Below are 56,470 nucleotides of genomic sequence, written 5' to 3'. Positions count from 1 at the left end.
GGCCAGCGTTTCGTAGGCCAGGTATGGATAGATCGCCGTCGCACCAAAGCCTAACAGCACGGCAAAGTGGTGCGGATCGCGGGCGCTGGCGGTTTCCACAATGATGTTGGCATCGCAGCGCAGGCTCTTGTCGACCAGACGCGTCTGGATAGCCCCCACCGCCATTGGCGCAGGCACCGGCAGACGGTTTTTCGCAATGTTACGGTCAGACAGCACCAGCAGAACGGTGCCGTTACGCACCATCTGCTCGGCTTTGTCACACAGCGCATTCACCGTCTCTTCGAGGCTCGTTTCGGTCACGTCGAAGGTGATATCGAGCGTGTCGGCGCGGTAGTGCTCCTCGGTCATGGTGGTGAGCTGTTTAAAATCAGAGTACAGCAGGATCGGCGATTTAAAGGTCAGACGGTGCGCCTGGCCTTCGGCTTCACAGAAGACGTTCATCTCGCGACCGATGCTGGTGGCCAGCGACATCACGTGGGCTTCACGCAGCGGATCGATTGGCGGGTTGGTCACCTGCGCAAACTGCTGACGGAAATAGTCGTAAATAATGCGCGGCTGGCTGGAGAGCACGGCGAACGGGGTATCGTCACCCATCGAGCCGACCGCTTCCTGGCCGTTTTCGCCGAGCACGCGAATAACCGAGTCCAGCTCTTCCGCGCTGTAGTTAAACTGCTTCTGGAAGCTCGCGAGGGTATCGTCGTCCATCTCGCGGCTGCCCACTTCGTCGTCAGACAGATCTTCGAACGGCACCAGGCGACGGACGTTTTTCGCCATCCACTCTTTATACGGATGGCGGCTTTTCAGATCGTTATCGGTTTCCGCAGAGTGCAGAATACGGCCGCCGCGGGTATCGATCACCATCAGCTCGCCCGGACCGACGCGGCCTTTCTCGACCACTTCGTCAGGCTGGTAATCCCAGATCCCCACTTCAGAGGCGCAGGTGATGAGCTTGTCTTTGGTGATGACGTAGCGCGCCGGACGCAGACCGTTACGGTCCAGGTTACAGGCAGCGAAGCGACCGTCGGACATCACGATGCCCGCCGGGCCGTCCCACGGCTCCATGTGCATGGAGTTAAAGTCGAAGAACGCGCGCAGCTCCGGATCCATATCCGGGTTGTTCTGCCAGGCCGGCGGCACGAGCAGACGCATGGCGCGCACGATATCCATCCCGCCCGCCAGCAGCAGTTCCAGCATGTTGTCCATGGAGCTGGAGTCAGAGCCGGTTTCGTTCACGAACGGCGCGGCATCGTGCAGGTCAGGGATCAGCGGGGTCTGGAACTTATAGGTACGAGCACGCGCCCACTGGCGGTTGCCGGTGATGGTGTTGATCTCGCCGTTGTGCGCCAGGTAGCGGAACGGCTGAGCCAGCGGCCAGCGTGGTACGGTGTTGGTGGAGAAGCGCTGGTGGAACAGGCAAATGGCCGATTCCAGACGCAGGTCCGCCAGGTCCAGGTAGAAGCGCGGCAGGTCAGCCGGCATACACAGACCTTTATAGATGTTCACCAGGTTAGAGAGGCTACAGACGTAGAACTCTTTATCGTCCTGGAGACGTTTTTCAATGCGGCGACGGGCGATAAACAGACGGCGTTCCATATCGCGCGGACGCCAGCCCGCAGGCGCGTTAACGAAAATCTGCTCAATACGAGGCAGCGAGGAGAGGGCGATTTCACCGAGTACCCCTTCGTTGGTTGGCACATCGCGCCAGCCGACAATCGACAGGGTTTCGCGCTGAAGTTCTTCTTCAACGATGCGGCGTGAGGCGGCAGCCTTTTCAGGATCCTGATTCAGGAACAGCATGCCGACAGCGTAGTTTTTGGCTAAACGCCAGCCGCGCTCTTCCGCCACGATGCGGAAGAAACGATCCGGTTTTTGCAGCAGCAGGCCGCAACCGTCGCCGGTTTTACCATCGGCCAGGATGGCGCCACGGTGCTGCATACGGGCCAGTGCGTGAATAGCGGTACGCACTACCTTGTGGCTAGGTTCGCCTTCTATGTGGGCGATCAGGCCGAAACCACAGTTATCCTTCTCAAGGGATTTATCGTACAACATATCAGTGAACCTCCCCAGGCTCGTCGGGCTTCCCACTGAACTTTACCGTGGCGCACAGGCGCAGAAAGAGCATGGCGACGGGGTTAGCGTTTCATACGCGGACCTCGCATTCGCCCTCTTTTCATCCTTTCGCGCAGGTAAACAAGTTTGAGGACTTGCTTCAGAGGGAATCTCAATTACTGCATAAATATGATGAGCAGGCCGCTCATCCAGAAAGCTTCCAGCGGATTTCCAACTTATCGGGAATTGGTACACAGGTCAAATGGCAATCTTATTTATACAAAAATGTGCTAACGAGTAATTATCATTTTGTTTTTATTGATTATTTTACTAATTTTACAACCGCTGAAAGCGCCAGGAAGGTGCAGGGGAGTGTGATCTGACTCACTATATGAAAGCGGTATTATTGATGCAGCGTGCTGAAATGCGGATTTATGGCAGAATAATAATCTGGCGCAGTCTTCGAACCCGCATAAAATCACTGTTTTTCAGTCCTGGCGCTATAAATGAAAAAAACCATCAGAACATAAGGAAAAGTAATTACGTGGCGGGTGAATGAAATCTCGGTAATCTTGATTATTTATTCAAATGGATAAAGGCCGTCCAGGGCGATTGATCCAGGTCATCGCCGACAGAGGCTAACAATGGCAGGCTTGTCCCCTTTCTTCGGGACGGTCTATCAGATTATGCAGTTACAGAAATTAGTCAATATGTTTGGTGGGGATCTTTTGCAGCGGTACGGTCAAAAGGTGCATAAGCTGACGCTGCACGGCGGCTTTAGCTGCCCGAACCGCGACGGCACCATCGGGCGCGGCGGCTGCACCTTCTGTAACGTTGCGTCGTTTGCTGACAAAGCCCAGCAGCATAAATCCATCGCGGAACAGCTCGCCCATCAGGCCAGCCTGGTGAACCGCGCGAAGCAGTATCTGGCCTATTTCCAGGCCTACACCAGTACGTGGGCGGAGGTGCAGGTGCTGCGTTCCATGTATCAGCAGGCGGTTACTCAGGCGAACATTGTCGGGCTGTGCGTGGGTACGCGCCCGGACTGCGTACCGGAGGCGGTGCTGGATTTACTTAGCGAGTACAGAGAGAAGGGCTATGAGATCTGGCTGGAGCTGGGCCTGCAGACCGCGCACGATAAAACCCTGCACCGTATCAATCGTGGGCATGATTTCGCCTGCTACCAGCGCACCACGCGTCTCGCCCGCGAGCGTGGCCTGAAAGTCTGTTCGCATCTGATTGTCGGCTTGCCCGGAGAAGGGCAGCAGCACAGCCTGGAGACGCTGGAAAAAGTCGTTGAAACCGGCGTAGACGGCATTAAGCTGCACCCGCTGCATATCGTGAAGGGAAGCATAATGGCGAAAGCCTGGGAAGCCGGGCGGTTAAGCAGTATCGAGCTCGACGACTATACGGTGACGGCGGGAGAGATGATTCGCCATACGCCGCCGGAGATTGTCTACCACCGCATCTCCGCCAGCGCCCGCCGTCCAACGCTTCTGGCACCGCTCTGGTGCGAGAACCGGTGGACGGGGATGGTGGAAATCGACCGCTATCTTCAGGAAAACGGCGTACAGGGTTCGGCGCTGGGCCGCCCGTGGGTTCCCCGCCTATCGACGGCGGCCGCCTAGCAGACTCCCCAGCATGCCGCGCACAATCTGATTGGTGACCTGCCGCGCGGCGCTTTTCGCCATGGTCTGTACCACGCCGTCGCGTTTGCCGCCGCGCGGTCCGGTTGTGCCAAACAAAATGTCTTTTAGCCCGCCGAGAATACCGTCATCCACTGCGACTGACTGGCCCTTAGCGGGTGGAGCATCCTGCGATTCGGTGGTTGCCTGTACCCCTTTTTGCAGCATCTCGAACGCAGACTCCCGATCCACCTCGTCTTCATACTTGCCGTACACCGGGGAGTGATTAATCAGGCTGTTACGTTCATCGTCGGTAACCGGCCCCATGCGCGAGCAGGGCGCGATCACCATTGCGCGTTCCACCACGGACGGGCTGCCCTTGGCATCCAGGAACGAGATCAGCGCTTCACCGGTGCCCAGCGCCTGAATCGCGGCTTCGGTATCAAAGGCCGGATTGGCACGCATGGTTTGCGCGGCGGCTTTCACCGCTTTCTGATCCTTCGGCGTAAAGGCGCGCAGGGCGTGCTGCACGCGGTTTCCCAGCTGGCCCAGCACATTGTCAGGAATATCCGACGGGTTTTGCGACACAAACCAGACGCCGACCCCTTTGGAGCGGATCAGGCGGATAACCTGTTCAATTTTATCCAGCAGCACCTGCGGCGCGTCGTTAAACAGCAGGTGTGCTTCGTCAAAGAAGAAGACCAGTTTGGGTTTTTCCAGATCGCCCGCTTCCGGTAACTGCTCGTACAGCTCAGAGAGCATCCACAGCAGGCTGGCGGCGTAAAGCTTTGGCATCTGGTAGAGCTTCTCTGAACTCAGAATGTTGATGATGCCTTTGCCGCTGCTGTCGGTGCGCATCCAGTCTTTAATATCCAGCATCGGCTCGCCGAAGAAGTGTTCGGCGCCCTGCTGCTCCAGCGTCAGTAGCCCACGCTGAATGGCACCGACAGAGGCGCTGCTGATATTGCCGTACTGGTTCTGGAAAGATTTGGCGTTATCACCGATGTACTGGGTAATGGCGCGCAGATCTTTGAAATCGAGCAGCAGCAGCCCCTGATCGTCGGCGATACGGAAGATGATGTTCAGCACGCCGGACTGCACGTCGTTGAGGTTGAGCAGGCGGGCCAGCAGCAGCGGGCCGAGATCGGAAACGGTGGCGCGTACCGGGTGGCCTTTCTCACCGAAGATGTCCCAGACCACCACCGGGTTGCCGTGCGGCGTCCAGTCCGTAATGCCAATATTCTTCAGTCGTTCGAGCAGTTTTTCAGAAGCGGTACCCTCCTGAGCCACACCGGTTAAATCGCCCTTCACGTCAGCCATAAAGACCGGCACGCCAATCTCTGAAAGTGACTCCGCCAGCTTCTGAAGAGTGACTGTTTTCCCTGTGCCGGTGGCGCCGGTAATCAGACCGTGGCGGTTCGCCATCGCGGGCAGTAGATACAGCTCTTTTTCCAGCGTCCGGGCAATTAACAATGGTGTACTCATGATGCGCTTCCTCTCTTAGTCCTGGGTGGAGTATAGGCAACCTGACGGCAAAATGGTTGAGTAAATTGCTGACTTTGCGGCGCATTGTCCAGCTCGGACTATGCTTTTGCATACGGTTCATAAAATAGTGGAAAACAATGTCCAGATTCTTCTTTAACGATCGCAAACAGCTGGTCAATGACGCCATTGAAGGCATACTGCTTTCTGCGCCACATGCGAATCTCGTCAAACTTGATATCGATCCAGCTATCAGGGTTGTCGCCCGCGGTGACTGGGATAAAAGCCGCGTGGCGGTGATCTCCGGCGGAGGCTCCGGGCACGAACCGGCGCACGCCGGATTTGTCGGTAAAGGCATGCTGACGGCGGCAGTGTGTGGCGATCTGTTCGCCTCCCCGAGCGTGGATGCGGTGCTGAACGCTATTGTGGCGGTGACGGGCGATCGCGGCTGCCTGCTGATCGTCAAAAACTATACCGGTGACCGGCTTAACTTTGGCCTGGCGGCAGAAAAGGCCAAACGCTACGGCCTGAAGGTCGAGATGGTGATTGTGGCGGACGATATCGCGCTGCCCGACAACAAGCAGCCGCGCGGCATTGCCGGCACGGCGCTGGTGCACAAGATTGCAGGCTATGCAGCGGAGCACGGAAAATCGCTGAGCGAGGTGCGGGATATTGCGCAGCAGGCCTGCGATAACCTCTGGAGCCTGGGCGTTGCGATGCAAACCTGCAACCTGCCGGGCAGCGACGATGAAGAGGGGCGCATCAAGCAGGGCCATGTCGAGCTGGGGCTGGGGATCCACGGGGAGCCGGGTGCCTCGGTGGTTGATACGCAAAACAGCAAAGCGATTATCGACACGCTGGTGTCGCCGCTCAAAGCGCAGGCGGGCGAGGGGCGTTTCGCGGTGCTGATCAACAACCTCGGCGGCGTGTCCGCGCTGGAGATGGCTCTGCTCACCAAAGAGCTGGCACATTCAGCGCTGAAAGAGAATATTGCGTACCTGATTGGCCCTGCGCCGCTGGTGAGCGCGCTGGATATGAAGGGCTTTTCTCTGACGCTGCTAAAGCTCAACGATTACTTTGAAAAGGCGATTCACGCCGAGGTCGAGACGCTGGGCTGGCAGAAGCCTGTGGCGTTTGCCCCTCTGCGTACCGTTCCGCAAAGCGCTATTCACGATAGCGTGGAATATGACGCGTCCGACAATCCGCAGGTGAAGGAGTCTGTTTCACAGGTGACGAAGACGCTCATACAGCTTGAAAACCGCCTGAATGCGCTGGATGCCAAAGTGGGCGATGGCGATACTGGCTCTACGTTTGCGCAAGGTGCACGGGATATTGCGCAGCGCCTGGAAGAAAACACTCTCCCGCTGAATGACGTACCTAAGCTGCTGTTGCTGGTGGGGGAACGACTGGCCACGGTGATGGGCGGATCGAGCGGTGTACTCATGTCGATCTTCTTCACGGCGGCGGGGCAAAAGCTTCACGATGGACAGCCGCTACCTGAAGCATTGCTGAGCGGACTGGCGCAGATGAAGCAGTATGGCGGGGCAGATCTCGGCGATCGTACGCTGATCGATGCGCTGCAACCGGCGCTGGAAGCCTTGAAGAAAAAAGATCTTCAGGCGGCAGCGCAGGCTGCGCAGCAGGGAGCGGAGGCAACGGCGAAAATGGCGAAAGCCGGAGCAGGGCGCTCATCGTATGTGAATAAAGAGAATCTGGATGGGGTAATGGACCCGGGGGCGGTCGCGGTGGCGGAAGTGTTTAATATATTGGCGCAGTAGCAAAAGTAGGCCGGGTCAGGCGAAGCCGTCACCCGGCAAACTCATATCAGAAATCCGCTTTCAACACCACGCGATAACGGGCTTTGCCGTCGCGCACGTGCTGGATGGCTTCGTTAATTTTCGACATTGGATACAGCTCGGTGGTCGGCGTCACTTTGGTGCGGCCGGCAAACTTCATCAGCTTGCGCAGCTCGTATGGCGTACCGGTCGCGGAGCCTGACACGCTGCGATCCCCGCCGATCAGGGTAAAGGCCGGAACCGGCAGCGGCTTCATCACCGCACCCACGGTGTGGAAGTTACCGCCGTAGGCCAGCGCTTCAAAGTACGGCTGCCAGTTGAGATCGACGTTCACGGTGTTGATGATCAGGTCAAACTGCCCAGCCAGCGCGTTCAGCGCGTCCGGATCGCGGCTGTTCACGACTTTGTCCGCGCCCATTGCCAGCACTTCTTTCTCCTTCGCCGGGTTCGAGCTAAACGCCGTAACTTCACAGCCCATCGCGTGCAGCAGCTTGATGGCGATATGGCCCAGACCGCCGATACCGATCACGCCCACGCGGCTGGTGGCGGTGACGTGGTGCATCAGCAGCGGTTTAAAGACGGTGATCCCGCCGCACAGCAGTGGACCAGCAGATTCAATATCAATGCTGTCCGGCAGCGGGATGACCCATTGCCAGTCGGCGCGCAGCTTATCGGCGAAACCGCCCTTGTTCAGGATGGTGGGCACTGCGCCTTCAAGGCAGTTGATCTGGTTGCCGCTGATACAGGCGTCGCAGTGGCCGCAGCTGCGTGCTGTCCAGCCAATGCCCACGCGCTGGCCAACCTTCAGCCCTTTGTCCTGCGCGGCGCTGCCGAGCGCGACGACGCGGCCAATCACTTCGTGCCCGGCAACCAGCGGATAGCTGGAGAAGCCCCATTCGTTGTCGATCATCGAGAGATCTGAGTGGCAGACCCCGCAGTAATCAACCTGTACTTCGACGTCTTCTGCTTTTAGTTCGCCCGCATCGTACTCGTACAGCTCAAGTTCTGCACCCGCCTGCGGTGCGGCGTAGCTTTTTATCTTCGACATCGTGTTTCCCCCGTTGTGGTGTGAACTGAGAGTGTAGAGCATTCAGTTTACAGCCGCTTAACAGAAGGGGGCAGGAACGAAACTTACAGACTTTTCAGCATTCTGACTTCGCAGTCAACGTGGCCCGTGCAGCCCAGCGGCGCATCGATATGCTCAAAGCCCAGATGTTCATACAGGCCGATGGCCTCTTTGAGGAAGGCGGTGGTTTCGAGGTAGCAGCGTTTAAAACCCTGATTGCGCGCGTGCTCCAGGGCGACCAGCGCCAGCTTCTTCGCCAGACCCTGCCCACGAACCGACGGCAGGAAATACATTTTCTGCAGCTCACAGATATCCGGCTCGCTGCAGCTCAGCGGCGCAACGCCGCCGCCGCCCACAACCTGGCCGTCCTGCTCAATGACCCAGTAGGCGTGGCCCGGCTGGCTGTACAGCTTAAACAGTTCGTCAAGATTCGGGTCGGCAACGGTGTAACCTTTATCCGCCGTCAGCCCAAACTCTGCAGAAACGGTGCGAATAACGGCGGCGATAGCCGGATTGTCCTGCTCAGTGATCCGACGCATCGTCGTCGCGACGGGGGTAATCACGCTCATAGCATTACTCATTACAAAAATTGACACACAGTTGCTGTTAATAGCACCGCAGAAAAGGGAGTGCAAGCGAGGAGTTTTCAGGAAGGTTACCCCTTACGCCCTGAAGCGTAAGGGGTAAAAGCATTACAGGGCCGCGATAACGGCCTGCTGCTCGATCAGTTTGGTCTTCGCATCGGCGAAGGCAACCAGACGCTCACGCTCTTTGGCGATGACCGCTTCCGGCGCGCGGGCAACAAAGCCTTCGTTCGCCAGCTTGCTTTCGATTTTGCCAATTTCCACATCGACTTTCGCCACTTCTTTCGCCAGACGCGCCAGCTCTGCGTCTTTGTCGACCAGGCCCGCCATCGGGATCAGCAGCTCCGCACCGTCGATGATTTTAGTCACGGAAACCGGACCCTTGTCATCGGCAGGCAGCACGGTGATGCTTTCCAGACGCGCCATGGTTTTCAGGAAGGTGTTGTTCTCGGTGACGCGACGAACGGCAGCGTCGCTGCAACCGCGCAGCAGCAGCTCCAGTGGTTTACCCGGGGCGATGTTCATTTCGGCACGGATGTTACGTACCGCAACGATCGCCTGCTTCAGCCACTCGGTATCCGCTGACGCGGCTTCATCAACCTTAGCCGCATCGAATTCCGGGAACGGCTGCAGCATGATGGTATCGGCGTTGATGCCCGCAATGACCTTCACGCGCTGCCAGATGGTTTCGGTGATGAATGGAATGACCGGATGCGCCAGGCGCAGCAGGCCTTCCAGGACGGTAATCAGCGTGTTGCGCGTGCCGCGCAGCTCTGCTTCAGAACCGCCGTTCATGACCGGCTTCGCCAGCTCCAGATACCAGTCACAGAACTGGTTCCAGGTGAATTCGTAAAGAATGCCCGCTGCGATATCGAAGCGGTAGCTGTCCAGCGCCTCGCGGAAGGCTTTCACCGTCTGGTTAAATTCCGCCAGGATCCAGCGGTCTGCCAGAGACAGAGTCATCTCGCCGCCGTTGAAGCCGCAATCCTGATCTTCGGTGTTCATCAGCACGAAGCGGCTGGCGTTCCACAGCTTGTTACAGAAGTTACGGTAACCTTCCAGACGCTTCATGTCCCAGTTGATGTCGCGGCCGGTAGAGGCCAGCGCCGCCAGGGTGAAGCGCAGGGCATCGGTACCGTGAGATTCGATCCCGTTCGGGAACTGCTTCTCGGTACGCTTGCGGATTTTCTCAGCCAGCTGCGGCTGCATCATGTTGCCGGTACGTTTTTCCAGCAGGTCTTCCAGGGAGATCCCGTCAACCATGTCCAGCGGGTCAATCACGTTGCCCTTGGACTTGGACATCTTCTGCCCTTCGTCGTCGCGGATAAGGCCGGTCATGTAGACGGTATGGAACGGAACCTGCGGCTTGCCGTCTTCGTCTTTGATGAAGTGCATGGTCATCATGATCATGCGGGCAATCCAGAAGAAGATAATGTCGAAGCCGGACACCATTACGCTGGTAGGGTGGAACTGACGCAGCGCGTCGGTGTTTTCCGGCCAGCCGAGGGTAGAGAAGGTCCACAGCGCGGAGGAGAACCAGGTATCCAGAACGTCTTCATCCTGGCGCAGGGCCACGTCAGCGCTCAGGTTATTTTCCTGACGCACTTCGTCTTCGCTACGGCCAACGTAGACGTTGCCTTCGTTGTCGTACCATGCCGGGATGCGGTGACCCCACCACAGCTGACGGGAGATACACCAGTCCTGAATGTCGCGCATCCAGGAGAAGTACATGTTTTCGTACTGCTTCGGCACGAACTGAATGCTGCCGTTCTCAACCGCTTCCACAGCCGGTTTTGCCAGCACGTCGGCACGGACGTACCACTGGTCGGTCAGCATTGGCTCAATAACCACGCCGCCACGGTCGCCGTACGGCACGGTCAGATCGTGAGGCTTAATCTCTTCCAGCAGGCCGAGAGCATCAACGGCGGCTACGATGGCTTTACGTGCAGCAAAGCGCTCAAGCTTCTGGAACTCCGCCGGGATCTCGCTGGAGTAAACGTCGGATTCGTTGCCTTTGGTGTCGTACACCTCTGCGCTTTCGCGGATATCGCCGTCGAAGGTCAGAATGTTGATCATCGGCAGGGCGTGACGACGACCCACTTCATAGTCGTTGAAGTCGTGCGCCGGGGTGATTTTCACGCAGCCGGTGCCTTTTTCCATGTCGGCGTGTTCGTCGCCCACAATCGGAATGCGGCGGTTCACCAGCGGCAGCACCACAAATTTGCCGATCAGATCTTTATAGCGCGGATCTTCCGGGTTAACGGCCACGCCGGTATCGCCCAGCAGGGTTTCCGGACGGGTGGTCGCTACCACCAGGTAATCTTTACCGTCTGCGGTTTTAGCGCCGTCGGCCAGCGGATAGCGGATGTGCCACATGGAGCCTTTAGACTCGCGGTTTTCCACTTCCAGGTCAGAAATTGCGGTGCGCAGTTTCGGGTCCCAGTTTACCAGGCGTTTGCCGCGGTAAATCAGGTCTTCTTTGTACAGACGGACGAACACTTCTTTTACGGCGTTGGACAGGCCTTCGTCCATGGTGAAGCGCTCGCGCTCCCAGTCCACGGAGTTGCCGAGACGGCGCATCTGACGGGTAATGGTGCCGCCGGATTCTGCCTTCCACTGCCAGATTTTGTCGATGAACGCATCGCGACCGTAGTCGTGACGAGTTTTACCTTCTTCAGCGGCAATTTTACGCTCAACCACCATCTGGGTCGCGATACCCGCGTGGTCAGTCCCCGCCTGCCACAGGGTGTTTTTGCCCTGCATGCGCTGGTAGCGGATCATGGTGTCCATGATGGTCTGCTGGAAAGCATGCCCCATATGCAAACTGCCGGTGACGTTCGGCGGCGGGATCATGATGCAGAAGGACTCTTTGCTTTCGTCGCCGTTAGGCTTGAAATAGCCCTGCTGTTCCCAGTGCTCGTAAAGCGGCTGTTCGATATCGCGTGGGTTATATGTCTTTTCCATTATTTCCAGGTTGCCGTATTCAGGTTAAAACCGGCCAGGCGGTACGCTTTATAGCGTTCGCGCGCCAGTTGTTTCAAGGATTCTTCGTAAGGGACAAAGTCTACCACTTCTGTGAAAGCGGTGGCAAAATCTGCAAAGTCTGTCCGCAGGCTAATGAGAATATCGCGCGCGCTGCTGTTGCGCTTTTGCGGCCAGGCTATTTCGACCGGAGCCCCGCCGCGTGGACCTTCGCCCGACAGGTTATGCGGAACAAAACTTTCCGGCGGGCGCGCCCATAGCGCTTCATCCAGGCGAATCGCCTGCTGTTCATCTTCACAGGCAATCAGTACGCGTTTACCTGCGCGCCAACGTTCTGCGGCAATTTCACACACCAGCTGTTCAACGGCGCTGAGGCCATCCTGATGGGTGTCGTTGTCCAGAAGGTAGAACGTTGCATTCTTCATATATGGGGCTTCTTGTCGTGGATTTAAATGCAAAGCCGGGTGGCGCTTCGCTTACCCGGCCTACGGTTGAGCGGCGTGTAGGCCGGGTAAGGCGAAGCCGCCACCCGGCACATTACATCACTCGTCGCCGTTAAAACCCGCACGATTAAGCAGGAACTGCGACAGCAGGGCCACCGGACGTCCGGTAGCGCCTTTGGCTTTACCGGAGCGCCATGCGGTACCCGCGATGTCCAGGTGCGCCCAGTTATATTTACGGGTGAAGCGCGCCAGGAAGCAGCCTGCGGTAATTGCGCCGCCAGGACGACCACCAATGTTAGCCATGTCCGCAAAGTTAGACTCCAGCTGTTCCTGATACTCGTCACCCAGCGGCAGACGCCATGCGCGGTCACCGGCCTGCTCGGACGCGCCGATAAGCTCGTGCGCCAGCGGGTTGTGGTTCGACATCAGGCCGGTGATGTGATGGCCCAGGGCAATCACGCAGGCACCGGTCAGGGTGGCCACGTCGATAACCGCTTCTGGCTCGAAGCGCTCAACGTAGGTCAACACGTCACAGAGTACCAGACGGCCTTCGGCGTCGGTATTCAGCACTTCAACGGTCTGGCCGGACATGGTGGTCAGGACGTCGCCCGGACGATACGCGCGACCGCCAGGCATGTTTTCGCAGCCTGCCAGCACGCCGATTACGTTGATGGGCAACTGAAGCTCCGCAACCATGCGCATGACGCCGTAAACCGCCGCCGCGCCGCACATGTCGTACTTCATCTCGTCCATGCCTTCTGAAGGCTTGATGGAGATACCGCCGGAGTCAAAGGTCAGCCCTTTACCGACGAGCACGATCGGACGCGCGTCTTCAGACGGGTTGCCTTTGTATTCGATGACCGACATCAGGGATTCGTTCTGCGAGCCGTTACCCACCGCCAGATAAGAGTGCATCCCCAGCTCTTTCATCTGCTGTTCGCCGATGACGCGGGTGATGACGTTTTTGCTGTAGGAGTCAGCCAGCTGGCGCGCCTGAGAGGCGAGGTAGGCGGCGTTACAGATGTTTGGCGGCATGTTGCCGAGATCTTTTGCCGCTTTGATACCGGCGGCAATCGCCAGACCATGCTGGATGGCGCGCTCGCCGCTGGTCAGTTCGCGACGGGTTGGCACGTTAAAGACCATTTTGCGCAGCGGGCGACGCGGCTCGCTTTTGTTGGTCTTAAGCTGATCGAAGCTGTAAAGGCTCTCTTTTGCCGTTTCGACGGCCTGACGCACTTTCCAGTAGGTGTTACGGCCTTTGACGTGCAACTCGGTCAGGAAGCAGACGGCTTCCATTGAACCGGTGTCATTCAGCGTATTAATGGTTTTCTGAATAACCTGCTTATACTGACGTTCATCCAGCTCGCGCTCTTTACCGCAGCCAATCAGCAGAATACGCTCTGACAGGACGTTCGGAACATGGTGCAGTAACAGCGTCTGCCCAGGTTTGCCTTCCAGTTCGCCACGGCGCAGCAGGGCGCTGATATAGCCGTCACTGATTTTATCGAGTTGCTCGGCGATCGGGGAGAGTCGGCGCGGTTCAAAGACGCCCACAACGATGCAGGCACTCCGCTGTTTCTCCGGGCTACCGCTTTTTACACTGAACTCCATGCACTACGCTCCTGAATCTTAAAGACAACGGCGGCTGCTACGGATAGAATTGAAACCTTTCGTAACTCATGTCCGCTGTTGTGGTGACTTCGTGTTAATCTTACGTTACTACGGTTTCGACACGTCAGAAAAAGTCCTGAAGCGTGAATCCGCCGGATGTTTTAATCTTAGCGACGATTTCGACGACTCAAGAGAATAAATGACGTTTAAGCCATGAAACAAGCGATTTTCCAGCAAAGAGACGGGTTTTTACGGGCGTATTTAAAGTGATAATCATAAGATATCTGGTGCGGGAGACGCTCAAAAGCCAACTGGCGATCCTCTTCATCCTGCTGCTGATTTTTTTCTGTCAGAAGCTGGTTAAGATCCTCGGTGCGGCCGTTGACGGCGAAATTCCAACGAATCTGGTGCTTTCCCTGCTTGGGCTGGGGATCCCGGAAATGGCGCAGCTTATTCTGCCGCTGAGTCTATTCCTCGGCCTGCTCATGACCCTCGGTAAGCTGTACACCGAGAGTGAAATTACGGTGATGCATGCCTGCGGCCTGAGTAAAGCCGTACTGGTGAAAGCGGCGATGATACTGGCGCTGTTCACGGGCATTGTTGCGGCGGTGAATGTGATGTGGGCGGGCCCTATGTCTTCCCGTCATCAGGACGAAGTGCTGGCCGAGGCGAAAGCAAACCCCGGCATGGCGGCGCTCGCGCAGGGGCAGTTCCAGCAGGCAACTGACGGAAACTCCGTGCTGTTTATTGAGAGCGTTGACGGCAGTAAATTCAACGATGTATTCCTGGCGCAGCTGCGTCCTAAAGGTAACGCGCGTCCGTCAGTGGTGGTTGCCGATTCTGGACAGCTTTCTCAGCGCAAAGACGGTTCTCAGGTCGTCACGCTGAATAAAGGCACCCGATTCGAAGGCACCGCGATGCTGCGTGACTTCCGTATTACGGATTTCCAGAACTATCAGGCCATTATTGGTCATCAGGCGGTGGCGCTCGATCCGACGGATACCGAGCAAATGGATATGCGCACGCTGTGGAATACCGATACCGACAGAGCGCGGGCTGAGTTCCACTGGCGTATTACGCTCGTATTCACCGTGTTTATGATGGCACTGATTGTCGTGCCGCTGAGCGTGGTGAACCCGCGCCAGGGCCGCGTGCTCTCTATGCTGCCAGCGATGCTGCTTTACCTGATCTACTTCCTGCTGCAAACCTCGATTCGCTCTAACGGCGCGAAGGGTAAGCTGGATCCGATGGTCTGGACGTGGTTCGTTAACAGCCTGTACATCTTACTGGCGCTGGGATTAAACCTGTGGGATACGGTGCCTGTGCGCCGCATACGTGCCCGATTCTCGCGTAAAGGAGCCATCTAATGCAGGCGTTTGGCGTTCTTGATCGCTATATCGGTAAAACCATTTTCACCACCATCATGATGACGTTGTTCATGCTGGTGTCGCTCTCCGGCATTATCAAATTTGTCGATCAGCTGAAAAAAGCCGGGCAGGGCAGCTATGACGCGATGGGTGCGGGGATGTACACCCTGCTCAGCGTGCCAAAAGATGTGCAGATCTTCTTCCCGATGGCGGCCCTGCTGGGCGCGCTGCTGGGGCTGGGGATGCTGGCTCAGCGCAGCGAGCTGGTGGTGATGCAGGCCTCAGGCTTTACCCGTATGCAGGTTGCGCTGTCGGTAATGAAAACCGCAATCCCGCTGGTCCTGTTGACCATGGCGATTGGCGAGTGGGTGGCACCGCAGGGCGAGCAGATGGCGCGTAACTATCGTGCTCAGGCAATGTACGGTGGTTCACTGCTCTCGACTCAGCAAGGTTTATGGGCGAAAGACGGGAAAAACTTCGTCTACATCGAACGGGTAAAGGGTAATGATGAACTGGGCGGGGTGAGCATCTACGCGTTCAACGACCAGCGCCGTCTGGAGTCTGTCCGACACGCCTCTTCCGCGAAGTTTGACGCTGAACATAAGCAGTGGCGTTTGTCGCAGGTTGATGAATCTGACCTGACCGATCCAAAACAGATTACCGGGTCACAGACGGTGACCGGCACCTGGAAGACCAACCTCACGCCGGATAAGCTCGGGGTTGTTGCGCTGGATCCTGACGCGCTCTCTATCAGCGGCTTGCACAACTATGTGAAGTACCTGAAGTCGAGCGGGCAGGATGCCGGACGCTATCAGCTCAACATGTGGAGCAAAATCTTCCAGCCGATGTCCGTGGCGGTGATGATGCTGATGGCGCTGTCGTTTATCTTCGGCCCGCTGCGTAGCGTGCCGATGGGCGTGCGCGTCGTGACCGGTATTAGCTTCGGCTTTGTCTTCTATGTACTCGATCAGATCTTCGGTCCGCTGACGCTGGTTTATGGCATCCCGCCGATTATCGGTGCGCTGCTGCCGAGCGCCAGCTTCTTCCTGATCAGCCTCTGGCTGCTGCTGAAACGCTCCTGATTGACCTCTCCTCGCTTCCGGTGAACCGGAGGCGAGGCTAATCTCCTGTTTCACCCCGCACTTTTTCTCACAACCTTCAACGTCCCGCCTCGAATTTGAGTATTATTGAGCGATAAAGTCGTGAAGGGATCCTCTATGAAGCAAATTCGAATGCTAGCCCAGTACTACGTCGACCTGATGATGAAGCTTGGGCTGGTGCGTTTCTCCATGCTGCTGGCGCTGGCGCTGGTCGTTCTGGCGATTGTCGTGCAGATGGCCGTTACGATGGTTCTGCATGGTCAGGTCGAGAGTATCGACGTTATCCGCTCTATCTTCTTCGGCCTGCTCATTACCCCCTGGGCGGTCTATTTTCTTTCCGTGGTGGTCGAACAGCTGGAGGAGTCCCGTCAGCGCTTATCAAAACTGGTCGATAAGCTGGAGGAGATGCGCGAGCGCGACCTGAAGCTCAACGTTCAGCTTAAAGACAACATTGCTCAGTTGAATCAGGAAATTTCAGATCGTGAGAAGGCGGAGGCAGAGCGTCAGGCCACGCTGGAACAGCTGAAAATCGAAATGAAAGAGCGAGAGGTGACGCAGATCCAGCTTGAGCAGCAATCCTCCTTCCTGCGTTCGTTCCTGGACGCTTCGCCGGATCTGGTATTCTACCGTAACGAAGATAAAGAATTTTCAGGCTGTAACCGGGCGATGGAGCTCCTGACCGGGAAAAGCGAGAAGCAGCTGATTCACCTCAAGCCGCAGGACGTTTACTCCGAAGAGGCGGCCGCCAAGGTCATGGAGACGGACGAAAAAGTGTTCCGCCATAACGTCTCGCTGACCTACGAACAGTGGCTGGATTACCCGGACGGGCGCAAAGCCTGCTTTGAGATCCGTAAGGTGCCGTACTATGACCGCGTCGGGAAGCGCCACGGCCTGATGGGCTTCGGCCGTGATATTACCGAGCGTAAGCGCTATCAGGATGCGCTGGAGCGCGCCAGCCGCGACAAAACCACCTTCATCTCCACCATCAGCCATGAGCTTCGTACGCCGCTTAACGGCATTGTGGGGCTGAGCCGTATTCTGCTGGACACCGACCTGACCGCAGAGCAGGAGAAATACCTCAAAACGATTCATGTCTCGGCGGTCACGCTGGGTAATATCTTCAACGATATTATTGACATGGATAAGATGGAGCGCCGAAAGGTTCAGCTTGATAACCAGCCGGTTGATTTCACCAGCTTCCTTGCCGACCTGGAAAACTTGTCTGGTCTGCAGGCCCAGCAGAAGGGGCTGAATTTTGTCATGGATCCCACCCTGCCGCTGCCGCATAAAGTGATTACCGACGGCACGCGGCTGCGTCAGATCCTGTGGAACCTCATCAGCAACGCGGTGAAATTTACCCAGAAGGGGCAGGTGGCGGTGCGTATTCGCTATGACGACGGCGACATGCTGCACTTCGAGGTGGAGGACTCCGGGATTGGTATTCCGCAGGAGGAGCAGGACAAGATTTTCGCGATGTACTACCAGGTGAAGGACAGCAACGGTGGAAAACCGGCCACTGGTACCGGAATCGGCCTGGCGGTGTCTAAGCGGCTGGCGAAGAGCATGGGCGGTGACATCACCGTTGCCAGCCAGGCGGGCAAAGGGTCAACCTTCACGCTGACGGTGCATGCGCCGGCGGTGGCGGAAGAGGTAGAGGATACCTTTGAAAATGACGATATGCCGCTGCCTGCGCTGCACGTCCTGTTGGTGGAGGATATTGAGCTTAACGTGATTGTAGCGCGCTCGGTGCTGGAAAAACTGGGCAACAGCGTGGATGTCGCGATGACCGGTAAAGCCGCGCTGGAGATGTTTACACCGGGTGAATATGACCTCGTTCTGCTGGATATCCAGTTGCCGGATATGACCGGGCTGGATATCTCGCGTGAACTGACGCGTCAGTACACGGCTGATGAACTGCCGCCGCTGGTGGCGCTGACGGCGAACGTGCTGAAAGATAAAAAAGAGTATCTCGACGCCGGTATGGACGATGTACTCAGCAAGCCTCTGGCGGTGCCTGCTCTGACCGCCATGATCAAGAAGTTCTGGGATACCCACGATGAAGAGGAGAGCACCATGACGTCTGTTGATAGCGCAAAAGCCCAAACGATACTCGATACCGCGATGCTGGAGCAGTATATCGATCTGGTTGGCCCGAAACTGATTACCGACGGCCTGGCGGTGTTTGAAAAAATGATGCCGGGTTATCTGAGCGTGCTGGAGTCAAACCTGACGGCGCGTGACCAGAAGGGCATCGTGGAAGAAGGGCATAAAATCAAAGGCGCAGCCGGCTCGGTCGGGTTACGCCACCTGCAGCAGCTGGGTCAACAGATTCAGTCGCCTGATTTACCAGCTTGGGAAGATAACGTTGGTGATTGGGTTGAAGAGATGAAACAAGAGTGGCAGAACGATGTTGCGGTGCTTAAAGCCTGGGTGGATGCCAGAAAAAAATGACCCCGGCTAGACCGGGGTGCGCGAATACTGCGCCAACACCAGGGAAATCGTGGCTGCGCCTGTTTTTTAAAGTAATTTTCTAATGGGCGCCGCCGTAAAAATTTAGGCCGCACGCAGATAAGATAGCAAATCTTAAATGGTTTGTTACATGAATCAGTGAAATGTGTGAAGCATAGCGTTTTAATCAAAATTATTAATGTGCTTCAGCGAGTTGCAAAGAAGGATCGTCAAGATGAAAAAAATTGGTGTTGTCCTGAGCGGATGCGGTGTTTTTGATGGTTCAGAAATACATGAAGCCGTAATCACGCTGCTGGCCCTGACGAAACAGGGAGTAGAGGTTATCTGTTTTGCACCCGACAAAAATCAGTCGGATGTGATTAACCATCTGACCGGCGAGCCGATGGCCGAAACGCGTAACGTGCTGATTGAAGCCGCGCGTATTGCCCGGGGAGAGATTCATCCGCTGGCGAAGGCAGATGCCGCTGAACTGGATGCGCTCATTGTGCCGGGCGGCTTCGGCGCCGCGAAAAATCTCAGCACCTTTGCTGCCGAAGGTGCCGCATGCACGGTGGACCCTGATCTAAAAGCGCTGACGCTGGCGATGCATGCCGCGGGCAAGCCGCTGGGCTTTATCTGTATTGCACCAGCCATGCTGCCAAATATTTTCGATTTTCCGTTACGGCTGACGATCGGAACCGATATTGATACCGCAGAGGTCGTCGAGGATATGGGGGGCGAACACGTTCCGTGCCCGGTCGATGACATTGTGGTGGATGAAGACAACAAAGTTGTCACCACGCCCGCGTATATGCTGGCGAAGAATATTGCGGAAGCCGCCGTGGGCATTGAAAAGCTGGTCGCCCGGGTGCTGGTGCTGACGGAATGAGGCGTCAGCTTTCCGCAGGCGCGTGGGTGAAACGCCTTCTTTTACGCATCGTTCTCGTCCTGTCGGTGTTCTGGGGGGGCGGCCTGGCCGTGTTCAGCATTTTGCCGGTACCGTTTTCAGCGGTCATGGTTGAGCGCCAGCTTAGCGCGTGGTTCTCCGGTGATTTCGGCTATGTTGCCCATTCTGACTGGGTGAGCATGGATGAAATTTCTCCGTTCATGGGGCTGGCGGTTATCGCGGCGGAAGATCAAAAATTCCCGGAGCACTGGGGGTTCGATGTGGCCGCGATCGAAAAGGCGCTGGCCCATAACGAACGTCACGAAAATCGCGTGCGCGGTGCGTCAACGCTGTCGCAGCAGACGGCTAAAAACCTGTTCCTGTGGGATGGCCGAAGCTGGGTGCGAAAAGGGCTGGAAGCGGGCCTGACCCTGGGAATGGAAACGGTCTGGAGCAAAAAGCGTATTCTGACCGTTTACCTTAATATCGCCGAGTTCGGCGACGGGGTATTTGGTGTCGAAGCTGCATCACAACGCTATTTTAATAAACCTGCCAGCAGGCTGAGCATGTCGGAGGCGGCGCTGCTCGCGGCTGTTCTGCCTAATCCTGTCCGCTTCAAGGCCAGCGCCCCGTCAGGGTACGTGCGAAGCCGTCAGGCGTGGATCATGCGCCAGATGCGCCAGCTGGGTGGGGAAGGGTTTATGGAGAGAAATGCGTTAATGTAGGGCGGGTAAGCGCAGCGCCACCCGCCAGAATAGCAGGCCTAATCTTCGTCGAACCCGGCGTTAAACAGCGCAACTACCGCTGCCAGAGCTTCCTCTTCCTGAGGACCGGTGGCTTCAACCTCAATCTGACGCCCTTTGGCGGAGTCCAGCATCAGCAGCGCAATCACGCTGTTGGCTTCCGCTTCGGTGCCTTCGTCATTACGCAGCAGCACTTCTGCATCGAAACCCTGCATCAGCTCAAACAGCTTCATCGCCGGGCGTGCATGCATGCCCAGCTTATTGGTGATCTCAACGGTTTGTTTTACGGTCATGTTTTACGTTTTTCCAGCGTGCGATGACGGGACTGAACGTTCTTACCGCGCGAGCGGAAATAGTCGGCCAGCTGTTCGGCGATGTAGACCGAACGATGTTTACCGCCGGTACAGCCAATCGCCACTGTCAGGTAGCTACGATTGTTTGTCTCCAGCATAGGTAACCATAGCTCAAGGTAGCTTCGCGTCTGGTAGATAAAATTGTGAACTTCTGTGTGTCGGTCGAGGAACGCCGCCACGGGCTTATCCAGACCGGTCATTGGACGCAGTTTAGGATCCCAGTGCGGGTTCGGCAGGAAGCGCACGTCGAAAACATAGTCCGCATCAATCGGAATACCGTGCTTAAAGCCGAAGGATTCGAACACCATCGTCAGCTCGCGCTCGCGTTTGCCCAGCAGCCGGGTTCGCAGCATTTCCGCCAGCTCGTGAACGGACATCTCTGAGGTGTCGACAATCAGATCGGCACGAGAGCGCAGCGGCTCAAGCAGATCGCTCTCTTCGTCGATGGCGCTCTCCAGCGAGAGATTCTTGCTGGAAAGCGGATGCAGACGACGGGTGTCGCTGTAGCGGCGGATCAGGGTATTGCGGTCGGCGTCAAGGAACAGCAGCTGAGGCGAGAACGCGTCAGGCAGGTTACTCATTGCCTGTTCGAAGATCTCTGGCGATTCCGGCATGTTACGAACGTCGATACTGACGGCGGCGGAGGTTTGTCTCTCCGCTAACGTGCGTGCCAGATCGGGCAATAACACGACCGGCAGGTTATCGACGCAGTAAAAACCCATGTCTTCCAGCGCGCGCAGAGCAACGGATTTCCCCGACCCTGAACGACCGCTGACAATCATCAGCACCATGTTCCGTTTCTCCTCAGGACAACAGATGTGAAGGCCATCACCTGGTTATACGTCATCCTGATTGCCTTCTGCTTCAGTGATAATTTGATAAAGCTCTTCATCACTTTGGGCTGAGCGCAGTCGACGGCAGATGGTTTTATCCGCCAGACGTTTAGCAACCAGCGAAAGCGTATGCAGGTGGGTCTTGGTCTGGTCGGCAGGCACCAACAGCGCGAAGAGGAGATCGACGGGCTGGTTATCAATGGCGTCAAAAGCGATTGGCGTTTCCAGCTGCACAAACACACCGACGGCACGCAGGGTGTCCTCTTCCAGCTTGCCGTGCGGGATCGCGATGCCGTTGCCGATACCGGTACTGCCCATCTTTTCACGGGTCAGAATGGCTTCGAACACCACCTGCGGCGGCAGGCCCAGCTGTTTTGCAGCCAATTCACTGATGATCTCCAGCGCACGTTTTTTGCTCTGGCAGTGAACGGCACTGCGGGTACATTCCTGGTTAAGGACATTGCTCAGTTGAAGAGCGGAATCGTTGTTCATCATAATTTCACCTAAGCGCTAACTGTACAAATGGCCCGTTGTGTTTCACAACAGGCCGTCCTGCACCCGTTAACTGCCCGGACAATTAGTGTTGTTTCAGTTTATCTTTATGTTTATTGAGCTGTCGCGCAAGCTTGTCAATCAAGCCGTCGATAGCCGCGTACATGTCTTGCCCTTCCGCACTGGCATGGAGTTCACCCCCGTTAACATGCAGGGTTGCATCCGAGATATGAGTCACTTTCTCCACTTTTAACACAACGTAGACCTGATTGATCCTTTCGAAATACTGCTCGAGTTTCGCGAACTTAGCGTTCACGAAGTCACGTAAAGCCTCAGTAATCTCGACGTTATGTCCTGTGATATTGAGCTGCATAGTGTCTTCCTTATCGGTTGTGTCAGACCAGCTGTTTACGCTGGTTAGACGGCGGAATGGATAAAGACTCTCGATACTTCGCAACAGTACGACGTGCCACCATAATACCCTGATCGGACAGCATGGTGGTCAACTTACTGTCACTTAGTGGCTTCGCGGGGTTCTCCGCGGCGATCAACTTCTTCACCAGGGCGCGAATCGCCGTTGAGGAGGCTTCGCCGCCACCCTCGGTGTTCACGTGGCTGGAGAAGAAATACTTAAGCTCAAAAATACCGCGCGGACTGTGCAGATACTTCTGCGTAGTAACGCGGGAAATAGTGGATTCATGCATCTCGACGGCCTGGGCGATATCCGCCAGCACCATCGGCTTCATATACTCTTCGCCCTGCTCAAAGAAGGCCTGCTGCTGTTCGACGATGCAGCGGCTCACGCGAAGCAGGGTATCATTCCGGCTCTCCAGGCTCTTGATCAACCATCGCGCTTCCTGAAGATTGCTGCGAATATATTGATTGTCGGAGTCGTTGCGCGCGCTGGTACACATGGAGGCGTACTGCTGGTTGATTTGCAGGCGAGGGATGCTGTCAGAGTTCAGTTCAACGACCCAGCGGTCATTGTGTTTTCTGACCAGCACGTCCGGGATAACGTACTCGGGTTCGCTGGTCTGGATCGACTGACCGGGACGCGGATCGAGGGACTGGATCAGATTTACCGCCTCTTTCAGCACCTCTTCCTTCAGGCGCGTCACGCGCATCAGGGTGCGGAAATCGTGGTTAGCCAGAAGATCCAGATGATCGCTGATGATTAAGCGTGCCTCGTCGAGCCACGGCGTCTCTTTGCTGAACTGAGAAAGCTGGATCAGCAGACAGTCGCGCAGGTCTTTAGCGGCCACCCCGACCGGATCGAAGCGCTGAATGCGTTTCAGTACCGCTTCAATCTCCTCAATCTCAATCTCTTCATCGCCCATGCTTTCCAGAATGTCGTCCAGCGTGACGGTCAAATAACCGGTGTCATCAACGGCGTCGACAATCGACGTGGCAATAGCGCGGTCGGTATCGGAGAAGGGGGTAAGCTCTACCTGCCACATCAGGTAATCCTGCAGCGACTGGGTGGTTTCGCCCTGGTAGACCGGTAGCTCGTCGTCCTGGTAGTCTGCACGCGTGCCGGAAGGGGTCCCGGCGGTATAGATTTCATCCCAGCTGGCATCCAGCGGAAGCTCGTCCGGCATCTCTTTTTGTTCGAGTGCATCCGCGGTGTCGAGCGCTTCTGTGTCCTGTGACTGCTGGGTATCTACCTCGTCATGAAGATCGGCTTGCTCCAGCAGGGGATTGCTGTCCAGCGCCTGCTGGAGCTCCTGCTGGAGTTCTAAGGTGGACAGTTGCAACAGACGAATTGCCTGCTGTAACTGCGGCGTCATCGCCAGCTGTTGGCTGAGCCTTAATTGCAAACCTTGCTTCATGTTCAGAGCATTTTTCTCCGGTTCGGCGTTACGTTACCTCTACCCTATCAGAGTCTGAAGTCTTCCCCAAGATAGACGCGCTTAACATGATCGTCTTCGAGGATCTGCTGCGGCGTACCGTGAGCGATCAGATTGCCCTGGCTCACGATATACGCGCGTTCACATACCGCCAGCGTTTCACGAACGTTGTGGTCTGTGATCAGCACGCCAAGTCCGCTGTCACGCAGATGCTCGATAATGCGTTTAATGTCGATAACGGAGATCGGGTCAACGCCCGCAAACGGTTCATCCAGAAGGATAAACTTCGGATTGGCGGCCAGCGCGCGCGCAATCTCAACACGACGGCGTTCCCCCCCGGACAAGGCCTGGCCCAGGCTGTCGCGCAGATGTTCGATGTGAAACTCTTCCATCAGCTCGTTGGCGCGATCCTGACGCTGTTCGTTGGTCAGGTCGTCGCGAATTTGCAGGACCGCCATCAGGTTATCAAAGACGCTCAGACGACGGAAAATAGAGGCTTCCTGCGGCAGATAGCCGATGCCACGGCGCGCGCGGGCGTGCAGCGGCAGCAGGCTGATATCTTCATCGTCAATAATAATGTTGCCGGCATCGCGCGGCACAATACCCACCACCATGTAGAAGGTGGTGGTTTTACCCGCACCGTTCGGGCCAAGCAGGCCCACAATTTCGCCGGAGTTGACGGTCAGACTGACATCTTCTACGACACGGCGGCCCTTATAGGCCTTCGCGAGATTTTTTGCAGTTAATGTTGCCATAGCGAATTAGTTACTCTTCTTCTGTGCCGGGGCCTGGCCCTTGCCTTTGTCCTGCAGCTGCGACGGAACCAGCACAGTGGTTACGCGTTTGCCTTTCTCGCTGGAGGCCTGCATTTTTTGCTCTTTCACCAGATAGGTAATCTGGTCACCGGTAATATTGCTGTCCAGCTGTTCCAGATACGCGTTTCCGGTCAGGATGACCAGGTCCTTCGCCAGCTCATAGTGCATATGCGAGGCGTGGCCCTTCACCGGCTTGCCGTTGTCCTGCATCTGGTAGAAGGTGGCCGGGTTGCCGTAACCATCAATGATCTCTTTGCCCTGCTCGCCGCCCGGACGTGTAACGACCACTTTATCGGCGTTAATTTTGATGGTCCCCTGAGTCATGACGACGTTACCCGTGAAGGTGACGACGTTACCCTGCATATCGAGAGACTGGGTGTCGGACTCGATATGGATCGGCTGGTCGGTATCGCCCGTTACAGCAAGCGCGGGGAGACTGGCCGCCAGCATCGCGCTGGCGATAATTACTTTAAGGCTGAGTTTGTTTGTTTTGAATTTCATAGGAGGTTCTAACCTTTTCAATCAGCTCGGCGTTCTTGCTGCGTAAGTTCCCGCGCATTCTTAAACCGCTGGAATTAAATGTTGTGCCATACAGTGTGACCAGATCCTGCGACGTCACGTCCTGGGTTACCAGGTTGATCTGGGCATTATCCGTCGTAATTTTTCGCAGTTGCGAGTCAGCGGTCAGGGCGTTGACTTCAACGTGGCCATACAGATAAAGCATACGGTCATTTGTCAGTTTGGCCCGATCTGACTTAATTGACCACGTCGGCACTTTGTCTTTATCGAAAGTGGTCATGACAGGTTGGGTAAACCACGAAACGCCGTCATCGGAAAAGTATTCAACGTGCTGGGCAATCAGGCGATAATTCAGCGCTCCTTCCGGGCTATAGACCACGGTGTCGCTGTGATCGCTTTTATAGGTTGGATCGTTATTGTTGACGACTTCCGTTTGCGTATCGTCGCGATCGGCAAGGTTCACGCCAATCAATACCAGTGCGACAAGCGAAAGCAGAATGATAACCCAACGTCTGGTTTTACTCATATCGATTGCCCTTTGGCTTCATCAAGCTTGCCCTGCGCCAGCAGAAGCAGATCGCAGACTTCACGGACGGCACCCCGGCCACCGTTGATGTGGGTAACGTAGTCAGCGCGCGGGATCAACAGCGGATGAGCATCAGCAACCGCGATGCTGAGACCGACTTCAGCCATCACCGGCCAGTCAATCAGGTCGTCCCCGACGTAGGCCACGTTTTCCGGTGCGATAGCCAGTTTACCCAGTAAATCATTGAACGCTGCCATCTTATCGGATTGACCCTGGTAAAGATGGGTAATGCCTAAGGTTTCACAGCGGTCTTCTACCAGTTTAGCTTTTCGTCCGGTGATGATAGCAACCTCAATACCCGAGGTGAGCGCACAGCGGATACCGTAGCCGTCGCGAACGTTAAACGCTTTCAGCTCTTCACCATTATTGCCCATGTAAATCAGGCCATCGGAAAGTACGCCATCCACATCCAGAATGAGCAGACGAATATTTTCCGCCTTTGCCATCATCTGGGTACTGACCGGACCATAACAGGTTGCAAGGGATGCACCCGCATTACTCATTGTCTTATCCTTTATTACACTACGCCAGCGCGCAGCAGATCATGCATATGTACCACACCCAGCAACTGGTCGCCATCGGCAACCATAACGGAGGTGATATGGCGGGACTGCATCAGGTTCAGCACATCCACGGCCAGCGTTCCCGGACGCACGCGAATGCCGCCGGGCGTCATCACATCGGCAATGCCGAGCGTGCGGACATCTACACCCATGTCGAACACGCGACGCAGGTCGCCATCGGTGAAGATCCCCTGAATTTTCATCAGATCGTCGCACACGACCGTCATACCCAGATTCTTACGGGTGATTTCCAGCAGCGCATCACGCAGGGAGGCTTCTTTGCTGACGTGAGGGATCTCATCCCCGGTGTGCATAATATCGTTTACCCGCAGCAGCAGCTTGCGCCCCAGCGCGCCGCCCGGATGGGAGAGCGCGAAATCTTCCGGCGTAAAACCGCGGGCTTCAAGCAGCGCGACGGCAAGCGCATCGCCCATGACCAGCGCGGCGGTGGTGCTGGACGTTGGCGCCAGGCCGAGCGGGCAGGCCTCTTTCGGTACTTTAACGCACAGATGAATATCGGCTGCACGCGCCATGCTACTTTCCGGACGGCTGGTCATGCAAATCAGCGGCACCTGCAGACGCTTCAGTACGGGGATCAATGCCAGAATTTCATTGGACTCACCGGAGTTGGACAGCGCGATAACGACATCCTGCGGCGTGACCATCCCCAGGTCGCCGTGCGCGGCTTCCCCCGGGTGTACAAAGAAGGACGAGGTTCCGGTGCTGGCAAACGTTGCCGCCATTTTGCGCCCAATGTGGCCGGACTTGCCCATCCCCATCACCACGACTTTCCCGGCACAGTAGAATATCTTCTCACATGCCAGACTAAAATCCTGATTAATGTACTGATCTAACTGCGCCAGACCTTCACGTTCAATCTCCAGAACCTCTTTGCCTGCTTTCTGAAAGTCAAAACCCGGCTGCAATTCTATTTGCGACATAATGCGTTTCCGTTTACCCAGAGAGAAGAGGCGAGAGCCAGTACAGCATCGCCATCCATACGATAAATCCACCCGTCAGCAGCGCGCCTGCGCCTTTGCCGATCTGGCGTTGCCGCCGCCAGCAGAGCAGGGCAAATATCACGCTGACCAGCAACATCACCCCGTAATCGCGTGAAAACGCCAGAGGATTAAACGGCCCCGGCGTAATCAGAGCCGGCAGGCCCATGACAATCGCGATATTAAATATGTTGGAGCCGATGATATTACCAATGGCGATGTCATCTTCCCCTTTACGTGCCCCCGCAATGGCGGTGGCCAGCTCCGGCAGGCTGGTGCCGATAGCAATAACCGTCAGGCCAATCGTCAGTTCGCTCATGGCGAAATAGTTCGCCAGTACCGTCGCGTTATCCACGACCATGCGCGTTGCCATCGGCATGATGATCAGCGCAACGCCAAGCCAGAGGAGGGCGACCGGCAGCGTGCCTTCCCGCGGGAGTTCGGCAACCTGTTCACGCGTCAGGCTATCCTGACCCTGTTTTTCCGCCTGGCGGGCAATTTTAACACTATACAGTAACCAGATGACGGCCAACGCCAGCAGGAAAATGCCGTCGCTATAGCTCAATACGCCATCATAAAATACGCACCCTGCCAGCAGGCTTACGACTAACATTAGCGGCAATTCACGGCGCAGAACATCAGAATGCACGCGAAATGGATGGAGCAGTGCCGCAAGGCCTAAAATCAGTAATATATTGACGATGTTAGAGCCAATCGCGGTGCCAATTGCCAGGTCTAACTGACCATGCAGCGACGCCGAGACGGAGACGATGATTTCAGGAAGTGACGTGCCAACGCTGACCACGGTCATCCCGATGACTACAGGCGGTACACCCGTCAGGCGACACAGGATAGATGCAGCAAAGACTAAACGGTCAGCACTGTAGACCACTAACAGTAAACCAATGATTAACAGTGCTGTTGCTAAAAGCATCAAAAGTCCTTTCTTCAGGTATACTTGTCGGTCCATCGCGCGGGAATGGCTGGACTGCATACGGTCTGAGGCGTAACGAATTCCTAATTTTGACTTTATGCGCCGGAAAAGTAAAACAAATGCCAGCTTTCGCTAACCTCAACGGCTAATATTCTGTAAAAATGCGGGGTTAAGGGCTGATTCAGGCTGCACGTCTTAACGTGAGCAGGGTAAGAAAGGAACTATAAATGAGCCAAACGATGGCGAATATCGTCGATGTCCGCGGTGTGAGTTTTTCTCGCGGCAATCGACTGATATTCGATGATATTTCGTTGACCGTACCGCGTGGCAAAATCACCGCCATCATGGGGCCGTCCGGGATCGGTAAAACGACCCTCCTGCGCCTTATTGGTGGTCAGATCCCACCGGATAGCGGTGAAATCCTCTTCGATGGCGAAAACGTCCCGGAGATGTCGCGCTCGCGCCTGTATACTGTCCGCAAACGTATGAGTATGCTCTTTCAGTCGGGGGCGTTGTTCACCGACATGAACGTCTTTGATAACGTGGCCTATCCGCTGCGCGAGCATACCAGCCTGCCGCCTGAGCTGCTGAAAAGCACGGTGATGATGAAGCTTGAAGCTGTGGGGTTGCGGGGAGCCGCGAAGCTAATGCCTTCGGAGCTGTCCGGCGGGATGGCGCGCCGCGCCGCGCTGGCGCGAGCCATTGCATTAGAGCCCGATTTAATCATGTTCGACGAACCGTTCGTCGGGCAGGATCCCATCACGATGGGCGTGCTGGTAAAGCTCATCTCTGAACTGAACAGCGCGCTCGGCGTCACCTGTATCGTGGTGTCTCACGATGTACCGGAAGTGTTGAGCATTGCCGATTACGCCTATATCGTGGCGGACAAAAAGATCGTTGCACACGGCAGCGCCCAGGCGCTGCAGGAAAATTGCGATCCACGCGTGCGGCAGTTCCTCGACGGTATTGCTGACGGACCCGTACCGTTCCGCTACCCGGCGGGCGATTATCGTGACGATTTACTGGGAATAGGGAGTTAAGCCACTCATGCTGTTAAATGCGTTGGCCGCTCTCGGACACCGTGGCATAAAAACCATCAGGACGTTCGGGCGTGCCGGATTGATGTTATTCAACGCGCTGGTCGGCAAGCCGGAGTTTAGCAAGCACGCCCCTCTGCTGGTGCGTCAGCTTTATAATGTCGGCGTGCTGTCGATGCTCATCATTATTGTTTCCGGTCTGTTTATCGGCATGGTGCTGGGGCTGCAGGGCTACCTTGTTCTGACAACCTACAGTGCGGAAACCAGCCTCGGAATGCTGGTGGCGCTTTCGCTGCTGCGCGAATTGGGTCCGGTTGTGGCGGCACTGCTGTTTGCCGGACGCGCTGGGTCGGCATTAACGGCTGAGATTGGCCTGATGCGTGCGACCGAGCAGCTCTCCAGCATGGAGATGATGGCGGTCGATCCGCTGCGTCGCGTGATCTCGCCGCGTTTCTGGGCGGGGGTGATCTCGCTCCCGCTACTGACTATTCTGTTTGTCGCCGTGGGGATCTGGGGCGGTTCGCTGGTTGGGGTCAACTGGAAAGGCATCGATGCCGGCTTCTTCTGGTCCGCGATGCAGGACGCCATCGACCTGCGAATGGATCTGGTTAACTGCCTGATTAAAAGCGTGGTGTTTGCCATTACGGTCACCTGGATTGCATTGTTCAATGGTTACGATGCTATCCCGACGTCGGCGGGCATTAGCCGTGCAACTACACGTACTGTCGTACACTCGTCGCTGGCCGTACTGGGCCTGGATTTTGTGCTCACCGCACTGATGTTTGGGAATTGAGTTCATGCAAACGAGAAAAAATGAAATTTGGGTCGGCGTTTTCCTGCTGCTGGCGCTGCTGGCGGCGCTGTTTATCTGCCTGAGAGCGGCAGATATTACGTCTGTGCGCACCGAGCCGACGTATCGCATCTATGCCACGTTCGATAACATCGGCGGGCTGAAGGCGCGTTCACCGGTCCGCATTGGCGGCGTGGTGATCGGCCGCGTATCTGACATTACGCTCGATGAGAAAACGTATCTGCCGCGCGTCGCGATGGATATCGAAGAACGTTACAACCACATTCCGGACACCAGCTCCCTTTCTATCCGTACTTCCGGCCTGCTGGGTGAACAATATCTGGCACTTAACGTCGGCTTTGAAGATCCCGAGCTGGGAACGACTATCCTTAAAGACGGTAGCGTTATCCAGGATACGAAGTCCGCGATGGTGCTGGAGGACATGATTGGTCAGTTCCTTTACAACAGTAAAGGGGATGATAAAAAGTCTGACGATGCCCCTGCGCAGAGTGAAGACCATACCAACGTTGCGCCGACCCCTGGTGCTGCGAATTAATTCAGGAGAAGTCATTCATGTTTAAACGACTGTTAATGGTTGCCATGCTGGTCATTGCCCCTCTCACTGCGGCACATGCTGCGGATCAGAGCAACCCGTACAAACTGATGGACGAAGCTGCGAAGAAAACCTTCGACCGTCTCAAAAACGAACAGCCAAAAATTCGCGCGAATCCTGACTATCTGCGTGACGTGGTTGACCAGGAACTGCTGCCGTATGTGCAGATCAAATATGCGGGAGCGCTGGTGCTGGGCCGCTATTACAAAGACGCCACCCCGGCGCAGCGTGAGGCCTATTTTGCCGCATTCCGTGAATACCTGAAGCAGGCGTATGGTCAGGCGCTGGCGATGTACCACGGTCAGACCTATCAGATCGCCCCGGAGCAGCCGCTGGGTGATGCGACCATCGTGCCTATTCGCGTAACGATCATCGATCCTAACGGCCGTCCGCCGGTGCGCCTGGATTTCCAGTGGCGTAAAAACAGCCAGACCGGCCACTGGCAGGCGTATGACATGATCGCCGAAGGGGTGAGCATGATCACCACTAAACAAAACGAGTGGAGCGACCTGCTGCGCACCAAGGGCATTGATGGCCTGACCGCACAGCTGCAGTCCATTGCTCGTCAGAAAATTACCCTGGACGAGAAGAAGTAATGTCGCAGCAACTCCGCTGGTCGCGTGAAGGTGAGACGTTAAGGCTGTCCGGTGAGCTGGACCAGGATCTGCTGAACCCACTGTGGGATAAACGCCAGGAAGCGATGCAGGGCGTGATGCTTATCGACTTAACCGACGTCACGCGGGTGGATACGGCAGGCGTTGCGCTGCTCGCCCATCTGGTTGCCGTGGGCAAAAAGCAGGGAACAAGCGTCATGCTTCATGGCGCGAGCGATAATGTCGTTACCCTTGCGCAACTCTACAATCTGCCTCAGGACGTACTGCCTCGTTAATATTTTCAGTGCGTTACTTCCGAAAGCCCTGACAGTTTCATCGTCGGGGCTTTTTGCTTGTTTAAGACGACGCCACTTTGCTCTAAGATGTTGGGCTTGTTTTCACTATCAGATGATTAAGAGCCCATGGAAAATCATGAAATCCAGACAGTGCTGATGAATGCACTCTCCCTTCAGGAAGCCCACGTCACTGGCGATGGCAGTCACTTCCAGGTTATTGCTGTGGGTGAGATGTTCGACGGTATGAGCCGTGTGAAGAAGCAGCAGGCTGTGTACGCGCCGCTGATGGAATATATTGCGGATAACCGCATCCACGCCCTGTCGATTAAAGCGTTCACCCCGCAAGAGTGGGCACGCGATCGCAAACTAAACGGTTTTTGAGCTGAGGGCGACAGGCCCGCAGCACGGTTGAATTTATAAGAGAGCACACAATGGATAAATTTCGTGTACAGGGGCCAACGCGTCTCCAGGGCGAAGTCACAATTTCTGGCGCGAAGAACGCCGCGCTGCCAATCCTCTTTGCTGCGCTGCTCGCGGAAGAGCCGGTAGAAATTCAGAACGTACCGAAGCTGAAAGATATCGACACGACCATGAAGTTGCTCACCCAGTTGGGCACTAAAGTTGAGCGCAACGGTTCCGTCTGGATCGACGCCAGCAACGTGAACAACTTCTCTGCGCCTTACGATCTGGTGAAAACCATGCGTGCATCTATCTGGGCGCTTGGCCCGCTGGTGGCACGTTTCGGTCAGGGTCAGGTTTCGCTGCCGGGCGGTTGCGCCATCGGCGCGCGTCCGGTTGACCTGCATATCTTTGGCCTGGAGAAACTGGGTGCAGAGATCAAGCTGGAAGAGGGTTACGTTAAGGCCTCCGTCAACGGTCGTCTGAAAGGCGCGCACATTGTCATGGACAAAGTGAGCGTAGGCGCTACCGTCACCATCATGTCTGCGGCAACGCTGGCAGAAGGTACCACCATCATCGAAAACGCCGCGCGCGAACCGGAGATCGTGGATACCGCCAATTTCCTCGTGGCGCTGGGCGCGAAGATTTCTGGCCAGGGTACTGACCGCATCACCATTGAAGGCGTTGAGCGTCTGGGCGGTGGTGTGTATCGCGTTCTGCCGGACCGTATCGAAACCGGCACCTTCCTGGTGGCTGCGGCGATCTCTGGCGGTAAGATTGTCTGCCGTAATGCACAGCCAGACACTCTGGATGCCGTTTTGGCGAAGCTGCGTGAAGCGGGTGCCGATGTTGAAACTGGTGAAGACTGGATCAGCCTCGACATGCACGGCAAGCGTCCTAAAGCGGTGACCGTGCGTACGGCTCCGCATCCGGCATTCCCGACCGATATGCAGGCACAGTTCACTCTGCTGAACCTGGTTGCCGAAGGAACCGGTGTGATTACCGAGACGATTTTCGAAAACCGTTTTATGCACGTACCGGAACTGATCCGTATGGGTGCACATGCTGAGATCGAAAGTAATACCGTGATTTGCCATGGCGTTGAGAAACTGTCCGGTGCTCAGGTAATGGCAACGGATCTGCGTGCGTCTGCAAGCCTGGTGCTGGCGGGCTGTATCGCGGAAGGCACAACGGTGGTGGATCGTATTTATCACATCGATCGTGGCTATGAACGTATTGAAGACAAACTGCGCGCGCTGGGTGCCAATATCGAGCGTGTGAAGGGCGAGTAATCGTTCCGGCAGCCCCCTGCCAGAAATGACCGGGGGGTTGCTATTCCTGTCAAAAAACCGTTATCCCTGCGGTTCTGTTTTTGCTTTTCTCTGGCGCATCATGCGCGTTCTGTCGATAAATTCATGAGTAACAGGATCGTGATAACGTGAAGGCCAGATCACCCACGGGTGCGTTTCCAGCGCCGTCGCGATAATCAATTCTCCCTTTGGCCAGGGGCGGGTCAGGGCGTTGGCCAGGGTGGAAGAACTCAGACCATGGCGGCGGGACTCTGCTGCAAGTGACGTACCTCTTTTGCGCAGTGCCGCAATGATATCTGCCGTATGCCAGTCGATAAATTTCGTATCCATAACGCTGTCCTTAAGTTCGGATTCACCTACGCCGTTTCTTCTGAAACGACTGGCTTACTATACCCATTTCGACTTCTTGTTCTAAAAAGTTCGCGTTACTTGAAGGGATATTCAGAATAAGACATGGCTTTATTCATGCGGGCTTTAACCCGATTCATTTACATGAATGTGGAATTTACTGGTGCGTTTTTGAACCTCCCCGCGATGGATACGGGGAGGTGGGGGCAAGATTAACGGTCGCGTTGAACAGCGATGTGGGCAAGACCAATCAGGGCATCGCGCCATGGGCTGTCTGGAATAACCTGGAGAGCTTCGATGGCTTTGTCAGCCTCTTCTTCAGCACGCTGACGCGTCCATTCCAGCGAGCCGCAGATGGCCATCGTTTCCAGTACAGGTTCCAGAAGATGGCGGCCATTTCCCTGTTCGATCGCCTCACGGATCATTTTCGCCTGGTCGGCCGTTCCGTTACGCATCGCGTGAAGCAGCGGCAGGGTCGGTTTGCCTTCGTTCAGGTCATCGCCAACGTTTTTGCCGAGCGTTTCGCCGTCCGCGCTGTAGTCCAGCAAATCATCAATCAGCTGGAAGGCAGTACCCAGGTAGCGTCCATAATCCTGCAGTCCTTTTTCCTGCGCCTCGGAACAGCCAGCCAGGATGCCGGAACACTGGGCGGCCGCTTCAAACAGGCGCGCTGTTTTGCTGTAGATAACGCGCATGTAGTTTTCTTCGGTGATATCGGGGTCATTGACGTTCATCAGCTGCAGCACTTCACCTTCAGCGATGACGTTGACGGCTTCGGACATCACCTCGAGCACTTTCAGAGAGCCCAGGCTGGTCATCATCTGGAAGGCGCGGGTATAGATAAAGTCCCCGACCAGAACGCTGGCGGCGTTCCCGAAGGCAGCGTTTGCCGTGGCTTTGCCACGACGCATATCGGATTCATCCACAACATCGTCATGCAGAAGCGTCGCGGTGTGAATAAATTCGATCAGCGCGGCGATTGTCACATGGGCATTTCCCTGATAGCCAACGGCTCTGGCAGCCAGAATGGCAATCATCGGGCGAATGCGTTTACCGCCGCCGCTGACAATGTAATAGCCCAACTGATTGATCAGCTGAACGTCAGAGTTGAGTTGCTCCAGGATTGCTGCATTTACACCCGCCATATCTTGCGCGGTTAACTCGTTGATTTTTTCTAAATTCATCGCAAAAGCCGGGCTTTTTATCCTGTTGATCCCATCTTCAATGGGGTAACGAAGGGTTTCGGTTTATCAATAGTAGTGCTGATTGTACTGAAAAAACGGCTCAGATAAACGTTACCGTACGTGTTGTGTTTTTTTTCTTCATGTATTGACGGTAGCACTTGTCAAAGGCTCGCGTTTTGCGTAATATTCGCGCCCTATTGTGAATATTTATAGCGCACTCTGATTCATACGAGGACGTGCGCGGAAGCGGAGTTTATATGTACGCGGTTTTCCAAAGTGGTGGTAAACAACACCGAGTAAGCGAAGGTCAGACCGTTCGCCTGGAAAAGCTGGACATCGCAACTGGCGAATCTGTTGAGTTCGCAGAAGTTCTGATGATCGCAAACGGTGAAGAAGTCAAAATCGGCGTTCCTTTCGTTGATGGTGGCGTTATCAAAGCTGAAGTTGTTGCACACGGTCGTGGCGAGAAAGTTAAAATCGTTAAGTTTCGTCGTCGTAAACACTACCGTAAGCAGCAGGGCCACCGTCAGTGGTTCACTGATGTGAAAATTACTGGCATCAGCGCCTAAGACCTGAGGAGAGATTTAAATGGCACATAAAAAGGCTGGCGGCTCCACACGTAACGGTCGCGATTCAGAAGCTAAACGCCTGGGCGTTAAGCGTTTCGGTGGCGAATCCGTTCTGGCGGGTAGCATCATCGTTCGTCAACGTGGTACCAAATTCCACGCTGGCAACAACGTAGGTTGCGGTCGTGACCACACTCTGTTTGCTAAAGCAGACGGTAAAGTGAAATTTGAAGTTAAAGGCCCGAACAACCGTAAATACATCAGCATCGTTGCTGAGTAAGGTTTTCTCGGTCCGGTAACGGATTAAAGCCCCGCAACGTGTTGCGGGGCTTTTTACATTGGAAACCCGGAAAATTTTCTGTAGGGAAAACGGGCATGAAGCAGCAGGCCGGCATTGGTATTCTTTTGGCGCTCACGACCGCAATGTGCTGGGGTGCGCTGCCAATTGCAATGAAGCAGGTACTGGAAGTGATGGAGCCGCCTACGGTGGTCTTTTATCGCTTTCTGATGGCAAGCATTGGTCTCGGGACCATCCTTGCAGTTAAAGGCAAGCTTCCACCGCTACGGCTCTTCCGCAAACCTCGATGGCTGGTGTTACTGGCCATTGCGACGGGCGGTCTGTTCGGTAACTTTATCCTGTTCAGCTCTTCCCTGCAGTATTTGAGCCCTACGGCGTCTCAGGTGATTGGTCAGCTTTCGCCTGTGGGCATGATGGTCGCGAGCGTGTTCATCCTCAAAGAGAAGATGCGCGGGACGCAGATTATCGGGGCAAGCATGCTGCTATGCGGCCTGGTGATGTTCTTCAACACCAGCCTGATCGAGATTTTTACCCGGCTTACGGACTACACCTGGGGCGTGATCTTCGGCGTGGGTGCAGCAACGGTCTGGGTGAGCTATGGCGTCGCGCAAAAGGTGTTATTGCGTCGCCTGGCCTCACAGCAGATCCTTTTTTTGCTGTACACTTTGTGTACAGTGGCATTATTGCCGTTAGCGAAGCCGGGCGTCATTACCCAGCTGAGCGACTGGCAACTGGCGTGCCTCATTTTTTGTGGGCTTAACACGCTGGTCGGTTATGGCGCGCTGGCGGAAGCGATGGCGCGCTGGCAGGCAGCACAGGTGAGCGCATTGATCACGCTTACCCCGCTGTTTACGCTGTTATTTTCAGATTTGTTATCAATGGCCTGGCCCGATGTCTTCGTCAGACCGATGCTCAACCTGTTGGGCTATCTCGGTGCGTTTGTCGTGGTTGCGGGCGCGATGTATTCCGCCATTGGTCATCGTCTTTGGGGACGTTGGCGCAAAAATGAAGCGGTCGTAGTAGTCCCCCGCTCAGGCGAATGAGTTACGGAGAGTAAAATGAAGTTTGTTGATGAAGCGACGATTCTGGTCGTGGCAGGTGATGGCGGTAACGGTTGTGTAAGCTTCCGCCGTGAAAAATATATTCCTCGTGGCGGCCCTGACGGCGGTGACGGTGGCGATGGTGGTGACGTGTGGCTGGAGGCAGATGAAAACCTCAACACGCTGATCGACTACCGCTTTGAAAAATCCTTCCGCGCAGAACGCGGACAGAACGGCCAGAGCCGTGACTGTACCGGTAAACGCGGTAAAGACGTGACCATTAAGGTTCCGGTTGGTACGCGCGTTATCGATCAGGGCACCGGTGAAACCATGGGCGATATGACCAAACACGGTCAGCGCCTGATGGTCGCAAAAGGCGGCTGGCACGGTCTGGGTAACAGCCGTTTCAAATCTTCCGTTAACCGTACCCCGCGTCAGAAAACGATGGGTACCCCGGGTGATAAGCGCGACCTGCAACTTGAACTGATGCTGCTGGCTGACGTGGGCATGCTGGGTATGCCAAACGCAGGTAAATCGACCTTTATTCGCGCCGTCTCTGCGGCCAAGCCAAAAGTAGCGGACTATCCGTTTACCACGCTGGTACCAAGCCTCGGCGTTGTCCGTATGGATAACGAGAAGAGCTTTGTGGTCGCCGATATTCCGGGCCTGATTGAAGGCGCTGCGGAAGGGGCTGGCCTGGGTATTCGCTTCCTGAAGCACCTTGAGCGTTGCCGCGTACTGTTGCACCTCATCGACATCGATCCGATCGACGGGTCAGATCCGGTTGAAAACGCCCGTATCATTATCGGTGAGCTGGAAAAATACAGCGAAAAACTGGCGAGTAAGCCACGCTGGCTGGTCTTCAACAAGATCGACCTGATGGATAAAGCGGAAGCCGAAGCGAAAGCCAAAGCGATTGCCGAAGCAATGGGCTGGGAAGATAAATACTACCTTATCTCCGCGGCAAGCCAGGTTGGCGTGAAAGATCTCTGCTGGGATGTGATGACCTTCATCATCGAGAACCCTGTCGTTCAGGCTGAAGAAGCGAAACAGCCAGAAAAAGTCGAATTCATGTGGGATGACTACCACCGCCAGCAGCTCGAAGAGCTCGAAGCGGAAGAGGAAGACGACTGGGACGATGACTGGGATGAAGACGACGAAGAAGGCGTCGAGTTCATCTACAAGCACTAATATCTGTCCAAAGCCCCCATCAGGGGGCTTTTTTCATTCCAGCGTTGAGGGCAGCCAGCAGCTTGCTATCAGGCCGCCTTCAGCACCATTCTCCAGCATCAGCTTACCGTGATGAAGCTGCAGGATGCGCTGTACGATACTCAGGCCCAGGCCGCTGCCGCCGTAACGCTGATCGAGGCGACGGAACGGCTCCGTGATCGACTGTCGATGCGCTTCGTCAATACCAGGCCCCTGATCGATAATGCTGAGCTGCGTACCGCCTTCGACCTCGGTAAGCGTCACGGTAATCGTGGTGCCTGTCGGGCTGTAGCGCCCGGCATTCTCCAGCAGGTTGCGCAGCATCAGCCGCAGCAGTACCGCGTCTCCCTGAACAGTGAGCGCGCTTTTAGCAGGCCAAATCACCGTATGCTCTTTGGCTTCATGCTCAAGACCAAGAGGCGTGATAATGGTGTCCGTCCAGTTGATGGTTTCATAGTGGCCGCTCGCCATTGCCTGTCCTGCACGGGCCAGCATCAGCAGTTGCTCAACGGTGTGCATTAGCTGGTCAATACGGCTGATGAGCGTCGTGGCCTGCGTAGAGCCTGACTGGGCCATGAGCTCCAGATGGAGCCTGATTCCGGCAAGAGGCGTTCGCAGTTCATGGGCGGCGTCAGCCGTGAAGAGACGCTCCTGCTGAATGGTACTGTCCAGCCTGGCGAGTAGCTGATTGAGCGAGGTGGTAACGGCGCCGATTTCTTCCATGTCGGAATACATAGGAAGTGGGGTTAGGTTATCCGCCGAACGGTTAGCCAGGCTCACGCGCAGTTTGTTCAGCGGTCGGGTTATCCAGGTGACCGCCCAGAACGAGAAAAACAACGTAAACCCAACCATCACCAGGGAAGGAACCAGCAGCGAGGCAATCGCTTCGCGGATCTCTTTCTCGACGTGGTTGTTACGCGATTTTGCCGACAGCGTTTCGTTCACCAGAAAGCCAATCTGCTCGCGGCTTTCGTGCCACAACCAAATGACGCTTATCAGCTGGAAAAATAACAGAATGACCGCCAGCAACACCATTAATCGCCGACGCATGCTGTTCATTTCTGGCTCTCCAGGCGGTAGCCAACGCCGCGGACGGTTTTAATCCGGTCTTTGCCGAGCTTACGACGCAGGTTGTGGATGTGGACTTCCAGGGTATTTGACCCCGGATCGTCCTGCCAGGAATAGATATCCTGCTGAAGGGTTTCTCTGTGTACCGTTTGTCCGCTTCGCATGATCAGACGCGTCAGCAAGGCGAACTCTTTTGGAGTGACTTCAACGGGCTGGGACTGGCGCAATACCTGCTGGGTTTGCAGATTCAGGGTAATGTCCCCGTCGGTTAGTAAGTTATCACTATGGCCCTGATAACGGCGTATTAACGCTCGCACCCGAGCCTGAAGTTCTGCAAGCGCAAAGGGCTTCACCAGGTAATCATCGGCGCCAGCATCAAGGCCGGTAATACGATCTTCAATGGCGTCGCGTGCCGTCAGGATTAACACCGGATTGGCGATGCCCCGGCGACGCCACTGGGTAAGCAGCGTCGCGCCGTCTTTGTCCGGCAAGCCCAGGTCAAGGATCACCAGGCTGTATTCGCCGCTCTGGATCAGGGCATCTGCTTCTGCCGCGGTGCCGGCACAGTCCAGGGCATAGCCTTCATTGGCGAGTCCCAGAGCCAGTCCTTCCTGTAATAACAGATCGTCTTCAACTATAAGTAGTTTCATCGCTAGTTATTCTGGTAGATGTCTTTATAAAGCCTGCTTTCGAAGCGAACCAGTGGAATACGGCGGTTGCGCTGGTCGGTCGGTTCGACGGCATAGCCGGAAAGATACTGCACGAATGCCATGCGCTGTCCGCTGGCGGTCGTGATGAACCCTGCCAGGTTATACACCCCCTGCAGTGAACCTGTTTTCGCGGAGACTTTGCCATCCACACCCGCCGCGTGAAGCCCGGCGCGGTACTGCAGCGAACCGTCGTGTCCGGCAAGCGGCAGCATTGAGATAAAGTTTAGCTCAGTGTCATGTTGTGCAATGTACTGAAGCACCTGCATCATGGTGGCCGGGGCAATCAGGTTATGACGCGATAATCCTGAACCATCAACGGCGATAGTGTTACCCAGATCGATCCCCGCCTGCTGGCGCAGGATCTGACGAACAGCGTCTGAGCCCGCGCGCCAGGTTCCCGGCACGCCGAAACGCGCGTGGCCAATCATGCGGAACACGGTGTCGGCAATCATGTTGTCAGACTTTTTCAGCATAATTCGCAGCAAATCGTGCAGCGGTGGCGACTGTTTGCTGGCAATGACCGTTCCGGGCTGGTTGACCTGCGTCTGGCGTAGCAGCGTGCCGGAGTAGGTTATTCCCGCCTGCTTCAGCTCATCCTTGAGAATCGCACCCGCATAGCTTGCGCCATCCTGAATCGCGAAGGCCAGCGGCAGGGGATCGGCGCGCTGCGTCAGGCAGCCGGTGAGGGTGTAGCGGTTAAGATCGCCAGGCACCACGTCCAGTTCGCAGTACTGGGCATCCGGGGAGCCTTTAGCCAACGTTCGCACCTGGCTAAACATGGTCACCGGATAGTAAGATGCCACGCGAATGAACGCTAAATCATCTGGCTTGGGCGCGCTGTAAAGGGAAATCGAGAAGCAGTTGCGGTCAACAATCGCGGCGGCTGGCGGGGCGCTAAAGCACTGCGTCATGTCGTTCCACGGCCAGCCTGGTGCTTTATCGTGGCTGGCAAAAATGGAGGTATCGATCAGCACGTTGCCATCGATTTTTGTCACGCCGGATTTTTTCAACACCGCTACCATGTTGCGGATATCCTGGCGCTTAAAGGTGGGATCGCCACCGAAACGGGCGATAAGATCGCCTTTCAGTTCGCCACCGTCGACGTTACCTTTGGTTTCAAGCGTGGTGGTAAAACGGAAGTCAGGCCCGAGTTGGAGCAGGGCGGCGAGGGCAGTGATCACCTTCTGGGTACTGGCAGGCAGCGCCATCTGTTGACTGTGATAGTCAATCTCGGGAGCCTGTGCGCCAACCTTCTGCACCATCAGGGCGAGGTTCGCGCCTGCGGGGAGCTGATTAATGTACTCATCAACATTCGCGGCCTGGGCGGTGAACGTTATACTGGTAGTCAATCCGATGATAAAACTGGAAAATCGCATAATCTCGCGCTAACAACCCGAAAACAAACCGTCATACTACGGTGCATGGCACTGCAAAGTAAACGATGACCCATAGTGAACTTCGCGGTAAAATGCGTATCAAATTGAAAAATTGCTGCTGACCTGGGGCGTCGCTCCCGGGTCGGTTTTCTTTTTGCTTCTTGCCCGCTTCGGGGGGCAGGAGCAGGGAACACTGCTCCCAACAGGAATGTTTAAGAGGTATAACAAATGCAAGCTATTCCGATGACCTTACGTGGTGCCGAAAAACTGCGCGAAGAGCTGGATTTCCTGAAATCCGTGCGTCGCCCTGAAATCATCGCCGCTATCGCGGAAGCCCGTGAGCATGGCGACCTGAAAGAGAATGCTGAATACCATGCGGCGCGCGAGCAGCAGGGTTTCTGTGAAGGGCGCATTAAAGATATCGAAGCGAAACTGTCTAATGCACAGGTTATTGATATCACCAAAATGCCTAACAACGGTCGCGTGATCTTTGGTTCTACCGTCAGCGTTCTGAACCTCGACAACGATGAAGAGCAAACCTATCGCATCGTGGGCGATGATGAAGCAGACTTTAAACAGAACCTGATTTCGGTGAACTCACCCATTGCTCGCGGCCTGATTGGCAAAGAGCAGGACGATGTTGTCACCATCCGCACCCCTGGCGGTGAAGTGGAATACGAAATTATCAAGGTTGAATACCTGTAATTCGCTTCTCTACTAAGATGTTGATACATTGTAAAGAAAAGAAAAAGGCCGCATAGCGGCCTTTTATCAACTCAAGGAGCATGGCATTTTGCTGAGCCTGCTGAAAGAAATCCCTCGTTTCACACAGAAAATGTGATTGATTCAGGATATCCTTAGCGTGGCAGCGAGATTTTACGCTCTTTAGATGGGCGATAGAGCACCAGCGTTTTACCGATGACCTGTACATTACAGGCGCCGGTTTCGCGCACGATGGCTTCCACGATCAGGTTTTTAGTGTCTCTGTCTTCAGAGGCGATTTTCACCTTGATCAGCTCGTGGTGTTCCAGCGCTTGTTCAATCTCGGCAAGCACCCCTTCGGTCAAACCATTGCTGCCAAGCATGACTACAGGCTTGAGCGGATGTGCCAGACCTTTAAGGTGCTGTTTTTGTTTAGTACTCAGATTCATCGTATATTTTTGCTTACGTTGGGATTGAAAACGGTTCATTCTACCGCCATCTCCCTTATATCGCCAAATAGCTGCGTAGAAATTTACGTCACAGGCAAGCAACGATGAACCAGGACGGAAATGTTAAATGACAGGTAAAAAGCGTTCTGCCAGTTCCAGCCGCTGGCTTCAGGAACACTTTAGCGATAAATATGTTCAACAGGCACAGAAAAAGGGGTTACGTTCCCGTGCCTGGTTTAAACTTGATGAAATACAGCAAAGTGACAAACTTTTTAAGCCGGGGATGACGGTTGTCGACCTCGGTGCGGCACCTGGCGGATGGTCCCAGTATGCGGTAACGCAGATCGGCGGAACGGGCCGAATCATCGCGTGCGATCTTTTACCAATGGATCCCATCGTTGGTGTCGACTTCCTTCAGGGCGACTTTCGTGATGAATTAGTGCTGAAAGCGTTACTTGATCGTGTTGGTGACAGTAAGGTCCAGGTTGTCATGTCGGATATGGCACCAAATATGTGCGGAACACCGGCGGTGGATATCCCCCGCGCCATGTATCTGGTGGAGCTAGCGTTAGAAATGTGTCGTGATGTACTAGCGCCTGGTGGTAGTTTTGTTGTGAAGGTGTTTCAGGGCGAAGGTTTCGAGGAGTATCTTAAGGAAATTCGCTCCCTGTTTGCGAAGGTCAAAGTTCGTAAGCCGGACTCTTCCCGGGCCCGTTCCCGTGAAGTGTATATTGTAGCGACCGGGCGAAAATGATAACCGGGAGATTTCAGACGAAAGTTTGAATGAAACTGGATATAGAGTATCCTGACGCTGTTTTTAACACAGTTGTAATATGAGGTTAATCCCTTGAGTGACATGGCGAAAAACCTAATACTCTGGCTGGTCATTGCCGTTGTGCTGATGTCAGTATTCCAGAGCTTTGGGCCCAGCGAGTCGAATGGCCGCAAGGTGGATTATTCTACCTTCCTGCAAGAGGTCAATCAGGACCAGGTTCGCGAAGCGCGTATCAACGGACGTGAGATCAACGTTACCAAGAAAGATAGTAACCGTTACACGACTTACATCCCGGTGAACGATCCTAAGCTGCTTGATAACCTTCTGACCAAAAACGTCAAAGTGGTAGGCGAGCCGCCAGAAGAACCAAGCCTGCTGGCTTCTATCTTCATTTCCTGGTTCCCGATGCTGCTTCTTATCGGCGTCTGGATCTTCTTTATGCGCCAGATGCAGGGCGGCGGTGGCAAAGGTGCCATGTCGTTCGGTAAGAGCAAGGCGCGTATGCTGACGGAAGACCAGATCAAGACCACGTTTGCTGACGTCGCCGGTTGTGACGAAGCAAAAGAAGAAGTGGGTGAACTGGTTGAATACCTGCGCGAGCCGAGCCGTTTCCAGAAACTGGGCGGTAAGATCCCGAAAGGCGTCCTGATGGTAGGCCCTCCGGGTACCGGTAAAACCCTGCTGGCGAAAGCCATCGCGGGTGAAGCGAAGGTGCCGTTCTTTACTATTTCAGGTTCTGACTTCGTTGAAATGTTCGTGGGTGTCGGTGCATCTCGTGTGCGTGACATGTTCGAGCAGGCCAAGAAGGCAGCACCGTGCATCATCTTTATCGATGAAATCGACGCCGTAGGCCGCCAGCGTGGCGCGGGCCTGGGCGGTGGTCACGATGAGCGTGAGCAGACCCTGAACCAGATGCTGGTTGAGATGGACGGCTTCGAAGGTAACGAAGGTATTATCGTTATCGCGGCGACTAACCGTCCGGATGTACTTGACCCTGCGCTGCTGCGTCCAGGCCGTTTCGACCGTCAGGTTGTTGTCGGTCTGCCGGATGTTCGTGGTCGTGAACAGATTCTGAAAGTGCACATGCGTCGCGTACCGCTGGCGCCAGATATCGACGCGGCAATCATTGCGCGCGGTACCCCGGGCTTCTCCGGTGCGGACCTGGCTAACCTGGTCAACGAAGCTGCACTGTTTGCCGCTCGCGGTAACAAGCGCGTGGTCTCCATGGTGGAGTTCGAGAAAGCGAAAGACAAAATCATGATGGGTGCGGAACGTCGCTCCATGGTGATGACGGAAGCGCAGAAAGAGTCCACGGCTTACCACGAAGCGGGTCACGCGATTATCGGTCGCCTGGTGCCGGAACACGATCCGGTACACAAGGTAACGATTATTCCGCGCGGCCGTGCGCTGGGTGTGACCTTCTTCCTGCCTGAGGGCGACGCGATCAGCGCCAGCCGTCAGAAGCTGGAAAGCCAGATTTCGACCCTGTACGGCGGTCGTCTGGCAGAAGAGATCATCTACGGTCCGGAACATGTTTCTACCGGTGCGTCGAACGACATTAAAGTGGCGACAAACCTGGCGCGTAACATGGTGACTCAATGGGGCTTCTCCGACAAACTCGGTCCGCTGCTGTATGCAGAGGAAGAGGGTGAAGTATTCCTGGGCCGCTCCGTAGCGAAAGCAAAACATATGTCCGATGAGACGGCACGTATCATCGACCAGGAAGTGAAAGCGCTGATTGAACGTAACTACGGTCGCGCGCGTCAGATCCTGAACGACAATATGGACATTCTGCATTCGATGAAAGATGCGCTCATGAAATATGAGACCATCGATGCACCGCAGATTGACGACCTGATGGCTCGCCGCGAAGTGCGTCCGCCAGCAGGCTGGGAAGACCCAGGCGCTTCCAACAATTCTGACAACAATGGTACCCCGCGCGCGCCGCGTCCGGTTGATGAACCGCGTACGCCAAACCCGGGCAACACCATGTCAGAGCAGTTGGGCGACAAGTAAGTCACTGCTGTTGAAGCGTTTGTCTGTACCCCAAACCCTGGAGCTTGCTCCGGGGTTTTTCTTTTCCGTTAAACCATACTAAAACCAGGGATTTGACCATGAAACTCTTCGCCCAGGACTCGCATCTTGATCTTTCACATCCGCACGTGATGGGGATCCTGAATGTTACCCCTGACTCCTTCTCTGACGGCGGCACGCATAACACGCTTATCGACGCGGTTAAGCACGCAAATCTAATGATCAACGCGGGTGCCACCATCATTGACGTGGGCGGTGAATCGACGCGTCCCGGCGCGGCAGATGTTTCGGTGGAAGAAGAGCTGGCGCGCGTGGTGCCGGTGGTTGAGGCAATCGCGCAACGTTTCGAGGTGTGGATCTCCGTCGACACGTCCAAACCAGAAGTGATCCGTGAAGTGGCGAGAGTGGGTGCTCACATTATCAATGATATCCGCTCGCTGACCGAACCGGGTGCGATCGAGGCCGCTGCAGAAACGGGCCTGCCGGTATGCCTGATGCACATGCAGGGGCAACCGAAAACCATGCAGGAAGCGCCGAAGTATGATGACGTCTTTGCCGACGTGAATCGCTTCTTTATTGAGCATATTGAACGCTGTGAGCGTGCAGGCATCCCAAAAGATAAATTGCTGCTCGACCCGGGGTTCGGTTTCGGTAAAAATCTCTCACACAATTATGCGTTGCTTGCGCGCTTATCGGAATTTCATCACTTTGGTCTGCCACTGCTGGTGGGTATGTCGAGAAAGTCGATGATTGGCCAATTGCTGAATGTAGGACCGAGCGAGCGCCTGAGTGGCAGCCTGGCCTGCGCGGTAATTGCGGCGATGCAAGGCGCGCACATTATCCGTGTCCATGACGTCAAAGAAACAGTAGAAGCCATGCGTGTGGTGGAAGCCACACTGGCAGCGAAGGAAAACAAACGCTATGAGTAATCGTAAGTATTTTGGTACCGATGGTATCCGTGGGCGCGTAGGCGATGCTCCAATTACCCCTGATTTTGTTCTGAAGCTCGGCTGGGCTGCCGGCAAGGTGCTGGCGCGTCATGGCTCACGTAAGATCATTATTGGTAAAGATACCCGTATTTCGGGCTATATGCTGGAATCTGCGTTGGAAGCGGGTCTGGCGGCTGCAGGGCTTTCAGCCTCTTTTACTGGCCCAATGCCAACGCCTGCTGTTGCCTACCTTACGCGCACCTTCCGCGCGGAAGCGGGAATTGTGATCTCGGCGTCTCATAACCCGTTCTACGACAACGGCATCAAGTTCTTCTCCATTGACGGCACTAAGCTGCCGGACGAAGTGGAAGAGGCCATTGAAGCCGAAATGGAAAAAGAGATCACCTGTGTTGATTCCGCCGAGCTGGGTAAAGCGAACCGTATCGTCGATGCGGCGGGTCGTTATATCGAATTCTGCAAAGGCACCTTCCCGAACGAGCTGAGCCTGGCGCATCTTAAAATTGTGGTGGACTGTGCGAACGGTGCGACCTATCACATCGCGCCGAATGTCTTCCGCGAGCTGGGTGCGAAAGTGATCGCCATCGGCTGCGAGCCGGATGGTCTGAATATTAACGAAGAAGTCGGGGCGACGGACGTGCGCGCCCTGCAGGCGCGCGTGCTGGCGGAAAAAGCCGATCTGGGTATTGCCCTGGACGGCGACGGTGACCGCGTGATCATGGTTGACCACGAAGGTAATAAAGTCGACGGCGATCAGATCCTCTACATCATTGCCCGTGAAGGCCTGCGCCAGGGTCAGCTGCGCGGCGGCGCGGTAGGGACCCTGATGAGCAACATGGGTCTGGAGCTGGCGCTGAAACAGCTCGGTATTCCGTTTGTTCGCGCGAAAGTGGGTGACCGCTATGTGCTGGAAAAATTGCAGGAGAAGGGCTGGCGCATTGGTGCTGAGAACTCCGGCCACGTGATTCTGCTCGATAAAACCACTACCGGTGACGGCATTGTTGCCGCGCTGCAGGTGGTTGCCGCGATGGCGCGCAACCATATGAGCCTGCACGATCTGTGCAGCGGGATGAAAATGTTCCCGCAGATCCTGGTGAACGTGCGTTTCACTGCGGGTAAAGGCGATCCGCTGGAAAATGACAACGTGAAAGCGGTAATGGCTGACGTTGAAGCGGCGCTGGGCAGCCGTGGACGCGTGCTGCTGCGTAAGTCTGGTACCGAACCGCTGATCCGCGTGATGGTGGAAGGCGAAGACGAAGCGCAGGTCACCGAATTTGCGCACCGTATTGCTGATGCCGTAAAAGCTGCATAATCTTGCATGCTAAATGTTTAAAAAGGCGGCGTTTGCCGCCTTTGTTTTAAGCAATTAATGGCTTTTTGCTGTTTTTTTCCGCAGTTGATACAATGCGTCGAAAATGCCCTTGCGAAGGTGATTCGCTTTGGTTAGTATTCACACCCGCTTCAGTGGGAAACAAAAATCCTGCTAATTGGTCGAAGCATTGGTATGCGGCAAATCCGCAAGGAACAGGTTGATTATGTACGAAGCTCTTTTAGTTATTTTCCTTATTGTAGCCATCGCTCTCGTAGCGCTGATTATGCTGCAGCAAGGTAAAGGCGCTGATATGGGAGCCTCCTTCGGAGCAGGCGCTTCCGGTACGCTGTTCGGTTCAAGTGGTTCTGCGAACTTCATGACCCGCACGACGGCGATTCTGGCTACGCTGTTCTTCATCATCAGTCTGGTGCTGGGCAATATCAACAGCAACAAGACCAGCAAAGGAAGCGAGTGGGAAAATCTGAGCGCGCCAGCCAAAACTGAGCAGACTCAGCCAGCTGCACCGGCTAAGCCAACCAGCGATATCCCGCAGTAAGTATTCCGTACCGAGGTGGTGGAATTGGTAGACACGCTACCTTGAGGTGGTAGTGCCCTAACGGGCTTGTGGGTTCGAGTCCCATCCTCGGTACCAATATTCCAGAAGAAAGACGTCGCAAGACGTCTTTTTTTTCGTCTGTAGCTTTTGCCTTTCGTAGGCCCGTTAAGCGCAGCGCCATCGGGCAAAATGGCGGGTGGCGCTGCGCTTACCCGCCCTACAAAAGCCAAACAAAAAGGCGCCCATTGGGCGCCTTTTGCATGTTACATCAGCGATTACTTCTTATCGCTATTCTCCAGGTTCTCAACCTGCGGCAGGCCGTTACCGGAATTCGCGGAGAGCAGACCATTCTCAACGTAGTTGAACAGCTTCTCACGGGTATCGGTGATGTCCAGGTTACGCATGGTCAACTGACCAATACGGTCGTCCGGAGAAAACACAGACTCACCTTTTTCCATGGTCAGACGCTCGGCTTTATAGGTCAGGTTGTCCGACACGGTGTTAAGAATGGAGTAGTCGTTACCACGACGCAGTTCCAGCGTCACTTCACCGGTGATCGCGCTCGCTACCCAACGCTGCAGCGCGTCACGCAGCATCAGCGCCTGCGGATCGAACCAGCGACCCTGATACAGCAGTTTGCCCAGTTGACGACCATGAGAGTGATACTGCTCGATGGTGTCTTCGTTGTGAATACCGGTCAGCAGACGCTCGTAAGCGATGTGCAGCAGCGCCATCCCCGGAGCTTCATAGATACCGCGGCTTTTCGCTTCGATGATACGGTTTTCAATCTGATCGCTCATGCCCAGACCGTGACGACCGCCGATGCGGTTTGCTTCCAGCATCAGTTCAACGTCGTCAGAGAAGGTCTTACCGTTCAGGGCAACCGGATGACCACGTTCGAAACGCACGGTCACTTCTTCTGCCGGGATCTTCACGCTCTCGTCCCAGAACTTCACGCCCATGATCGGGTTAACGATCTTCACGCTGGAGTTCAGGAATTCCAGGTCCTTCGCTTCGTGCGTCGCGCCCAGCATGTTGGAGTCGGTAGAGTAGGCTTTCTCAACGGACATTTTGTAGTCAAAGCCGCAGGCAATCATAAACTCAGACATCTCATGACGACCACCCAGCTCGTCGATGAAGTCGGTATCCAGCCACGGCTTGTAGATCTGCAGCTCCGCGTTGGTCAGCAGGCCATAACGATAGAAACGTTCGATATCGTTGCCTTTATAGGTGCTGCCGTCACCCCAGATGTTTACGCCATCTTCTTTCATGGCGGCAACCAGCATGGTGCCGGTGACGGCACGACCCAGCGGGGTGGTGTTGAAATAGGTCAGGCCGCCCGTGGTGTTATGGAACGCACCGCACTGAATAGCGGCGATACCTTCAGCAACCAGTTGCTTACGGCAGTCAATCAGTCGCGCGTTTTCTGCGCCATACTCTTTAGCGCGACGAGGAATAGCATCGTAATCGTCCTCATCCGGCTGACCCAGGTTCGCAGTATATGCATACGGAACCGCTCCCTTCTGGCGCATCCACAGCAGTGCAGCGCTGGTATCCAGGCCGCCTGAGAAAGCGATGCCAATACGTTGTCCTACCGGAAGATGCTTGAGAATCGTCGTCATAGAATAAAACCCTGCTTGATTGACTGATTAGAGACCGCTTTCGTTCTCTTGTGCATTTTTATGCAAAATAAGTGAGTATTCATTTAATCATCTTTTATCGAATACCGGAAGAGACTCATGCGTTTTTTGTAAAAAATTTGGTCTGTTCTCTCTGGCGGAAGCTGGGTTGACAGGTGGGGGCAACTATCAATATACTAAACGCCGATTTTACGTCCCGTCTTCGGTACCAAATCCCAGCATTATTTGCAAATTCTGTCCAAAACGCGTAGAATTTGCCACGTTTCAGGCGCGGGGTGGAGCAGCCTGGTAGCTCGTCGGGCTCATAACCCGAAGGTCGTCGGTTCAAATCCGGCCCCCGCAACCACTTTCCCATAAAGTTCTTTTTCAAATATACTGTGAAGACTTAGAGCCTTCGTAGCTGGATTTGAAAAAATTCTTTCGGAGAGTGCTCCAGGCCACAGTTGTGGCTATAGGGTTCAGTTATCTAAAGCCCCGATTTATCGGGGTTTTTTGTTATCTGACTACAGAATAACTGGGCTTTACGCCCTTTTTTTATGTCTTGGGGGTGGGCTTGTCCACATTAGAGCAAAAATTAACAGAGATGATTACTGCACCGGTCGAAGCACTGGGCTACGAACTGGTCGGCATCGAATTCGTTCGCGGCCGTACATCGACGCTGCGCATCTATATTGATAGTGAAGATGGCATCAATGTTGATGATTGTGCTGATGTCAGCCACCAGGTGAGTGCGGTTCTTGATGTTGAAGACCCGATTACCGTTGCGTACAACCTGGAAGTTTCCTCACCTGGCCTGGATCGCCCGATGTTCACGGCCGAGCACTATGTGCGCTTTACCGGTGAAGAAGTGGCTCTCGTTCTGCGTATGGCCGTACAGAACCGCCGTAAATGGCAGGGAATTATCAAAGCCGTTGATGGTGAAATGATCACGGTAACAGTCGAAGGCAAAGATGAAGTGTTCGCGCTGAGTAATATCCAGAAGGCGAACCTGGTTCCCCACTTTTAACAGTCTGGATTGAGGTGAAAAGCCCGCGATGAACAAAGAAATTTTGGCTGTTGTTGAAGCCGTCTCCAACGAGAAATCACTGCCGCGTGAGAAAATTTTCGAAGCGCTGGAAAGTGCACTGGCTACAGCAACCAAGAAAAAATACGAACAAGAGATCGATGTTCGCGTAGAAATCGATCGTAAAAGCGGTGACTTCGATACATTCCGTCGTTGGGTAATCGTTGAAGAAGTGACCCAGCCGACCAAAGAGATCACCCTGGAAGCGGCACGTTTTGAAGACGAAAGTCTGAACGTGGGTGACTACGTTGAAGATCAGATTGAATCTGTGACCTTCGACCGTATCACCACCCAGACCGCTAAGCAGGTTATCGTGCAGAAAGTGCGCGAAGCCGAGCGCGCGCTGGTTGTCGATCAGTTCCGCGATCAGGAAGGCGAAATCATCACTGGCGTGGTGAAGAAAGTGAACCGTGACAACATCTCTCTGGAAATTAAATCCGAAGGGATGCCGGGCAACGCTGAAGCCGTGATCCTGCGTGAAGACATGCTGCCGCGTGAAAACTTCCGCCCGGGCGACCGTATTCGTGGTGTTCTGTACGCCGTACGCCCTGAAGCGCGTGGTGCACAGCTGTTCGTGACCCGTTCTAAACCAGAAATGCTGGTTGAACTGTTCCGCATCGAAGTGCCGGAAATCGGCGAAGAAGTTATTGAGATCAAAGCAGCAGCTCGCGATCCAGGCTCTCGTGCGAAAATTGCGGTGAAAACCAACGACAAGCGTATCGACCCGGTCGGTGCTTGCGTCGGTATGCGCGGTGCGCGCGTTCAGGCGGTTTCTACCGAACTGGGCGGCGAGCGTATTGATATCGTTCTGTGGGACGACAACCCGGCGCAGTTCGTGATCAACGCAATGGCTCCGGCTGATGTCGCGTCTATCGTTGTTGACGAAGACAAACACACCATGGATATCGCTGTTGAAGCGGGCAACCTGGCACAGGCGATTGGCCGTAACGGTCAGAACGTACGCCTGGCGTCACAGCTGAGCGGCTGGGAACTCAACGTCATGACCGTTGATGACCTGCAGGCTAAGCATCAGGCTGAAGCCCATGCGGCGATCGATACCTTCACCAAATACCTCGACATTGACGAAGACTTCGCCACTGTTCTGGTAGAAGAAGGTTTCTCTACGCTGGAAGAACTGGCCTATGTGCCAATGAAAGAGCTGCTGGAAATTGACGGTCTGGATGAGCCAACCGTTGAAGCCCTGCGTGAACGCGCTAAAAACGCACTGACCACCCTGGCACTGGCTCAGGAAGAAAGCCTTGGCGATAAGAAGCCGGCTGATGACCTGCTGAATCTGGAAGGTCTTGATCGTGCGATTGCGTTCAAGCTGGCTGCCCGTGGTGTTTGTACGCTGGAAGATCTCGCTGAGCAAGGCGTTGATGACCTGGCCGATATCGAAGGTTTAACCGACGAGAAAGCCGGCGAACTCATCATGGCCGCACGTAATATTTGCTGGTTCGGCGACGAAGCGTAATAAACTGTAGCAGGAAGGAACAGCATGACTGATGTAACTGTAAAATCGCTGGCTGCTGAGATTCAGACCTCCGTGGACCGCCTGGTACAGCAATTTGCTGATGCAGGGATCCCGAAGTCCGCTGATGACTCGGTGACCGCACAAGAAAAACAAACCTTGTTAACGCACCTGAACCGCGAACACGGTTCTACGCCTGACAAGTTAACGCTGCAGCGCAAAACGCGCAGCACGTTAAACATTCCTGGTACCGGTGGCAAAAGCAAATCGGTACAAATTGAAGTCCGCAAGACGCGCACCTTTGTAAAACGTGATCCGCAAGAGGCAGAACGCCTTGCCGCGGAAGAGCAGGCACAGCGTGAAGCGGAAGAACAAGCTCAGCGTGAGGCGGAAGCAGCCGCCAAACGTGAAGCAGAATTAAAAGCTGAACGTGAGGCCGCAGAAAAAGCGAAACGCGACGCCAGTGATAAAGTGAAGCGTGACGCTGCGGAAAAAGACAAAGTGAGCAATCAACAGACAGACGAAATGACCAAAACCGCCCAGGCTGAAAAAGCCCGCCGTGAAAATGAAGCTGCCGAGCTGAAGCGTAAAGCGGAAGAAGAAGCCCGCCGTAAGCTGGAAGAAGAAGCTCGCCGCGTCGCTGAAGAAGCGCGCCGTATGGCAGAAGAAAACGAGAAGAATGGCGTGAATACCGCTGAACCGACTGAAGACACCAGCGACTATCACGTGACCACTTCTCAGCATGCGCGTCAGGCTGAAGATGATAACGACCGTGAAGTAGAAGGCGGCCGTGGCCGTGGTCGTAATGCAAAAGCCGCGCGTCCGGCTAAGAAAGGTAACAAACACGCTGAATCTAAAGCTGACCGCGAAGAAGCTCGTGCAGCGGTTCGCGGTGGTAAAGGCGGCAAGCGTAAAGGTTCTTCTCTGCAGCAGGGCTTCCAGAAGCCAGCTCAGGCGGTTAACCGTGACGTCGTGATTGGCGAAACCATCACCGTTGGCGATCTGGCGAACAAGATGGCGGTTAAAGGCTCTCAGGTCATCAAAGCGATGATGAAGCTGGGCGCAATGGCGACCATCAACCAGGTTATCGACCAGGAAACCGCACAGCTGGTTGCCGAAGAGATGGGCCACAAAGTTATCCTGCGTCGTGAAAACGAGCTGGAAGAAGCAGTAATGAGCGACCGTGACACTGGCGCTGCGGCTGAACCGCGTGCACCGGTTGTGACCATCATGGGTCACGTTGACCACGGTAAAACCTCTCTGCTCGACTACATTCGTTCTACGAAAGTTGCCTCCGGCGAAGCGGGTGGTATTACCCAGCACATCGGTGCTTACCACGTAGAAACTGAAAACGGCATGATCACCTTCCTGGATACCCCAGGCCACGCAGCGTTCACCTCAATGCGTGCTCGTGGTGCTCAGGCTACGGATATCGTTGTACTGGTTGTTGCAGCAGACGACGGCGTTATGCCACAGACCATTGAAGCTATCCAGCACGCGAAAGCGGCGCAGGTGCCTCTGGTTGTTGCGGTCAACAAAATCGATAAGCCAGAAGCCGATCTGGACCGCGTGAAGAACGAACTGTCTCAGTACGGCGTTATGCCGGAAGAGTGGGGCGGCGAAGCGCAGTTCATCCCTGTATCTGCAAAAGCGGGTACTGGTATCGACGACCTGCTGAACGCTATCCTGCTTCAGGCCGAAGTTCTGGAGCTGAAAGCCGTTCGTAAAGGTATGGCGAGCGGTGCGGTAATCGAATCCTTCCTGGATAAAGGTCGTGGTCCGGTTGCAACGGTTCTGGTTCGCGAAGGTACGCTGAACAAGGGCGACATCGTTCTGTGTGGCTTCGAATACGGTCGCGTTCGTGCGATGCGTAACGAACTGGGTCAGGAAGTGCTGGAAGCAGGTCCGTCCATTCCAGTGGAAATCCTGGGTCTGTCCGGTGTTCCGGCTGCCGGTGATGAAGTGACCGTTGTGCGTGACGAGAAGAAAGCGCGTGAAGTGGCACTGTATCGTCAGGGCAAGTTCCGTGAAGTTAAGCTGGCGCGTCAGCAGAAATCTAAACTTGAGAACATGTTTGCGAACATGGCTGAAGGCGAAGTTCACGAAGTGAACGTCGTTCTGAAAGCAGACGTTCAGGGTTCTGTGGAAGCGATCTCCGACTCCTTGCTGAAACTGTCTACCGACGAAGTGAAAGTGAAGATCATCGGTTCTGGCGTAGGTGGTATCACCGAAACCGACGCAACCCTGGCTGCGGCATCCAACGCTATCCTGGTTGGCTTCAACGTGCGTGCTGATGCATCTGCTCGCCGCGTGATCGAAGCGGAAAGCCTGGATCTGCGCTACTACTCCGTCATCTATAACCTGATCGACGAAGTGAAAGCCGCGATGAGCGGTATGCTGTCTCCTGAGCTGAAACAGCAGATCATCGGTCTGGCTGAAGTGCGTGACGTGTTCAAATCACCGAAATTCGGTGCGATCGCGGGCTGTATGGTTACCGAAGGTACCATCAAGCGTCACAACCCAATCCGCGTACTGCGTGACAACGTGGTTATCTACGAAGGCGAGCTGGAATCCCTGCGCCGCTTCAAAGATGACGTTAACGAAGTCCGTAACGGCATGGAATGTGGTATCGGCGTTAAGAACTACAACGACGTTCGCGTTGGCGATATGATCGAAGTGTTCGAAATCATCGAGATCCAACGCAGCATCGACTAATCCTTAGGGATAAGTCCATATGTAGGCCGGGATCGCCTCGTGCCACCCGGCAATAATTTTAAAAGGGGCTTTTAGCCCCTTTTTTGTCTGGAGAATTTATTATGGCGAAAGAATTTGGTCGCCCACAGCGCGTGGCGCAGGAGATGCAGAAAGAGATCGCACTCATCCTGCAACGCGAAATCAAAGATCCGCGTATCGGTATGATGACCACCGTCTCTGGCGTGGAAATGTCTCGTGACCTGGCCTATGCCAAAGTGTTCGTGACCTTCCTGAACGATCAGGACGAAGCGGCGGTTAAAAACGGCATTAAAGCACTGCAGGAAGCCTCTGGTTTCATCCGCTCTCTGCTCGGCAAAGCGATGCGCCTGCGTATTGTTCCCGAGCTGACCTTCTTCTACGACAACTCGCTGGTCGAAGGTATGCGCATGTCCAACCTGGTGACCAGCGTGGTGAAACATGACGACGAACGTCGTGTTAACCCGACGGACGACAGCAAGGAGGACTGATGAGTCGTCCTCGTCGTCGCGGTCGCGACGTGCATGGCGTGCTGCTGCTGGATAAACCACAGGGTGCATCCAGCAACGACGTGCTGCAAAAAGTGAAGCGTATTTATAACGCTAACCGTGCGGGCCACACCGGCGCGCTGGATCCGCTGGCGACCGGCATGCTGCCGATTTGCCTGGGTGAAGCGACAAAGTTTTCCCAGTACCTGCTCGATTCCGATAAACGCTACCGCGTTATCGCTAAGCTGGGCCAGCGTACGGATACTTCCGACGCGGATGGTCAGGTGGTGGAAGAGCGCCCGGTGACCTTCAGCGCCGAACAGCTTGATGCGGCCCTGGAGAGCTTCCGCGGAGACACGATGCAGGTGCCATCGATGTATTCGGCGCTGAAATATCAGGGCAAGAAGCTCTACGAATATGCGCGCCAGGGAATTGACGTCCCGCGCGAAGCGCGTCCGATAACCGTGTATGAGCTGCTGTTCATTCGCCACGAAGGTGACGAGCTGGAGCTGGAAGTCCACTGTTCGAAAGGGACCTATATTCGCACCATCATCGACGACCTGGGTGAAAAGCTGGGCTGCGGTGCGCATGTGATTTATCTGCGTCGTCTGGCGGTCAGTAAATATCCGGTGGAACGCATGGTGACGCTTGAGCAGCTGCGCGCGCTGGCTGAACAGGCACAAGCGCAGGGAGTGGAACCAGCAGATTTGCTGGATCCACTGCTGATGCCAATGGACAGTCCGGCAGCGGACTTCCCGATCGTTAATCTTCCTTTAACATCGTCCGTTTACTTTAAAAACGGAAACCCGGTTCGTACGACGGATGCGCCGCTGGATGGACTGGTACGCGTGACGGAAGGTGACGAAGGGAAATTCATCGGTATGGGCGAAATGGACGGTGAAGGGCGCGTTGCGCCGCGTCGTCTGGTCGTCGAATATCCGGTCGACGCGTGACGGTGATTACGCCTCACCTTGCGATAAGCAGGGGAGACGAGTAGAATATCGCCGCTTAATGCCCGGTAAATTGTTTAACAATCTGCGGGGCGTACATGGGGTCGCTGAATTAGAGATCGGCACCCTTACATTTTTTATACTTTGGAGTTTGAAAATGTCTCTAAGCGTTGAAGCTAAAGCTAAAATCGTTTCTGAGTTTGGTCGTGGTACTAACGACAGCGGTTCTACCGAAGTTCAGGTTGCACTGCTGACTGCACAGATTAACCACCTGCAGGGTCACTTTGCAGAGCACAAAAAAGATCACCACAGCCGTCGTGGTCTGCTGCGCATGGTTTCTCAGCGTCGTAAACTGCTCGACTACCTGAAGCGTAAAGATGTTGCACGCTACACC

At 55.2% G+C, this 56,470-nt stretch carries 57 protein-coding genes and 2 tRNA genes (1 of these 59 cut by a window edge); 34 read left to right on the top strand and 25 right to left on the bottom strand.

All coding sequences use genetic code 11. The annotated features are described in order from the left end of the window. Positions 1–2,049, bottom strand: the start of a protein-coding gene (gene gltB, locus HBA26_RS08770) for a glutamate synthase large subunit (RefSeq protein ID WP_047367043.1). It extends 2,412 nt beyond the left edge of the window; 2,049 of the gene's 4,461 nt are visible here — the first part of the coding sequence; the start codon lies at positions 2,047–2,049; its stop codon lies beyond the left edge, outside the window. 71 nt (positions 2,050–2,120) lie between these two features. Here gltB and HBA26_RS08765 point away from each other — a divergent pair, with 71 nt between their 5' ends. Together HBA26_RS08765 and HBA26_RS08760 are read left to right on the top strand one after the other, a co-directional pair. Then, entirely contained in the window at positions 2,121–2,432 is a 312-nt protein-coding gene (locus HBA26_RS08765) for a hypothetical protein (protein ID WP_164558232.1), read from the top strand. 303 nt (positions 2,433–2,735) lie between these two features. Continuing rightward, on the top strand, positions 2,736–3,677 hold the full coding sequence (locus tag HBA26_RS08760) for a TIGR01212 family radical SAM protein (protein ID WP_166720878.1): 942 nt from the start codon (positions 2,736–2,738) through the stop codon (positions 3,675–3,677). Here HBA26_RS08760 and HBA26_RS08755 read toward each other — a convergent pair. Beyond that, positions 3,657–5,159, bottom strand: a complete 1,503-nt coding sequence (locus tag HBA26_RS08755; protein ID WP_041907858.1) for a helicase HerA-like C-terminal domain-containing protein — start codon at positions 5,157–5,159, stop codon at positions 3,657–3,659. The two genes, HBA26_RS08760 and HBA26_RS08755, sit on opposite strands and share 21 nt — an antisense overlap. A 137-nt stretch (positions 5,160–5,296) precedes the next feature. Here HBA26_RS08755 and HBA26_RS08750 point away from each other — a divergent pair, with 137 nt between their 5' ends. Next, positions 5,297–6,934 carry a dihydroxyacetone kinase subunit DhaK gene (locus HBA26_RS08750; protein WP_166720875.1) on the top strand — a complete coding sequence of 546 codons (1,638 nt, stop codon included), beginning with the start codon at positions 5,297–5,299 and terminating at the stop codon, positions 6,932–6,934. A 46-nt stretch (positions 6,935–6,980) separates the two neighbouring features. Here the strand turns inward: HBA26_RS08750 and HBA26_RS08745 are convergent, their stop codons facing one another. From HBA26_RS08745 to pepA, 5 genes are all read right to left on the bottom strand, one after another. Beyond that, complete coding sequence (locus tag HBA26_RS08745) at positions 6,981–8,000, bottom strand: NAD(P)-dependent alcohol dehydrogenase (protein ID WP_028014580.1); 1,020 nt, start codon at positions 7,998–8,000, stop codon at positions 6,981–6,983. 83 nt (positions 8,001–8,083) lie between these two features. Next, the gene (locus tag HBA26_RS08740) at positions 8,084–8,587 is read right to left on the bottom strand and encodes a GNAT family N-acetyltransferase (RefSeq protein ID WP_028014579.1); all 504 of its coding nucleotides are present in this window, start codon (positions 8,585–8,587) and stop codon (positions 8,084–8,086) included. A 123-nt stretch (positions 8,588–8,710) separates the two neighbouring features. After that, positions 8,711–11,566, bottom strand: coding sequence for a valine--tRNA ligase (locus HBA26_RS08735; protein WP_045630735.1), 2,856 nt, complete (start codon positions 11,564–11,566; stop codon positions 8,711–8,713). Next, positions 11,566–12,009, bottom strand: coding sequence for a DNA polymerase III subunit chi (gene holC, locus HBA26_RS08730; RefSeq protein ID WP_003861884.1), 444 nt, complete (start codon positions 12,007–12,009; stop codon positions 11,566–11,568). Before holC ends, HBA26_RS08735 begins: the two co-directional genes overlap by 1 nt. 117 nt (positions 12,010–12,126) lie before the next feature. Beyond that, positions 12,127–13,638 (bottom strand): leucyl aminopeptidase, encoded by a 1,512-nt coding sequence (gene pepA, locus HBA26_RS08725; protein WP_028014577.1) that lies wholly within the window; start codon positions 13,636–13,638, stop codon positions 12,127–12,129. Between the two features lie 143 nt (positions 13,639–13,781). Between pepA and HBA26_RS23100 the strand changes: the two genes are divergently transcribed. The 6 genes from HBA26_RS23100 (at position 13,782) to mtgA (ending at position 20,164) form a co-directional block, all read left to right on the top strand. Continuing rightward, the gene (locus HBA26_RS23100) at positions 13,782–13,841 is read left to right on the top strand and encodes a hypothetical protein (RefSeq protein ID WP_213743486.1); all 60 of its coding nucleotides are present in this window, start codon (positions 13,782–13,784) and stop codon (positions 13,839–13,841) included. Positions 13,842–13,904: 63 nt separating this feature from the next. Continuing rightward, positions 13,905–15,005, top strand: a complete 1,101-nt coding sequence (gene lptF / locus HBA26_RS08720; RefSeq protein WP_028014576.1) for an LPS export ABC transporter permease LptF — start codon at positions 13,905–13,907, stop codon at positions 15,003–15,005. Continuing rightward, positions 15,005–16,087, top strand: a complete 1,083-nt coding sequence (gene lptG / locus HBA26_RS08715) for an LPS export ABC transporter permease LptG (RefSeq protein ID WP_028014575.1) — start codon at positions 15,005–15,007, stop codon at positions 16,085–16,087. Before lptF ends, lptG begins: the two co-directional genes overlap by 1 nt. A 135-nt stretch (positions 16,088–16,222) precedes the next feature. Beyond that, on the top strand, positions 16,223–18,556 hold the full coding sequence (gene arcB, locus HBA26_RS08710) for an aerobic respiration two-component sensor histidine kinase ArcB (protein WP_063943737.1): 2,334 nt from the start codon (positions 16,223–16,225) through the stop codon (positions 18,554–18,556). A gap of 232 nt (positions 18,557–18,788) precedes the next feature. After that, positions 18,789–19,442 carry an isoprenoid biosynthesis glyoxalase ElbB gene (gene elbB / locus HBA26_RS08705; protein WP_126345799.1) on the top strand — a complete coding sequence of 218 codons (654 nt, stop codon included), beginning with the start codon at positions 18,789–18,791 and terminating at the stop codon, positions 19,440–19,442. Continuing rightward, the gene (gene mtgA / locus HBA26_RS08700) at positions 19,439–20,164 is read left to right on the top strand and encodes a monofunctional biosynthetic peptidoglycan transglycosylase (RefSeq protein WP_126345800.1); all 726 of its coding nucleotides are present in this window, start codon (positions 19,439–19,441) and stop codon (positions 20,162–20,164) included. Before elbB ends, mtgA begins: the two co-directional genes overlap by 4 nt. A gap of 38 nt (positions 20,165–20,202) precedes the next feature. On the opposite strand, the gene npr is transcribed toward mtgA, so the two are convergent. From npr to HBA26_RS08645, 11 genes are all read right to left on the bottom strand, one after another. Beyond that, positions 20,203–20,475 (bottom strand): PTS phosphocarrier protein NPr, encoded by a 273-nt coding sequence (gene npr, locus HBA26_RS08695; RefSeq protein ID WP_025756690.1) that lies wholly within the window; start codon positions 20,473–20,475, stop codon positions 20,203–20,205. Further along, positions 20,472–21,326: an RNase adapter RapZ gene (gene rapZ / locus HBA26_RS08690; protein ID WP_014885397.1), complete on the bottom strand. Its 855-nt coding sequence runs from the start codon at positions 21,324–21,326 to the stop codon at positions 20,472–20,474. Before rapZ ends, npr begins: the two co-directional genes overlap by 4 nt. A 45-nt stretch (positions 21,327–21,371) precedes the next feature. Then, positions 21,372–21,863, bottom strand: coding sequence for a PTS IIA-like nitrogen regulatory protein PtsN (gene ptsN, locus HBA26_RS08685; protein ID WP_063862166.1), 492 nt, complete (start codon positions 21,861–21,863; stop codon positions 21,372–21,374). 82 nt (positions 21,864–21,945) lie between these two features. Further along, entirely contained in the window at positions 21,946–22,233 is a 288-nt protein-coding gene (gene hpf / locus HBA26_RS08680) for a ribosome hibernation promoting factor (RefSeq protein ID WP_014171818.1), read from the bottom strand. A 22-nt stretch (positions 22,234–22,255) separates the two neighbouring features. Beyond that, positions 22,256–23,689, bottom strand: coding sequence for an RNA polymerase factor sigma-54 (rpoN, locus tag HBA26_RS08675; protein WP_028014571.1), 1,434 nt, complete (start codon positions 23,687–23,689; stop codon positions 22,256–22,258). A gap of 47 nt (positions 23,690–23,736) precedes the next feature. Then, complete coding sequence (gene lptB / locus HBA26_RS08670) at positions 23,737–24,462, bottom strand: LPS export ABC transporter ATP-binding protein (protein ID WP_028014570.1); 726 nt, start codon at positions 24,460–24,462, stop codon at positions 23,737–23,739. Positions 24,463–24,468: 6 nt separating this feature from the next. Continuing rightward, positions 24,469–25,023, bottom strand: a complete 555-nt coding sequence (gene lptA / locus HBA26_RS08665; RefSeq protein ID WP_028014569.1) for a lipopolysaccharide ABC transporter substrate-binding protein LptA — start codon at positions 25,021–25,023, stop codon at positions 24,469–24,471. Next, positions 24,992–25,567: an LPS export ABC transporter periplasmic protein LptC gene (lptC, locus tag HBA26_RS08660; RefSeq protein ID WP_028014568.1), complete on the bottom strand. Its 576-nt coding sequence runs from the start codon at positions 25,565–25,567 to the stop codon at positions 24,992–24,994. The genes lptA and lptC overlap by 32 nt, the downstream gene beginning before the upstream one ends. Next, positions 25,564–26,130 (bottom strand): 3-deoxy-manno-octulosonate-8-phosphatase KdsC, encoded by a 567-nt coding sequence (gene kdsC, locus HBA26_RS08655; RefSeq protein WP_025756695.1) that lies wholly within the window; start codon positions 26,128–26,130, stop codon positions 25,564–25,566. The genes lptC and kdsC overlap by 4 nt, the downstream gene beginning before the upstream one ends. Positions 26,131–26,144: 14 nt before the next feature. After that, a complete protein-coding gene (kdsD, locus tag HBA26_RS08650; RefSeq protein ID WP_028014567.1) occupies positions 26,145–27,131 on the bottom strand; it encodes an arabinose-5-phosphate isomerase KdsD in 987 nt (328 codons plus the stop codon). A gap of 13 nt (positions 27,132–27,144) precedes the next feature. After that, positions 27,145–28,122, bottom strand: a complete 978-nt coding sequence (locus HBA26_RS08645; RefSeq protein WP_028014566.1) for a calcium/sodium antiporter — start codon at positions 28,120–28,122, stop codon at positions 27,145–27,147. Positions 28,123–28,349: 227 nt separating this feature from the next. On the opposite strand from HBA26_RS08645, the gene mlaF reads away from it, so the two are divergent. From mlaF to murA, 7 genes are all read left to right on the top strand, one after another. Next, positions 28,350–29,162, top strand: a complete 813-nt coding sequence (gene mlaF / locus HBA26_RS08640) for a phospholipid ABC transporter ATP-binding protein MlaF (RefSeq protein WP_028014565.1) — start codon at positions 28,350–28,352, stop codon at positions 29,160–29,162. Positions 29,163–29,169: 7 nt separating this feature from the next. Continuing rightward, positions 29,170–29,952, top strand: a complete 783-nt coding sequence (mlaE, locus tag HBA26_RS08635; protein ID WP_045630729.1) for a lipid asymmetry maintenance ABC transporter permease subunit MlaE — start codon at positions 29,170–29,172, stop codon at positions 29,950–29,952. Between the two features lie 4 nt (positions 29,953–29,956). After that, positions 29,957–30,505, top strand: coding sequence for an outer membrane lipid asymmetry maintenance protein MlaD (gene mlaD / locus HBA26_RS08630; RefSeq protein ID WP_041911946.1), 549 nt, complete (start codon positions 29,957–29,959; stop codon positions 30,503–30,505). Positions 30,506–30,522: 17 nt separating this feature from the next. Then, entirely contained in the window at positions 30,523–31,158 is a 636-nt protein-coding gene (gene mlaC, locus HBA26_RS08625; protein ID WP_028014562.1) for a phospholipid-binding protein MlaC, read from the top strand. Then, complete coding sequence (mlaB, locus tag HBA26_RS08620; RefSeq protein ID WP_126345802.1) at positions 31,158–31,451, top strand: lipid asymmetry maintenance protein MlaB; 294 nt, start codon at positions 31,158–31,160, stop codon at positions 31,449–31,451. Before mlaC ends, mlaB begins: the two co-directional genes overlap by 1 nt. A 126-nt stretch (positions 31,452–31,577) precedes the next feature. Further along, positions 31,578–31,832 (top strand): BolA family iron metabolism protein IbaG, encoded by a 255-nt coding sequence (gene ibaG / locus HBA26_RS08615; RefSeq protein ID WP_008501458.1) that lies wholly within the window; start codon positions 31,578–31,580, stop codon positions 31,830–31,832. A 50-nt stretch (positions 31,833–31,882) separates the two neighbouring features. After that, positions 31,883–33,142 carry a UDP-N-acetylglucosamine 1-carboxyvinyltransferase gene (gene murA / locus HBA26_RS08610; RefSeq protein WP_028014560.1) on the top strand — a complete coding sequence of 420 codons (1,260 nt, stop codon included), beginning with the start codon at positions 31,883–31,885 and terminating at the stop codon, positions 33,140–33,142. 60 nt (positions 33,143–33,202) lie between these two features. Here murA and sfsB read toward each other — a convergent pair whose 3' ends face one another. Both sfsB and ispB read right to left on the bottom strand, forming a co-directional pair. Continuing rightward, complete coding sequence (sfsB, locus tag HBA26_RS08605; RefSeq protein ID WP_028014559.1) at positions 33,203–33,490, bottom strand: DNA-binding transcriptional regulator SfsB; 288 nt, start codon at positions 33,488–33,490, stop codon at positions 33,203–33,205. 230 nt (positions 33,491–33,720) lie between these two features. Beyond that, entirely contained in the window at positions 33,721–34,692 is a 972-nt protein-coding gene (gene ispB, locus HBA26_RS08600) for an octaprenyl diphosphate synthase (protein WP_028014558.1), read from the bottom strand. Positions 34,693–34,949: 257 nt separating this feature from the next. On the opposite strand from ispB, the gene rplU reads away from it, so the two are divergent. From rplU to cgtA, 4 genes are all read left to right on the top strand, one after another. Next, the gene (gene rplU, locus HBA26_RS08595; protein ID WP_003025032.1) at positions 34,950–35,261 is read left to right on the top strand and encodes a 50S ribosomal protein L21; all 312 of its coding nucleotides are present in this window, start codon (positions 34,950–34,952) and stop codon (positions 35,259–35,261) included. 19 nt (positions 35,262–35,280) lie between these two features. Beyond that, positions 35,281–35,538, top strand: a complete 258-nt coding sequence (gene rpmA / locus HBA26_RS08590; protein ID WP_004385076.1) for a 50S ribosomal protein L27 — start codon at positions 35,281–35,283, stop codon at positions 35,536–35,538. A gap of 95 nt (positions 35,539–35,633) precedes the next feature. Further along, positions 35,634–36,599, top strand: coding sequence for a DMT family transporter (locus HBA26_RS08585; protein WP_028014557.1), 966 nt, complete (start codon positions 35,634–35,636; stop codon positions 36,597–36,599). A 15-nt stretch (positions 36,600–36,614) separates the two neighbouring features. Next, a complete protein-coding gene (gene cgtA, locus HBA26_RS08580) occupies positions 36,615–37,787 on the top strand; it encodes an Obg family GTPase CgtA (protein ID WP_014885381.1) in 1,173 nt (390 codons plus the stop codon). Positions 37,788–37,820: 33 nt separating this feature from the next. Here cgtA and pmrB read toward each other — a convergent pair whose 3' ends face one another. From pmrB to dacB, 3 genes are read right to left on the bottom strand one after another with little or no spacing between them, the layout of a single operon-like run. Next, positions 37,821–38,864 (bottom strand): two-component system sensor histidine kinase PmrB, encoded by a 1,044-nt coding sequence (pmrB, locus tag HBA26_RS08575; RefSeq protein ID WP_126345803.1) that lies wholly within the window; start codon positions 38,862–38,864, stop codon positions 37,821–37,823. Beyond that, a complete protein-coding gene (gene pmrA, locus HBA26_RS08570; protein ID WP_028014555.1) occupies positions 38,861–39,523 on the bottom strand; it encodes a two-component system response regulator PmrA in 663 nt (220 codons plus the stop codon). Before pmrA ends, pmrB begins: the two co-directional genes overlap by 4 nt. Before the next feature lie 2 nt (positions 39,524–39,525). After that, positions 39,526–40,959: a serine-type D-Ala-D-Ala carboxypeptidase gene (gene dacB / locus HBA26_RS08565; RefSeq protein WP_028014554.1), complete on the bottom strand. Its 1,434-nt coding sequence runs from the start codon at positions 40,957–40,959 to the stop codon at positions 39,526–39,528. Between the two features lie 228 nt (positions 40,960–41,187). On the opposite strand from dacB, the gene greA reads away from it, so the two are divergent. Next, on the top strand, positions 41,188–41,664 hold the full coding sequence (gene greA, locus HBA26_RS08560; RefSeq protein WP_006812122.1) for a transcription elongation factor GreA: 477 nt from the start codon (positions 41,188–41,190) through the stop codon (positions 41,662–41,664). A gap of 152 nt (positions 41,665–41,816) precedes the next feature. On the opposite strand, the gene yhbY is transcribed toward greA, so the two are convergent. After that, complete coding sequence (gene yhbY / locus HBA26_RS08555) at positions 41,817–42,110, bottom strand: ribosome assembly RNA-binding protein YhbY (protein WP_126345804.1); 294 nt, start codon at positions 42,108–42,110, stop codon at positions 41,817–41,819. Positions 42,111–42,237: 127 nt separating this feature from the next. On the opposite strand from yhbY, the gene rlmE reads away from it, so the two are divergent. The 6 genes from rlmE (at position 42,238) to HBA26_RS08525 (ending at position 47,830) form a co-directional block, all read left to right on the top strand. Next, positions 42,238–42,864: a 23S rRNA (uridine(2552)-2'-O)-methyltransferase RlmE gene (rlmE, locus tag HBA26_RS08550; RefSeq protein ID WP_003861812.1), complete on the top strand. Its 627-nt coding sequence runs from the start codon at positions 42,238–42,240 to the stop codon at positions 42,862–42,864. Positions 42,865–42,966: 102 nt separating this feature from the next. Continuing rightward, a complete protein-coding gene (gene ftsH / locus HBA26_RS08545) occupies positions 42,967–44,901 on the top strand; it encodes an ATP-dependent zinc metalloprotease FtsH (RefSeq protein WP_013098921.1) in 1,935 nt (644 codons plus the stop codon). 98 nt (positions 44,902–44,999) lie between these two features. Beyond that, a complete protein-coding gene (gene folP / locus HBA26_RS08540; protein ID WP_126345806.1) occupies positions 45,000–45,848 on the top strand; it encodes a dihydropteroate synthase in 849 nt (282 codons plus the stop codon). Beyond that, positions 45,841–47,178: a phosphoglucosamine mutase gene (gene glmM, locus HBA26_RS08535; RefSeq protein ID WP_028014552.1), complete on the top strand. Its 1,338-nt coding sequence runs from the start codon at positions 45,841–45,843 to the stop codon at positions 47,176–47,178. Before folP ends, glmM begins: the two co-directional genes overlap by 8 nt. A 223-nt stretch (positions 47,179–47,401) precedes the next feature. Beyond that, positions 47,402–47,734, top strand: coding sequence for a preprotein translocase subunit SecG (gene secG / locus HBA26_RS08530; RefSeq protein ID WP_003861803.1), 333 nt, complete (start codon positions 47,402–47,404; stop codon positions 47,732–47,734). A 9-nt stretch (positions 47,735–47,743) separates the two neighbouring features. Beyond that, positions 47,744–47,830 (top strand) — tRNA-Leu (locus HBA26_RS08525). Positions 47,831–48,009: 179 nt separating this feature from the next. Here the strand turns inward: HBA26_RS08525 and argG are convergent. After that, positions 48,010–49,356, bottom strand: a complete 1,347-nt coding sequence (gene argG, locus HBA26_RS08520) for an argininosuccinate synthase (RefSeq protein ID WP_028014551.1) — start codon at positions 49,354–49,356, stop codon at positions 48,010–48,012. 287 nt (positions 49,357–49,643) lie between these two features. Between argG and HBA26_RS08515 the strand changes: the two genes are divergently transcribed. The 7 genes from HBA26_RS08515 to rpsO form a co-directional block, all read left to right on the top strand. Further along, positions 49,644–49,720: transfer RNA gene (locus HBA26_RS08515), tRNA-Met, on the top strand. Positions 49,721–49,927: 207 nt separating this feature from the next. After that, entirely contained in the window at positions 49,928–50,380 is a 453-nt protein-coding gene (gene rimP / locus HBA26_RS08510; protein ID WP_014833432.1) for a ribosome maturation factor RimP, read from the top strand. Between the two features lie 28 nt (positions 50,381–50,408). Further along, positions 50,409–51,911: a transcription termination factor NusA gene (gene nusA, locus HBA26_RS08505; RefSeq protein WP_014885374.1), complete on the top strand. Its 1,503-nt coding sequence runs from the start codon at positions 50,409–50,411 to the stop codon at positions 51,909–51,911. Positions 51,912–51,935: 24 nt separating this feature from the next. Next, positions 51,936–54,623, top strand: coding sequence for a translation initiation factor IF-2 (gene infB / locus HBA26_RS08500; protein ID WP_041907885.1), 2,688 nt, complete (start codon positions 51,936–51,938; stop codon positions 54,621–54,623). A 101-nt stretch (positions 54,624–54,724) separates the two neighbouring features. Continuing rightward, positions 54,725–55,129 (top strand): 30S ribosome-binding factor RbfA, encoded by a 405-nt coding sequence (rbfA, locus tag HBA26_RS08495; RefSeq protein ID WP_041907887.1) that lies wholly within the window; start codon positions 54,725–54,727, stop codon positions 55,127–55,129. Then, entirely contained in the window at positions 55,129–56,079 is a 951-nt protein-coding gene (truB, locus tag HBA26_RS08490) for a tRNA pseudouridine(55) synthase TruB (RefSeq protein ID WP_028014548.1), read from the top strand. The genes rbfA and truB overlap by 1 nt, the downstream gene beginning before the upstream one ends. 154 nt (positions 56,080–56,233) lie before the next feature. After that, on the top strand, positions 56,234–56,470 hold a 237-nt coding region (gene rpsO, locus HBA26_RS08485), incomplete at its 3' end, for a 30S ribosomal protein S15 (protein ID WP_166720874.1).

It is taken from the genome of Enterobacter sp. 725m/11, from assembly GCF_011683705.1.
GTDB lineage: Bacteria > Pseudomonadota > Gammaproteobacteria > Enterobacterales > Enterobacteriaceae > Enterobacter > Enterobacter bugandensis.
Note: the sequence above shows the minus strand (reverse complement) of the source record. Positions and strands in the feature narration are given on the sequence as shown.

Coding starts and splice junctions, on each gene's coding strand:
- HBA26_RS08765 (WP_164558232.1), top strand. CDS start 2,121: ATGGCGACGGGGTTAGCGTTTCATACGCGGACCTCGCATTCGCCCTCT.
- HBA26_RS08760 (WP_166720878.1), top strand. CDS start 2,736: ATGCAGTTACAGAAATTAGTCAATATGTTTGGTGGGGATCTTTTGCAG.
- HBA26_RS08755 (WP_041907858.1), bottom strand. CDS start 5,159: ATGAGTACACCATTGTTAATTGCCCGGACGCTGGAAAAAGAGCTGTAT.
- HBA26_RS08750 (WP_166720875.1), top strand. CDS start 5,297: ATGTCCAGATTCTTCTTTAACGATCGCAAACAGCTGGTCAATGACGCC.
- HBA26_RS08745 (WP_028014580.1), bottom strand. CDS start 8,000: ATGTCGAAGATAAAAAGCTACGCCGCACCGCAGGCGGGTGCAGAACTT.
- HBA26_RS08740 (WP_028014579.1), bottom strand. CDS start 8,587: ATGAGCGTGATTACCCCCGTCGCGACGACGATGCGTCGGATCACTGAG.
- HBA26_RS08735 (WP_045630735.1), bottom strand. CDS start 11,566: ATGGAAAAGACATATAACCCACGCGATATCGAACAGCCGCTTTACGAG.
- holC (WP_003861884.1), bottom strand. CDS start 12,009: ATGAAGAATGCAACGTTCTACCTTCTGGACAACGACACCCATCAGGAT.
- pepA (WP_028014577.1), bottom strand. CDS start 13,638: ATGGAGTTCAGTGTAAAAAGCGGTAGCCCGGAGAAACAGCGGAGTGCC.
- lptG (WP_028014575.1), top strand. CDS start 15,005: ATGCAGGCGTTTGGCGTTCTTGATCGCTATATCGGTAAAACCATTTTC.
- arcB (WP_063943737.1), top strand. CDS start 16,223: ATGAAGCAAATTCGAATGCTAGCCCAGTACTACGTCGACCTGATGATG.
- elbB (WP_126345799.1), top strand. CDS start 18,789: ATGAAAAAAATTGGTGTTGTCCTGAGCGGATGCGGTGTTTTTGATGGT.
- mtgA (WP_126345800.1), top strand. CDS start 19,439: ATGAGGCGTCAGCTTTCCGCAGGCGCGTGGGTGAAACGCCTTCTTTTA.
- npr (WP_025756690.1), bottom strand. CDS start 20,475: ATGACCGTAAAACAAACCGTTGAGATCACCAATAAGCTGGGCATGCAT.
- rapZ (WP_014885397.1), bottom strand. CDS start 21,326: ATGGTGCTGATGATTGTCAGCGGTCGTTCAGGGTCGGGGAAATCCGTT.
- ptsN (WP_063862166.1), bottom strand. CDS start 21,863: ATGATGAACAACGATTCCGCTCTTCAACTGAGCAATGTCCTTAACCAG.
- hpf (WP_014171818.1), bottom strand. CDS start 22,233: ATGCAGCTCAATATCACAGGACATAACGTCGAGATTACTGAGGCTTTA.
- rpoN (WP_028014571.1), bottom strand. CDS start 23,689: ATGAAGCAAGGTTTGCAATTAAGGCTCAGCCAACAGCTGGCGATGACG.
- lptB (WP_028014570.1), bottom strand. CDS start 24,462: ATGGCAACATTAACTGCAAAAAATCTCGCGAAGGCCTATAAGGGCCGC.
- lptA (WP_028014569.1), bottom strand. CDS start 25,023: ATGAAATTCAAAACAAACAAACTCAGCCTTAAAGTAATTATCGCCAGC.
- lptC (WP_028014568.1), bottom strand. CDS start 25,567: ATGAGTAAAACCAGACGTTGGGTTATCATTCTGCTTTCGCTTGTCGCA.
- kdsC (WP_025756695.1), bottom strand. CDS start 26,130: ATGAGTAATGCGGGTGCATCCCTTGCAACCTGTTATGGTCCGGTCAGT.
- kdsD (WP_028014567.1), bottom strand. CDS start 27,131: ATGTCGCAAATAGAATTGCAGCCGGGTTTTGACTTTCAGAAAGCAGGC.
- HBA26_RS08645 (WP_028014566.1), bottom strand. CDS start 28,122: ATGCTTTTAGCAACAGCACTGTTAATCATTGGTTTACTGTTAGTGGTC.
- mlaF (WP_028014565.1), top strand. CDS start 28,350: ATGAGCCAAACGATGGCGAATATCGTCGATGTCCGCGGTGTGAGTTTT.
- mlaE (WP_045630729.1), top strand. CDS start 29,170: ATGCTGTTAAATGCGTTGGCCGCTCTCGGACACCGTGGCATAAAAACC.
- mlaD (WP_041911946.1), top strand. CDS start 29,957: ATGCAAACGAGAAAAAATGAAATTTGGGTCGGCGTTTTCCTGCTGCTG.
- mlaC (WP_028014562.1), top strand. CDS start 30,523: ATGTTTAAACGACTGTTAATGGTTGCCATGCTGGTCATTGCCCCTCTC.
- mlaB (WP_126345802.1), top strand. CDS start 31,158: ATGTCGCAGCAACTCCGCTGGTCGCGTGAAGGTGAGACGTTAAGGCTG.
- ibaG (WP_008501458.1), top strand. CDS start 31,578: ATGGAAAATCATGAAATCCAGACAGTGCTGATGAATGCACTCTCCCTT.
- murA (WP_028014560.1), top strand. CDS start 31,883: ATGGATAAATTTCGTGTACAGGGGCCAACGCGTCTCCAGGGCGAAGTC.
- sfsB (WP_028014559.1), bottom strand. CDS start 33,490: ATGGATACGAAATTTATCGACTGGCATACGGCAGATATCATTGCGGCA.
- ispB (WP_028014558.1), bottom strand. CDS start 34,692: ATGAATTTAGAAAAAATCAACGAGTTAACCGCGCAAGATATGGCGGGT.
- rplU (WP_003025032.1), top strand. CDS start 34,950: ATGTACGCGGTTTTCCAAAGTGGTGGTAAACAACACCGAGTAAGCGAA.
- rpmA (WP_004385076.1), top strand. CDS start 35,281: ATGGCACATAAAAAGGCTGGCGGCTCCACACGTAACGGTCGCGATTCA.
- HBA26_RS08585 (WP_028014557.1), top strand. CDS start 35,634: ATGAAGCAGCAGGCCGGCATTGGTATTCTTTTGGCGCTCACGACCGCA.
- cgtA (WP_014885381.1), top strand. CDS start 36,615: ATGAAGTTTGTTGATGAAGCGACGATTCTGGTCGTGGCAGGTGATGGC.
- pmrB (WP_126345803.1), bottom strand. CDS start 38,864: ATGAACAGCATGCGTCGGCGATTAATGGTGTTGCTGGCGGTCATTCTG.
- pmrA (WP_028014555.1), bottom strand. CDS start 39,523: ATGAAACTACTTATAGTTGAAGACGATCTGTTATTACAGGAAGGACTG.
- dacB (WP_028014554.1), bottom strand. CDS start 40,959: ATGCGATTTTCCAGTTTTATCATCGGATTGACTACCAGTATAACGTTC.
- greA (WP_006812122.1), top strand. CDS start 41,188: ATGCAAGCTATTCCGATGACCTTACGTGGTGCCGAAAAACTGCGCGAA.
- yhbY (WP_126345804.1), bottom strand. CDS start 42,110: ATGAATCTGAGTACTAAACAAAAACAGCACCTTAAAGGTCTGGCACAT.
- rlmE (WP_003861812.1), top strand. CDS start 42,238: ATGACAGGTAAAAAGCGTTCTGCCAGTTCCAGCCGCTGGCTTCAGGAA.
- ftsH (WP_013098921.1), top strand. CDS start 42,967: ATGGCGAAAAACCTAATACTCTGGCTGGTCATTGCCGTTGTGCTGATG.
- folP (WP_126345806.1), top strand. CDS start 45,000: ATGAAACTCTTCGCCCAGGACTCGCATCTTGATCTTTCACATCCGCAC.
- glmM (WP_028014552.1), top strand. CDS start 45,841: ATGAGTAATCGTAAGTATTTTGGTACCGATGGTATCCGTGGGCGCGTA.
- secG (WP_003861803.1), top strand. CDS start 47,402: ATGTACGAAGCTCTTTTAGTTATTTTCCTTATTGTAGCCATCGCTCTC.
- argG (WP_028014551.1), bottom strand. CDS start 49,356: ATGACGACGATTCTCAAGCATCTTCCGGTAGGACAACGTATTGGCATC.
- nusA (WP_014885374.1), top strand. CDS start 50,409: ATGAACAAAGAAATTTTGGCTGTTGTTGAAGCCGTCTCCAACGAGAAA.
- infB (WP_041907885.1), top strand. CDS start 51,936: ATGACTGATGTAACTGTAAAATCGCTGGCTGCTGAGATTCAGACCTCC.
- rbfA (WP_041907887.1), top strand. CDS start 54,725: ATGGCGAAAGAATTTGGTCGCCCACAGCGCGTGGCGCAGGAGATGCAG.
- truB (WP_028014548.1), top strand. CDS start 55,129: ATGAGTCGTCCTCGTCGTCGCGGTCGCGACGTGCATGGCGTGCTGCTG.